The sequence below is a fragment of the Sphingomonas sp. genome, from assembly GCF_017745215.1.
Taxonomy (GTDB): Bacteria; Pseudomonadota; Alphaproteobacteria; order Sphingomonadales; family Sphingomonadaceae; genus Sphingomonas.
The window spans coordinates 1-53,719 of sequence record NZ_JAGHZV010000007.1 but is presented as its reverse complement, the minus strand read 5'-3'; the positions used below and the strand labels follow the sequence as shown (position 1 = coordinate 53,719).

At 69.9% G+C, this 53,719-nt stretch carries 62 protein-coding genes and 1 tRNA gene (1 of these 63 cut by a window edge); 25 read left to right on the top strand and 38 right to left on the bottom strand.

Translation table 11 applies throughout. From position 1 onward, the window contains the following. Positions 1-48 carry the end of a glycosyltransferase gene (locus tag J7495_RS08935; protein WP_294056133.1) on the top strand. Its footprint begins 1,041 nt before the window's first position, so only the last 48 of its 1,089 coding nucleotides appear in the window; its start codon lies off the left edge, out of view; the stop codon is at positions 46-48. Here the strand turns inward: J7495_RS08935 and J7495_RS08930 are convergent. Genes J7495_RS08930 through pyrE form a run of 8 tightly spaced genes read right to left on the bottom strand, consistent with a single transcriptional unit; the run spans position 33 to position 7,036 of the window. After that, positions 33-2,102: a TonB-dependent receptor gene (locus J7495_RS08930; protein WP_294056132.1), complete on the bottom strand. Its 2,070-nt coding sequence runs from the start codon at positions 2,100-2,102 to the stop codon at positions 33-35. The two genes, J7495_RS08935 and J7495_RS08930, sit on opposite strands and share 16 nt — an antisense overlap. Beyond that, entirely contained in the window at positions 2,099-2,719 is a 621-nt protein-coding gene (gene maiA / locus J7495_RS08925; protein WP_294056131.1) for a maleylacetoacetate isomerase, read from the bottom strand. Before maiA ends, J7495_RS08930 begins: the two co-directional genes overlap by 4 nt. Further along, positions 2,716-3,873 carry an AI-2E family transporter gene (locus J7495_RS08920; RefSeq protein ID WP_294056130.1) on the bottom strand — a complete coding sequence of 386 codons (1,158 nt, stop codon included), beginning with the start codon at positions 3,871-3,873 and terminating at the stop codon, positions 2,716-2,718. Before J7495_RS08920 ends, maiA begins: the two co-directional genes overlap by 4 nt. After that, entirely contained in the window at positions 3,870-4,769 is a 900-nt protein-coding gene (gene lepB / locus J7495_RS08915; RefSeq protein WP_294056129.1) for a signal peptidase I, read from the bottom strand. The genes J7495_RS08920 and lepB overlap by 4 nt, the downstream gene beginning before the upstream one ends. Next, positions 4,769-5,200: a holo-ACP synthase gene (gene acpS / locus J7495_RS08910; protein WP_294056128.1), complete on the bottom strand. Its 432-nt coding sequence runs from the start codon at positions 5,198-5,200 to the stop codon at positions 4,769-4,771. The genes lepB and acpS overlap by 1 nt, the downstream gene beginning before the upstream one ends. Continuing rightward, on the bottom strand, positions 5,197-5,730 hold the full coding sequence (locus tag J7495_RS08905; RefSeq protein WP_294056127.1) for an NADAR family protein: 534 nt from the start codon (positions 5,728-5,730) through the stop codon (positions 5,197-5,199). Before J7495_RS08905 ends, acpS begins: the two co-directional genes overlap by 4 nt. Further along, positions 5,727-6,458, bottom strand: a complete 732-nt coding sequence (locus J7495_RS08900; protein ID WP_294056126.1) for a pyridoxine 5'-phosphate synthase — start codon at positions 6,456-6,458, stop codon at positions 5,727-5,729. Before J7495_RS08900 ends, J7495_RS08905 begins: the two co-directional genes overlap by 4 nt. Next, entirely contained in the window at positions 6,455-7,036 is a 582-nt protein-coding gene (gene pyrE / locus J7495_RS08895; protein ID WP_294056298.1) for an orotate phosphoribosyltransferase, read from the bottom strand. Before pyrE ends, J7495_RS08900 begins: the two co-directional genes overlap by 4 nt. Positions 7,037-7,204: 168 nt before the next feature. Between pyrE and coxB the strand changes: the two genes are divergently transcribed. The 14 genes from coxB to J7495_RS08825 all read left to right on the top strand — a co-directional run bounded on the left by coxB (position 7,205) and on the right by J7495_RS08825 (position 18,746). Further along, positions 7,205-8,260: a cytochrome c oxidase subunit II gene (gene coxB / locus J7495_RS08890; RefSeq protein ID WP_294056125.1), complete on the top strand. Its 1,056-nt coding sequence runs from the start codon at positions 7,205-7,207 to the stop codon at positions 8,258-8,260. 3 nt (positions 8,261-8,263) lie between these two features. Further along, complete coding sequence (ctaD, locus tag J7495_RS08885; RefSeq protein WP_294056124.1) at positions 8,264-9,934, top strand: cytochrome c oxidase subunit I; 1,671 nt, start codon at positions 8,264-8,266, stop codon at positions 9,932-9,934. Between the two features lie 171 nt (positions 9,935-10,105). After that, complete coding sequence (locus J7495_RS08880; RefSeq protein WP_294056123.1) at positions 10,106-10,699, top strand: PEPxxWA-CTERM sorting domain-containing protein; 594 nt, start codon at positions 10,106-10,108, stop codon at positions 10,697-10,699. A gap of 167 nt (positions 10,700-10,866) precedes the next feature. Then, positions 10,867-11,460: a PEPxxWA-CTERM sorting domain-containing protein gene (locus J7495_RS08875; RefSeq protein WP_294056122.1), complete on the top strand. Its 594-nt coding sequence runs from the start codon at positions 10,867-10,869 to the stop codon at positions 11,458-11,460. Positions 11,461-11,628: 168 nt separating this feature from the next. Continuing rightward, positions 11,629-12,102: a DUF805 domain-containing protein gene (locus tag J7495_RS08870; RefSeq protein ID WP_294056121.1), complete on the top strand. Its 474-nt coding sequence runs from the start codon at positions 11,629-11,631 to the stop codon at positions 12,100-12,102. Between the two features lie 168 nt (positions 12,103-12,270). Then, positions 12,271-13,185: a heme o synthase gene (locus J7495_RS08865; RefSeq protein ID WP_294056120.1), complete on the top strand. Its 915-nt coding sequence runs from the start codon at positions 12,271-12,273 to the stop codon at positions 13,183-13,185. After that, entirely contained in the window at positions 13,182-13,367 is a 186-nt protein-coding gene (locus J7495_RS08860; RefSeq protein WP_294056304.1) for a hypothetical protein, read from the top strand. Before J7495_RS08865 ends, J7495_RS08860 begins: the two co-directional genes overlap by 4 nt. Beyond that, positions 13,367-13,900, top strand: a complete 534-nt coding sequence (locus tag J7495_RS08855) for a cytochrome c oxidase assembly protein (protein WP_294056119.1) — start codon at positions 13,367-13,369, stop codon at positions 13,898-13,900. Before J7495_RS08860 ends, J7495_RS08855 begins: the two co-directional genes overlap by 1 nt. Before the next feature lie 33 nt (positions 13,901-13,933). Further along, positions 13,934-14,815, top strand: a complete 882-nt coding sequence (locus J7495_RS08850; protein ID WP_294056118.1) for a cytochrome c oxidase subunit 3 — start codon at positions 13,934-13,936, stop codon at positions 14,813-14,815. A 10-nt stretch (positions 14,816-14,825) separates the two neighbouring features. Continuing rightward, a complete protein-coding gene (locus J7495_RS08845) occupies positions 14,826-15,332 on the top strand; it encodes a DUF3291 domain-containing protein (protein ID WP_294056117.1) in 507 nt (168 codons plus the stop codon). Continuing rightward, positions 15,329-15,697 carry a DUF983 domain-containing protein gene (locus tag J7495_RS08840; RefSeq protein ID WP_294056116.1) on the top strand — a complete coding sequence of 123 codons (369 nt, stop codon included), beginning with the start codon at positions 15,329-15,331 and terminating at the stop codon, positions 15,695-15,697. Before J7495_RS08845 ends, J7495_RS08840 begins: the two co-directional genes overlap by 4 nt. Beyond that, positions 15,697-16,311 carry an SURF1 family protein gene (locus J7495_RS08835; RefSeq protein ID WP_294056115.1) on the top strand — a complete coding sequence of 205 codons (615 nt, stop codon included), beginning with the start codon at positions 15,697-15,699 and terminating at the stop codon, positions 16,309-16,311. The genes J7495_RS08840 and J7495_RS08835 overlap by 1 nt, the downstream gene beginning before the upstream one ends. A 165-nt stretch (positions 16,312-16,476) precedes the next feature. Continuing rightward, positions 16,477-17,868 carry a threonine synthase gene (thrC, locus tag J7495_RS08830; RefSeq protein ID WP_294056114.1) on the top strand — a complete coding sequence of 464 codons (1,392 nt, stop codon included), beginning with the start codon at positions 16,477-16,479 and terminating at the stop codon, positions 17,866-17,868. A gap of 8 nt (positions 17,869-17,876) precedes the next feature. Continuing rightward, positions 17,877-18,746, top strand: coding sequence for a class I SAM-dependent methyltransferase (locus tag J7495_RS08825; RefSeq protein WP_294056113.1), 870 nt, complete (start codon positions 17,877-17,879; stop codon positions 18,744-18,746). A 1-nt stretch (position 18,747) separates the two neighbouring features. Here the strand turns inward: J7495_RS08825 and J7495_RS08820 are convergent, their stop codons facing one another. Further along, a complete protein-coding gene (locus J7495_RS08820) occupies positions 18,748-19,641 on the bottom strand; it encodes an SDR family oxidoreductase (protein WP_294056112.1) in 894 nt (297 codons plus the stop codon). A 99-nt stretch (positions 19,642-19,740) separates the two neighbouring features. On the opposite strand from J7495_RS08820, the gene J7495_RS08815 reads away from it, so the two are divergent. Next, positions 19,741-20,574: a helix-turn-helix transcriptional regulator gene (locus J7495_RS08815; RefSeq protein ID WP_294056111.1), complete on the top strand. Its 834-nt coding sequence runs from the start codon at positions 19,741-19,743 to the stop codon at positions 20,572-20,574. Here J7495_RS08815 and J7495_RS08810 read toward each other — a convergent pair. Genes J7495_RS08810 through J7495_RS08800 form a run of 3 tightly spaced genes read right to left on the bottom strand, consistent with a single transcriptional unit; the run spans position 20,571 to position 22,197 of the window. Continuing rightward, positions 20,571-21,194, bottom strand: coding sequence for a heme exporter protein CcmB (locus J7495_RS08810; protein WP_294056297.1), 624 nt, complete (start codon positions 21,192-21,194; stop codon positions 20,571-20,573). The genes J7495_RS08815 and J7495_RS08810 overlap by 4 nt on opposite strands. A 17-nt stretch (positions 21,195-21,211) precedes the next feature. Next, positions 21,212-21,790, bottom strand: a complete 579-nt coding sequence (gene ccmA / locus J7495_RS08805) for a heme ABC exporter ATP-binding protein CcmA (RefSeq protein ID WP_294056110.1) — start codon at positions 21,788-21,790, stop codon at positions 21,212-21,214. After that, entirely contained in the window at positions 21,787-22,197 is a 411-nt protein-coding gene (locus J7495_RS08800) for a metallopeptidase family protein (RefSeq protein WP_294056109.1), read from the bottom strand. The genes ccmA and J7495_RS08800 overlap by 4 nt, the downstream gene beginning before the upstream one ends. Here J7495_RS08800 and J7495_RS08795 point away from each other — a divergent pair. After that, positions 22,180-22,539, top strand: a complete 360-nt coding sequence (locus tag J7495_RS08795) for a 4a-hydroxytetrahydrobiopterin dehydratase (RefSeq protein WP_294056108.1) — start codon at positions 22,180-22,182, stop codon at positions 22,537-22,539. The two genes, J7495_RS08800 and J7495_RS08795, sit on opposite strands and share 18 nt — an antisense overlap. 37 nt (positions 22,540-22,576) lie before the next feature. Here J7495_RS08795 and J7495_RS08790 read toward each other — a convergent pair whose 3' ends face one another. The 6 genes from J7495_RS08790 to J7495_RS08765 all read right to left on the bottom strand — a co-directional run bounded on the left by J7495_RS08790 (position 22,577) and on the right by J7495_RS08765 (position 31,352). Next, positions 22,577-24,196, bottom strand: coding sequence for a DUF5597 domain-containing protein (locus tag J7495_RS08790; protein WP_294056107.1), 1,620 nt, complete (start codon positions 24,194-24,196; stop codon positions 22,577-22,579). Further along, positions 24,193-25,386, bottom strand: a complete 1,194-nt coding sequence (locus J7495_RS08785) for a glycoside hydrolase family 27 protein (RefSeq protein ID WP_294056106.1) — start codon at positions 25,384-25,386, stop codon at positions 24,193-24,195. The genes J7495_RS08790 and J7495_RS08785 overlap by 4 nt, the downstream gene beginning before the upstream one ends. Positions 25,387-25,527: 141 nt before the next feature. Beyond that, complete coding sequence (locus J7495_RS08780) at positions 25,528-28,005, bottom strand: glycoside hydrolase family 3 protein (RefSeq protein ID WP_294056105.1); 2,478 nt, start codon at positions 28,003-28,005, stop codon at positions 25,528-25,530. Positions 28,006-28,088: 83 nt separating this feature from the next. Further along, positions 28,089-28,913: a hypothetical protein gene (locus J7495_RS08775; protein WP_294056104.1), complete on the bottom strand. Its 825-nt coding sequence runs from the start codon at positions 28,911-28,913 to the stop codon at positions 28,089-28,091. A 130-nt stretch (positions 28,914-29,043) separates the two neighbouring features. Next, a complete protein-coding gene (locus J7495_RS08770) occupies positions 29,044-30,573 on the bottom strand; it encodes an ABC transporter permease/substrate-binding protein (RefSeq protein WP_294056103.1) in 1,530 nt (509 codons plus the stop codon). After that, entirely contained in the window at positions 30,570-31,352 is a 783-nt protein-coding gene (locus J7495_RS08765) for an ATP-binding cassette domain-containing protein (protein ID WP_294056102.1), read from the bottom strand. The genes J7495_RS08770 and J7495_RS08765 overlap by 4 nt, the downstream gene beginning before the upstream one ends. 61 nt (positions 31,353-31,413) lie before the next feature. Between J7495_RS08765 and J7495_RS08760 the strand changes: the two genes are divergently transcribed. Together J7495_RS08760 and J7495_RS08755 are read left to right on the top strand one after the other, a co-directional pair. Continuing rightward, positions 31,414-32,211 carry an SDR family oxidoreductase gene (locus J7495_RS08760; RefSeq protein WP_294056101.1) on the top strand — a complete coding sequence of 266 codons (798 nt, stop codon included), beginning with the start codon at positions 31,414-31,416 and terminating at the stop codon, positions 32,209-32,211. 59 nt (positions 32,212-32,270) lie between these two features. Beyond that, complete coding sequence (locus J7495_RS08755; RefSeq protein WP_294056100.1) at positions 32,271-33,311, top strand: aldose epimerase family protein; 1,041 nt, start codon at positions 32,271-32,273, stop codon at positions 33,309-33,311. 289 nt (positions 33,312-33,600) lie between these two features. Here J7495_RS08755 and J7495_RS08750 read toward each other — a convergent pair whose 3' ends face one another. The 3 genes from J7495_RS08750 to J7495_RS08740 form a co-directional block, all read right to left on the bottom strand. Then, the gene (locus J7495_RS08750) at positions 33,601-35,178 is read right to left on the bottom strand and encodes an aldehyde dehydrogenase (NADP(+)) (RefSeq protein WP_294056099.1); all 1,578 of its coding nucleotides are present in this window, start codon (positions 35,176-35,178) and stop codon (positions 33,601-33,603) included. A gap of 133 nt (positions 35,179-35,311) precedes the next feature. After that, positions 35,312-36,091 (bottom strand): FadR/GntR family transcriptional regulator, encoded by a 780-nt coding sequence (locus tag J7495_RS08745; protein ID WP_294056098.1) that lies wholly within the window; start codon positions 36,089-36,091, stop codon positions 35,312-35,314. Between the two features lie 138 nt (positions 36,092-36,229). Next, positions 36,230-36,321: transfer RNA gene (locus J7495_RS08740), tRNA-Ser, on the bottom strand. Between the two features lie 197 nt (positions 36,322-36,518). Here J7495_RS08740 and J7495_RS08735 point away from each other — a divergent pair. Both J7495_RS08735 and J7495_RS08730 read left to right on the top strand, forming a co-directional pair. Beyond that, positions 36,519-37,298 (top strand): DUF1134 domain-containing protein, encoded by a 780-nt coding sequence (locus tag J7495_RS08735; protein ID WP_294056097.1) that lies wholly within the window; start codon positions 36,519-36,521, stop codon positions 37,296-37,298. 63 nt (positions 37,299-37,361) lie between these two features. Continuing rightward, a complete protein-coding gene (locus tag J7495_RS08730) occupies positions 37,362-37,640 on the top strand; it encodes a DUF1294 domain-containing protein (RefSeq protein WP_294056096.1) in 279 nt (92 codons plus the stop codon). Here the strand turns inward: J7495_RS08730 and J7495_RS08725 are convergent. The 3 genes from J7495_RS08725 to J7495_RS08715 form a co-directional block, all read right to left on the bottom strand. Beyond that, a complete protein-coding gene (locus tag J7495_RS08725) occupies positions 37,606-38,358 on the bottom strand; it encodes a hypothetical protein (protein ID WP_294056095.1) in 753 nt (250 codons plus the stop codon). The two genes, J7495_RS08730 and J7495_RS08725, sit on opposite strands and share 35 nt — an antisense overlap. Before the next feature lie 59 nt (positions 38,359-38,417). After that, positions 38,418-39,878: a P-loop NTPase fold protein gene (locus tag J7495_RS08720; RefSeq protein ID WP_294056094.1), complete on the bottom strand. Its 1,461-nt coding sequence runs from the start codon at positions 39,876-39,878 to the stop codon at positions 38,418-38,420. Between the two features lie 64 nt (positions 39,879-39,942). Continuing rightward, the gene (locus J7495_RS08715; protein ID WP_294056093.1) at positions 39,943-41,265 is read right to left on the bottom strand and encodes a dihydroorotase; all 1,323 of its coding nucleotides are present in this window, start codon (positions 41,263-41,265) and stop codon (positions 39,943-39,945) included. Positions 41,266-41,309: 44 nt separating this feature from the next. Between J7495_RS08715 and J7495_RS08710 the strand changes: the two genes are divergently transcribed. The 4 genes from J7495_RS08710 to J7495_RS08695 all read left to right on the top strand — a co-directional run bounded on the left by J7495_RS08710 (position 41,310) and on the right by J7495_RS08695 (position 43,234). Then, positions 41,310-42,062 (top strand): folate-binding protein, encoded by a 753-nt coding sequence (locus J7495_RS08710; protein WP_294056092.1) that lies wholly within the window; start codon positions 41,310-41,312, stop codon positions 42,060-42,062. Beyond that, positions 42,059-42,406 (top strand): hypothetical protein, encoded by a 348-nt coding sequence (locus tag J7495_RS08705; RefSeq protein WP_294056091.1) that lies wholly within the window; start codon positions 42,059-42,061, stop codon positions 42,404-42,406. Before J7495_RS08710 ends, J7495_RS08705 begins: the two co-directional genes overlap by 4 nt. Before the next feature lie 7 nt (positions 42,407-42,413). Next, the gene (locus J7495_RS08700) at positions 42,414-42,863 is read left to right on the top strand and encodes a hypothetical protein (RefSeq protein WP_294056090.1); all 450 of its coding nucleotides are present in this window, start codon (positions 42,414-42,416) and stop codon (positions 42,861-42,863) included. A 62-nt stretch (positions 42,864-42,925) separates the two neighbouring features. Further along, complete coding sequence (locus J7495_RS08695; RefSeq protein ID WP_294056089.1) at positions 42,926-43,234, top strand: 1-deoxy-D-xylulose-5-phosphate synthase; 309 nt, start codon at positions 42,926-42,928, stop codon at positions 43,232-43,234. A 133-nt stretch (positions 43,235-43,367) separates the two neighbouring features. Here the strand turns inward: J7495_RS08695 and J7495_RS08690 are convergent, their stop codons facing one another. The 14 genes from J7495_RS08690 to J7495_RS08625 all read right to left on the bottom strand — a co-directional run bounded on the left by J7495_RS08690 (position 43,368) and on the right by J7495_RS08625 (position 53,589). Beyond that, positions 43,368-44,507, bottom strand: coding sequence for an OmpA family protein (locus tag J7495_RS08690; protein WP_294056088.1), 1,140 nt, complete (start codon positions 44,505-44,507; stop codon positions 43,368-43,370). A gap of 108 nt (positions 44,508-44,615) precedes the next feature. Further along, positions 44,616-45,119 carry a DUF2793 domain-containing protein gene (locus tag J7495_RS08685; RefSeq protein WP_294056087.1) on the bottom strand — a complete coding sequence of 168 codons (504 nt, stop codon included), beginning with the start codon at positions 45,117-45,119 and terminating at the stop codon, positions 44,616-44,618. A 1-nt stretch (position 45,120) separates the two neighbouring features. Then, a complete protein-coding gene (locus J7495_RS08680) occupies positions 45,121-47,292 on the bottom strand; it encodes a phage tail protein (RefSeq protein WP_294056086.1) in 2,172 nt (723 codons plus the stop codon). 1 nt (position 47,293) lies between these two features. Continuing rightward, positions 47,294-47,692 (bottom strand): peptidoglycan endopeptidase, encoded by a 399-nt coding sequence (locus tag J7495_RS08675; protein WP_294056085.1) that lies wholly within the window; start codon positions 47,690-47,692, stop codon positions 47,294-47,296. Beyond that, entirely contained in the window at positions 47,689-48,498 is an 810-nt protein-coding gene (locus J7495_RS08670; RefSeq protein WP_294056084.1) for a DUF2163 domain-containing protein, read from the bottom strand. The genes J7495_RS08675 and J7495_RS08670 overlap by 4 nt, the downstream gene beginning before the upstream one ends. Continuing rightward, positions 48,495-50,771, bottom strand: a complete 2,277-nt coding sequence (locus tag J7495_RS08665; protein WP_294056083.1) for a DUF2460 domain-containing protein — start codon at positions 50,769-50,771, stop codon at positions 48,495-48,497. The genes J7495_RS08670 and J7495_RS08665 overlap by 4 nt, the downstream gene beginning before the upstream one ends. Then, the gene (locus J7495_RS08660) at positions 50,771-51,358 is read right to left on the bottom strand and encodes a tail tape measure protein (RefSeq protein ID WP_294056082.1); all 588 of its coding nucleotides are present in this window, start codon (positions 51,356-51,358) and stop codon (positions 50,771-50,773) included. The genes J7495_RS08665 and J7495_RS08660 overlap by 1 nt, the downstream gene beginning before the upstream one ends. Further along, positions 51,351-51,542, bottom strand: a complete 192-nt coding sequence (locus J7495_RS08655; protein ID WP_294056296.1) for a phage tail assembly chaperone — start codon at positions 51,540-51,542, stop codon at positions 51,351-51,353. The genes J7495_RS08660 and J7495_RS08655 overlap by 8 nt, the downstream gene beginning before the upstream one ends. Then, positions 51,542-51,850, bottom strand: a complete 309-nt coding sequence (locus J7495_RS08650; protein WP_294056081.1) for a gene transfer agent family protein — start codon at positions 51,848-51,850, stop codon at positions 51,542-51,544. The genes J7495_RS08655 and J7495_RS08650 overlap by 1 nt, the downstream gene beginning before the upstream one ends. Next, entirely contained in the window at positions 51,847-52,254 is a 408-nt protein-coding gene (locus J7495_RS08645; RefSeq protein ID WP_294056080.1) for a phage major tail protein, TP901-1 family, read from the bottom strand. Before J7495_RS08645 ends, J7495_RS08650 begins: the two co-directional genes overlap by 4 nt. Before the next feature lie 12 nt (positions 52,255-52,266). Continuing rightward, positions 52,267-52,665, bottom strand: a complete 399-nt coding sequence (locus J7495_RS08640) for a DUF3168 domain-containing protein (protein ID WP_294056079.1) — start codon at positions 52,663-52,665, stop codon at positions 52,267-52,269. After that, complete coding sequence (locus J7495_RS08635; protein WP_294056078.1) at positions 52,662-52,859, bottom strand: hypothetical protein; 198 nt, start codon at positions 52,857-52,859, stop codon at positions 52,662-52,664. Before J7495_RS08635 ends, J7495_RS08640 begins: the two co-directional genes overlap by 4 nt. Beyond that, a complete protein-coding gene (locus tag J7495_RS08630) occupies positions 52,856-53,410 on the bottom strand; it encodes a hypothetical protein (RefSeq protein WP_294056077.1) in 555 nt (184 codons plus the stop codon). Before J7495_RS08630 ends, J7495_RS08635 begins: the two co-directional genes overlap by 4 nt. A gap of 56 nt (positions 53,411-53,466) precedes the next feature. After that, a complete protein-coding gene (locus tag J7495_RS08625) occupies positions 53,467-53,589 on the bottom strand; it encodes a hypothetical protein (protein ID WP_294056076.1) in 123 nt (40 codons plus the stop codon). Positions 53,590-53,719 lie beyond the last annotated feature (130 nt).

Here is a 53,719-nt window from a genome sequence, read left to right as displayed (position 1 = left end):
GCGGCGTATCTCGCGCTGTTCGAGTCGCTGGTTCAGCGCAGCCGGTAGCGCAGCCCCAACCACAGCGTGCGCGGCGTCGCGCGCTCGATCGTGCCGGGTCCGCTGATGCCCGCCTCGACTCGCGCGTCGAAGAGGTTCTCGCCGCGCGCCTCCACGGCGAAGTCGCGGCCGAGCGGCGCGCTCGCCACCGCTTCCACTGTCACTGCCGAAGCCAGCCGCCGGCTGTTGAGGTCGTCCTCATATTGCGGGGCGACGTAGCGGCCGGTGACCGCGGCACGCCAGTCGCCATGCCGCCAGCCCAGGCTCGCCGAGCCGCTCATCCGCGCGGTCTGGGCCGGCTGCAGCCCCTCGAGCGGCGCCGCGACACCCGCCGCATGGACGCGCGCATCGGTGAGCGCCCAGGAGAGCTGCGCGGCGAAGTCGCCCTCGGTCAGCCGCGCGTCGGTCTCGATCCCGTGCACCTCGATCGCGCCGAGGTTCTGGCGCTGGCGGTAGAAGCCCGCCGCCGAGACGAAACCCACCCCTGGGAAGGTCCCCGGCCCTTTGGCGAGGGTGACGTTGGCGATCGCATCGCCGAGGCGGTTCCAATAGCCGGTGACGCGAAGCGACAGCGCATGGCCGGCGGCAAAGTCGAGTCCCGCCTCGGCGCCCCACAGTCGTTCGGGCGAAAGCCCAGGGTTGGCGGCGGTCGCGTCGGCGCCGGCGCGGAACGGGCGGTACAGCTCGTTGAGCGTCGGCAGCCGCCACCCGCGATAGCCCGCCGCGCGCAGCCCGAAGCCGCCGCCGAGCTTGACTGCCGCGCCGACCCGGCCGCTGCCTTCCCAGCCGCCCCGATCGGCGAAGGCGAGGTCGGTGACCGCCGGTCCGCCGGCCAGCGGCCGCTCGATCAGCCGGCCGGCGGTGAGGCTCCAATGGTCGATCCGACCACCGGCATCGAGCGTGATTCGTCCCAATTCGAGACTGAGGTCGGCAAAACTGCCGGCGGTGAAGCTCCGTCCGCCCGCCTCGCGCCGGCGAGTCGGCAGGCCGGCGACATAAGTGAACAGCTCCTGCGTCTCGCCCGACACGCGCCGGACATCGGCGCCGAGTCGCAGCGTCGCGTTCGCGCCGACCGGCGGCTGGAGCTCGACTCGCCCGCCGATCCCCGTGGCGGGCACGCTGTACTGGTCGAGCGAGGGCGTGACGGTGGTGCGCGCATCGTTGACGCTGGCGAAGCCGCTCGCGAAGGCGCGCGTCTGGAGATAGGCGAGCGCCGACCAGCTCCACCGGCCGCGCCCGACGAGGCGCAAGCTCGCGTCGGCGCCGTCGGACTTGATCGCCGTGAAGTCCACCCCGCGGTCGCGCCGGTCGCGGAAGCCCGAGGCATTGGCCTGGAGCTCGGCGCCGCCCAGGTCGATCACCCCGCGCAGCGCGAGGCTCGCCTGCTCGTACGGCGCGGCGCGATCGACGGGGCCGCGGTCTTCGGCAATGATCGGCACGAAGCCGCCGCCGCGGGCATAGCTGGCGGCGAGCGTCGCGAAGCCGGGGCCGCCCTCGGCGCTGGCGACGGCGAAGGCGTCGACGCTGTCGCGGCTGCCATAGTCGACGCCGAGCCCGAGCCGGCCGAGGTCGTCAGGGCCGCCGCTGGTCAGCTCGATCGTGCCGGCGAGCGCGCCCGGCCCGGCATAGCCGCTGCCCCCGCCGCGGGTGACGCGCGCCTCGGCGAGCCGCTCGGGGAGATAGGCCGGGAAGGCGACCCAGCCGCCGAACGGGTCGGCCTGGGGCACGCCGTCGAGCAGCAGCAGCGCGCGACTCGACGCGTTGCCGCCGAGGCCGCGCAAGGTGATCCCCTGGCTGGTCGGATGCGCCGAGCGCGAGTCGGAGCGGCGGAAGGCGGCGAGCCCGGCGACGTCGGCGAGCGCATCCTCGAGGCTCTCGGCATCGGTGAGCCGATCGGCCCCGAGCGTCGCGACGGCATAAGCGGCATCCCCCGGCGGCGCGGAGAGCCCGCGGCCGGTGACGACGATCTCGTCGGAGCCGGCGGGTTCGGGCGAAGTCGGTTCGGATTGGGCGAAGGCAGGAGTGGCGATCAGCAGCGCGGCGGCGGCGGCGAGCCGCTTCACGGCGCTACTCGATCGGGATGCGCGGCCTGGAAGGCGGGAAGCTCCGCGCAAGCCGCTTCCGCCCGCAGCAGCTTGGGATAGCCCTCCAGCGGCGCTCCGACGCGGCGGGCGTTGAACAGCTGCGGCACCAGGCACACGTCCGACAGGTCGGGCGCATCGCCCCCCAGGAACGGCCCCTCGCCGGCAAGCCGCTCCAGCGCGCCGAGCCCCTCGCCGATCCAGTGCTGCGACCACAGGGTCCGCTTCTCCTCCGGCACCTCGAGCTCGTGCGCGAGCCAGCGCATCACGCGGAGGTTGTTCACCGGATGCACGTCCGCGGCGATCACCAGCGCGCGCGCCAGCGTCGCGGCGCGCGCATCGGTATCGAGGGCAAGCAGCTTCGGCTCGGGGAAGCGCGCGTCGAGCCAGTCGATGATCGCGAGGCTCTGGGTGAGCACCCTGCCCTCGACTTCGAGCGCCGGCACCAGCCCCTGCGGATTGCGCGCGAGATGCTCAGGCGCGTTCTGCTGGCGCTCGAGCAGCAGCACTTCGCGCCGCTCATAGGCCACGCCCTTCAGGTTGAGCGCGATCCTGACCCGATAGCCGGCGGAGGAGCGGAAATAATCGTGGAGGATCATGGCTGGGCGTCCGGGGCCTGGCCGGTGCCGCTCTCCGCGTCCGGCGGGGCGGGCACGGCGACGGGGTCGTCGGGATGGCGGCGCCAGCGGCGCTTGCCCACGCCGGCCTTGGCGGCGAGCTCGGACTCGCGCTCGAGCGCGACCTTGATCATCGCCACCATCGGATCGGCGAGCGCGAGCCCGATCACGCCGAACAAGGTGCTCGCGAGGATCTGCGAGGAGAGGGTAAGCGCCGGCGGCATGTCGACGGTGCGCTTGGCGACGAGTGGGATGACGACATAGCCGTCGAAATTCTGCACGCCGAAATAGATGATGATCGCCCAGATCCCCTGCTCGTGCCCCGCGGAGAAGCCCACCGCGACCATCAGCACGCCGCTCACGAAGGCGCCGATATTGGGGATGAAGGCGAGGATACCGGTGATCAGCCCCAGCACCAGCGCCATCGGCACGCCGGCCATGCTGAGGAAGAACCAGATCAGGATGCCCTCGACGAGCATGCCGAGCAGCCGCCCGGCGAGCAGCATCCGCATCGTCCGCGCCATCCGCCCGAGCGTCACCGCGAACTCGTCGCGCGCGCCCAGGGGCACCATCCATTGCAGGCCCCGTTCGTAGAGCCGCGGCTCCATCGCGACGAACAGCCCGATCACCACCACCATGATCAGGCTCGCGACCGTGCCGACCACCGAGCCGACCGCCGAGGTCAGCCGCCCGATCGAGCCCAGCCCCTGCTGGAGCAGCCCCGCTAGCCCGCTGCGATCGGGCATCAGGCCGAGGCTCGAGGCATAGTTGATCAGCTGGTTGGCCTGCGCCTCGAGGGTGGCGCGCAGCTGCTCGAACTGCGCGGCGATCTGGACGCCGGTGAGGTAGAAGGTCCCGCCGATGAAGGCGATCACCAGCAGCACGACCATCAGCAGCCGCACGCCGCGCGGCAGGAAGGGCAGCGCCCGGCCGAGCAGCCGCGCGCCGCCGTCGAGCATCGACGCGAAGACGAGGCCCGCGAAGATGATCAGCAGCGGCTGGATCAGCAGCACGATCAGCGCGACGCCGATGCCGAGCCCGAACCACACCGACGCGCGGCGCAGCTCGGCGCGCATCACGGGATCGCGGAGCTCATTGGGTCCCGGCTCCTGGACGACCGAGACCTCGTCGCTCATCGCGCGGCCCCGGGCTTGTCCTCGCGCGCCGGATGGAGCGACAGGCCCGCGCGGCCCGGGCGGAACGAGCCGAACCAGGTCAGCGGGTTCCAGGTCGCGCTGCCGTCGAGCGAAAAGGTGGTGAACTCGGCGCGGCCACCGAGATTCTCCCAGGGCACCGGCCCGCCGAGCCCGTTGAGCGCGGTCGAGAAGCGGCTGTCGGCGCTGTTGTCACGATTGTCGCCCATCAGGAAGACATGGTCCTTGGGCACGCGGATTTCGGCGTAGTCGTCGCCCGGCGACCAGCCGCGGTCGACGGTGTCATAGGCGCGGCCGTTGGGCAGCGTCTCGCGGTAGATCGGCAGGCGGCAATAGGGCTTGCCGTCGTCGCCCTGGGTGCGCAGGCCCGGATATTCCTCGTCCTTGCACTGGGTGTTGGCGTCGATCGGCACCATCCGATCGGGCATGCGCACCCGCGGCACCGGCGCGCCGTTGAGGAAGACGATCCCGCCATGCACCGCGATCCGGTCGCCCGGCAGCGCGATCACGCGCTTGATGTAATCGGTCCCCGATCCGGGCGGCGTGACGATCACCACGTCTCCGCGCTCGGGTAGCCGCCCGAACAGCCGGCCGTGGATGAAGGGCAGTATGTGGAAGGTCGGCGAGACGAACGAATAGCCGTAGGGATATTTGGTCACCACCAGCCGGTCGCCGATCTCGAGGCCAGGAAGCATCGATTCGCTCGGGATGTAGAAGGGCTTGGCGACGAAGCTGTGGAAGCCGAGCACGGCGAGGACGAGCCAGAAGATGCCGCGCGCCTCGGCCCACCAGTCGGTGCGCCGTCCGGCCACGCCGTCGACGGGCGCGTCTGCCGATGCTGCCTGTTCCTCGTTCAACGCCAGCTCGTTCCCGCTCATCAACGCTCCGTCCCGCCGTCCGGCCCAGCCTCTATCGGCACTGCCTCGATCATCACCACGGCCATCGCCCAGGGATGATCGTCGGTCAGCGTCAGGTGCACCTTGGCGACGTGGCCCTCGGGCACCAAGGCGTCAAGCCTCGCCTTCGCGCCGCCGGTCAATGCCAGCGTGGGCGCGCCCGAAGGTGCGTTGACCACGCCGATGTCCTTCATGAACACCCCGGCCTTGAACCCCGTTCCCACCGCCTTGGAATAGGCTTCCTTGGCAGCAAAACGTTTCGCGAGCGTTGCGGCGTAGTTGTGCGGCCGGCGCTTCGCCTTGGCGAGCTCGAGATCGGTGAAGACGCGCACCTCGAACCGTTCGCCGAAGCGATCGAGCGAATTCTGGATCCGCTCGATGTTGCAGAGGTCCGAGCCCAGGCCGACGATCATGCCTTCGCCTTCCGCGCCGCGCGCGCCTCGATCTCGGGGATGCCGTTCGCCGCCTGCTCGGCGAGCAGCGTGTCGCGGAGGCGCGTAAGCACTTCGCCCAGCCAATTGGTACCGCGCCACTTGGTCCGGTCGCGCGCGTCGGGGTCGTCCTCTGCCATGCCGATCCCCCAGATCGCGTCGAGCGGGCTCGCCTCGACCAATGTTGTGCCCTCGGTGCGCAGCAGCAGCTGAAGCAGGTCACGATGCTGGGTGAACTTGGCGCGGCTGCCGACAAGGACGATGTCGCGCGCCGTGGCGTTCCAGCGCTCGCCGTCGAACCCGCGTACCCGCCTGCCGAGCGCCTTCTGGTCGCGCGGCTCCTCGGCGGCGAGGATGCGCGCGAGCATCTCCTCGTCGCCGAACAGCCGCGCCTTGCCTGCCATCATATATTGCTCGGCGGTGTTGTAGAGCACGCCGTCGAGCTGGAAGGGGCTGCGGTGCCACTGCGAGAAGGGGCCGCTCCAGAAGAAGGTGAAGCGCTCGGCGTTCACCCGCGCGCCTCGTCCATCAGCGCGCGCATCCGCTTCACCACGGGGGCGAGGCCGTCGAAGATCGCTTCGCCGATCAGGAAATGGCCGATGTTAAGCTCGGCGAACTGCGGGATCGCCGCGATGGGAACGACGTTGTCGAAGGTGAGGCCATGCCCGGCATGCGGCTCGAGCCCCGCCTTCACGGCAAGCGCGGCGGCATCGGCGATGCGCTTCAGTTCCTCGGCACGGCCGCTCTCGGGCAGCTCGCAATAGCGGCCGGTGTGGACTTCGATCACCGGCGCCCGGAGCCGCAGCGCCGCGTCGATCTGGCGCTCGTCGGGCTCGATGAACAGCGACACGCGGCAGCCCGCGTCGAGCAGCCGCGCCACCATCGGCGCCAGGTGGTTGTGCTGCCCCGCGGCGTCGAGCCCGCCCTCGGTGGTGCGCTCCTCGCGCTTTTCGGGGACGATGCACACCGCATGCGGACGGTGACGCAGCGCGATGCCGAGCATCTCCTCGGTCGCCGCCATCTCGAGGTTGAGCGGGACGGTCAGCTCGGCCGAGAGCCGCGCGATGTCCTCGTCGGTGATGTGGCGCCGGTCTTCGCGGAGATGCGCGGTGATGCCGTCGGCGCCCGCCTCGGCCGCGAGCAGCGCCGCGCGAACGGGATCGGGATAGCCCGAGCCGCGCGCGTTCCGCACGGTCGCGACATGGTCGATGTTGACCCCGAGGCGGAGCTTGGCGGTCACGCCGGCACGCGGCTCCCGGGCTTGATCGCAGGAATCGCCGCGAGCTCGGGCGGAAGCTGGTCGGCGGGATAGGCGGGGACGTCGAGCTTCAGGAGCGAGACCAGCGGCACGCCGATATCGGCCTTGCCGTTCGAGCGGTCGACGATGCAGGCGGCGCCGAGCAGGGTGCCGGGGAACTTCCGGATCGCCGCGATGCACTCGCGCGACGAGAGTCCGGTGGTGACGATGTCCTCGACCATCACGAGTCGCGCGCCTGTCGGAATCTCGAAGCCGCGGCGCAGCTGAAACTCCCCCTCCTCGCGCTCGACGAACACGGCCTTGCAGCCGAGCGCGCGTGCGGTCTCATAGCCGGGGATGATTCCGCCGATCGCGGGCGAGACGACAAGGTCGACTTCGCCGAACGCCTCGCGGATCGCGTCGCCCAGCGCGCCGCAGACGCGCGCGGTGCGGACCGGATCCTCGAAGATTCGCATCTTCTGCAGGAACACCGGCGATCGCAGCCCCGAGGAGAGGATGAAATGCCCCTCCAGCAGCGCGCCGGCGTCGCGGAACTCGTCCAGAATTTGCTCGCCCGTCACGCGCTCTGCTCCCTTGTCCCGGCCGGCGCTCATCTAGGCGCGGCTTGCCCGGGCCGCAACCGCCGGTCAAAAAGGGGTTGAGAAGCGGCTTGAGCGTCGTATAGGCCGCAGCGACCATCTGAAATCCTGCCCGCATCCGGCGCTTTCGAAACGGGGTGAAAAACGAAGATGCGCATCCTTGGGTTGACTTCGATTCTCATGGCGGCGGGGCTGGCGTTGAGCATGCCCGCGCAGGCCCAGAACGCGGCACCGCCGCCCGCTCCCGCACCGGCCGTGGAGGCGCCTGCCGCCGTTACCGGCGCGGCAACGCCGGCCAAGCCCGCGGATCCGACACTCAATGCCGACGGCACGCCCAAGACGGCGCCGGTCGCGCACATCGGCCAGCCGACCGAAGGCTGGATCGGGCTGCAGCACCAGGTGACGCGCACCGGCGAGGAAGCGCTGTCGTTCCACGACCATATCCTCTTCCCGCTGATCACGGTCATCTCGCTGTTCGTCCTCGGGCTGCTGATCTGGGTGATGTTCCGCTATCGCCGCGCCGCGCAGGCCGAGCCGAGCAAGACCGCGCACAACACGGTGCTCGAGATCGTCTGGACGCTGCTGCCGGTGCTGATCCTGGCGTTCGTCGCGCTCTTCTCGATCAAGCTGCTCGCGCACCAGTTCACGCCGGCGCCGGCCAACGCGATCACGCTGAAGGCGATCGGCAACCAGTGGTTCTGGTCGTACGAATATCCCGACAACGGCGGGATCCAGCTGACCGCGAACATGCTGAAGGAAAAGGACGAGGTGGGCCCCAAGGACCGCTACCGCACCGACGCTGACGGCCCGCGCCTGCTTGCCGCCGACACGCGCGTGGTGCTCCCGGTGGGCGTGCCGATCCGGCTGCTCACCACGGCGAACGACGTGATCCACAGCTGGGCGGTCCCCGCCTTCTGGATCAAGCTCGACGCCGTGCCGGGCAAGACCAACGAGACGACCTTCATCATCGAGAAGCCGGGCGTCTATTTCGGCCAGTGCTCCGAGCTCTGCGGTGCGCGCCACGGCTATATGCCGATCGCGGTCGAAGCGGTGAGCCCGGAAGTCTTCTCCGAGTGGGTGCGTTCGAAGGGCGGAACGATGCCGAGCGACGCCAAGGCCGCCGCCGCGGCGCCGAGCACCCCCGCCGCGGCTCCGGCCGGAAACGCAACCGACGCCGCGCCCGCGGCCACCGGCAACGGACTGTAAGCCATGACCGATACCGCAACCCTCCAGGCGCACGGCCATCTCGACGATGCCCATCATGACGCCGATCACAAGCCGGGCTTCTTCGTCCGCTGGTTCATGTCGACGAACCACAAGGACATCGGCACGCTCTACCTGATCTTCGCGATCATCGCGGGGATCATCGGCGGCACCATCTCGGGCATGATGCGCGTCGAACTGATGACGCCGGGCATCCAGTATCTCGGCGCATGGTACGAGTTCTTCCACGGCAAGGGCACGATGGACCAGGCGCGCGAGTTCTGGAACGTGCTGATCACCGCGCACGGCCTCATCATGGTGTTCTTCATGGTGATGCCGGCGATGATCGGCGGCTTCGGCAACTGGTTCGTGCCGATCATGATCGGAGCGCCGGACATGGCGTTCCCGCGCATGAACAACATCTCCTTCTGGCTGCTGATCCCGTCGTTCACGCTGCTGCTCGCCTCGCCCTTCTTCGGCGAGGGCGCGGGCACCGGCTGGACGGTCTATGCGCCGCTGTCGACCAAGGGCTCGCCCGGGCCGGCGGTCGACATGGCGATCCTCTCGCTCCACCTCGCGGGCGCGAGCTCGATCCTCGGCGCGATCAACTTCATCACCACGATCTTCAACATGCGCGCGCCGGGCATGACGCTGCACAAGATGCCGCTGTTCGTCTGGTCGGTGCTGGTGACCGCGTTCCTGCTGTTGCTGGCGCTGCCGGTGCTCGCCGCGGCGATCACGATGCTGCTCACCGACCGCAACTTCCACACCGCCTTCTACGACCCCGACTACGGCGGCGACCCGATCCTCTACCAGCACCTTTTCTGGTTCTTCGGCCACCCCGAGGTGTACATCATGATCCTGCCGGGCTTCGGCATGGTCAGCCAGATCGTCGCCACCTTCAGCCGCAAGCCGGTGTTCGGCTATCTCGGCATGGCCTATGCCATGGTGATGATCGGCGTGATCGGCTTCGTGGTGTGGGCGCACCACATGTTCACCACCGGCATGAGCGTGAGCGTGAAGATGTACTTCACGCTGGCGACGATGGTGATCGCGGTGCCCACCGGCATCAAGATCTTCTCGTGGATCGCGACGATGTGGGGCGGCAGCCTGACCTTCAAGACGCCGATGGTCTGGGCGCTGGGCTTCATCTTCATGTTCACCGTCGGCGGCGTGACCGGCGTCGTGCTCGCCAACGGCGGCATCGACGACTACATGCAGGACACCTATTACGTCGTGGCGCACTTCCACTATGTGCTGTCGCTGGGCGCGGTGTTCTCGCTGTTCGCGGGCTTCTATTACTGGTTCCCGAAGATGTCGGGGCGGATGTACAGCGAGCTCCTCGGCCAGCTGCACTTCTGGTTCTTCTTCATCGGCGTGAACGTGCTGTTCTTCCCGATGCACTTCCTCGGCGCGCAGGGCCAGCCGCGCCGCATGCCCGACTATACCGACGCCCAGCATTACTGGAACGAGATCGCCACCTACGGCTATTTCATCATGGCCTTCGGCATGCTGATCTTCTTCGTGAACGTGATCTGGTCGCTGGCCGCGGGCCCCAAGGCGCCCGGCAATCCCTGGGGCGAAGGCGCGACCACGCTCGAATGGACCCTGTCGAGCCCGCCGCCCTTCCACCAGTTCGAGACGCTGCCGGTGATCGAGGACCACGGCCACCATTGAGGCCGGCCCTCGAGCCAGACGCACGAAGCGCCCCGGGGGAAACTCCGGGGCGCTTTCGTTTCGAGTGGCCAATGTCTCATGGAGGCACCGCAACCACCTCATAATCATGTTGAATCCGCAACACTACGCGGGCACCTTAACCCCGGTTAATTTTCGGGGGAATCGAAGAATATGAAGGCATTGTTCGGAGCCGTTGTGCTTGCACTGGCGGCGCTGGTCTCAGCCGCGCCGGCGAGCGCGTCGGTCTATGTCGTCAACGGCGATACCGCGGACGGCGACCTCTACAACCGCACGATCTCGGGAACTCCGCCGAACGCGCTTTCCATGATCGGAACATCGGTTCACTACAAGGTGCATCGCTTCACGGTGAGCCTCACCGGCGCCTATGATTTCCTGGTGACCGCGATCGCACCGGTGAACTGGGACACTTTCCTGAGCCTGTACCGGGATGAATTCGATCCCACGCTGCCGCTGAGCCTGGTCGTCGCCGCCAACGACGATCTCAGTAGCGTCAGCGAATCCGGGTTCACGGGCATCAACCTGACCGCGGGCACTTCCTATTACGCGGTGGTCTCCGGCTATGACGGCATTTCCGCCGGCACTTATGGGCTCCGGATCTCGGGCCCGGGCAACATCATCCCCGCTGTCACGCCGTCGGTTCCCGAGCCTGCCGCCTGGGTGATGCTGATCCTCGGCGTGGGGCTGATGGGCGGGCTGATGCGCGCCCGGCAGCGCGGACACGGGATCGCGCTCGCCGCCGCCTGAGCCCGCCAGCTGGCCGATCGACCGGAGCGCCCCGGGGAAACGCCGGGGCGTTTTGTTTGGCGACCGTTCGCGAATGTCTCGGAAAGACACCGCAACGCCTTCACAATCGTATTGAATCCGTAACAAGGCGCTGGCAATTAATCCCCGTTAACTTTCGGGGGATGGACATGAAGGCATTTTTCGGAGCCATCGCGCTTGCGCTGGCGGCACTGGTCTCGGCCGCACCGGCGAGCGCGTCGGTCTATATCTTCAACGGCGACAACACGGGCGGCCCCACCTACAACCGCGGGCTGTCGGGCATTCCGTCGGGCGGGCTGTCGGCGGTCGGAACCGCGGTCCATTATGAAGTGTTTCGCTTCTCGGTGAGCCTCTCCGGCGCCTATGATTTCCTGATGACCGCGATCGCGCCCGTGAATTGGGACACGTTCCTGACCCTCTACTACAACGAGTTCGATCCGACGCTGCCGCTGAGCCTGGACATCGCCGCGAGCGACGATTTCCCGTCCATCGGCAAGTCGGGCTTCAACGGCATCAACCTGACCGCCGGCACGCCCTATTACGCCGTAGCCGCCGGCTTCAACAACACCGACGTTGGCACCTATGGCCTGCAGATCTCGGGCCCGGGCAACATCATCCCCTTCGGCGCGCCCTCGGTCCCCGAGCCGGCCACCTGGGTGATGCTGATCCTCGGCGTCGGCATGATGGGCGGGCTGATGCGCGTCCAGCAGCGCCAGCGGATGGGGGCGCTCACCGCCGCCTGAGCCTGGCCCAAACCGAACCACGAACCGCCCCGGCCCCACGCGCCGGGGCGTTTTCGTTTTGGGGCAGTCCGCTTGTCCGCCGCAGTGCAGCGCGATTGACACCGTAACGGTTCATCCGGCTAGTTCGGGAGAGGCAAGCCGCCGGGGGGAAGGCTCGTGATTCGCTTCGTGACGTTCCGTGGACGCGTGCCCCGCGACGGCTTCCTCCTGTTCGTTTTCTTCGCGACGCTCGCCGCGGTCGCGCTGCGCTGGTGGGCGACGCGGTGCATGATCGTGCCCGGGCCGATCGCCGATCCGCTCACCATCGAGCATGCGCCGGTGTGGCGGATCGTCGCCGAGGGGCTGTTCACTTTGGTGCTGCTGATGGTCGCGGCCGCGCGGCTGCGCGACACGAATCGCCACGGCTGGTGGGTGTTCGCGCTGGTCCCGCTCGCCGCCGCGACCTGGATCGCCGGGCCCGGCGCGGCGCTGGCGAGCTGGTTCGCGCTGCCCTTCTGGCTGCTCCTGCTCGTGGTCCCCGGCACGATCGGCCCCAACCGCTTCGGCGCCGATCCGCGCGGCTGGCCCTCGCGCGACGCCTATGACCGCCAGGCGGCGATGCTCGCCGCCGAGCAGGCGAGCTACAGCAAGCTCTGGAATTGAAGATTTGGCCGTCATCCCGGCGAAAGCCGGGACCCAAGGCCACGAGCGATGACCTTTGCTGCCCTGGATCCCGGCTTTCGCCGGGATGACGACGGAGAGGGCTGGACAAGGCGAACCGAATCCCGGCTTCCCCCGCTCGCCGGCTGCGCCTATAGGGCCAGCAGGCCTATGACCACCACCAGCCCGCCCGCGGCCGCAGCCGCGCTTCCTGCCGACTGGCGCGACTTCCTGGCGCTCACCAAGCCCCGGGTGATGACGCTCGTCGTCTTCACCGGCCTCTGCGGCATGCTTGCCGCGCCGGGGCACATCCACCCGGTGCTCGGCTTCACCGCGATCCTCTGCATCGCGCTCGGCGCGGGCGCGGCGGGGGCGCTCAACCAATGGTACGAAGCCGACATCGACGCGGTGATGAAGCGCACCCGCGGCCGGCCGCTCCCCGCGGGGCGGATGGAGCGTCAGTCGGCGCTGCACTTCGGCGTCGGGCTCGCGGCCTTTTCGGTGATCCTGATGGGGCTGGCGATCAACCTCGCCGCCGCCGGGATCCTCACCGTCTCGATCCTCTTCTACGTCTTCATCTACACGATCTGGCTCAAGCGCCGGACGCCGCAGAACATCGTGATCGGCGGCGCCGCCGGTGCCTTCCCGCCGCTGATCGGCTGGGCGGCGGTGACCGGCGACGTCGCGACGCTCCCGATCCTGCTCTTCGCGCTCGTCTTCCTGTGGACCCCGCCGCACTTCTGGGCGCTCGCGCTGTTCGTCCAGACCGATTACGCCAACGCCGGCGTGCCGATGCTCCCGGTCGTCGCCGGCGAGCGCGCGACGCGGACGCAGATCGGGCTCTACACCATCCCGATGGCGATCGCCGCAGTGGCGCCCTGGCCGCTCGGCCTCACCGGCGCGATCTACGGCGTGACCTCGATCCTCGGCACGCTGGTCTTCGCCGCGCTCGCCGCGCAGGTCGCCTTCCGCCGCACCGGCGCCGAGGATGCGATGACGCCCGAGAAGCGGCTGTTCCGCTATTCGATCCTCTACCTCTTCGTGCTGTTCGGCGCCGTGGCGCTGGACGCGGGGCTGATGCGATGACCGACGAGACACCGATGCCGACCGCCGAGACCCCCGAAATCCCGCAGCCCGCGCCGATCAGCCAGGACATGATCCGCGAGCGCCAGCGCGCCCGCGCCAAGGTGACCGCCTGGCTGCTCGCCGGCTTCGTCGTGCTCATCTTCGCGATCTCGATCGTCAAGATCGCCGCAGGCTACGCCTGATGGACCGCAAGCTCCGCACCGCGCTGCTCGCCGGCGTGCTCGTCTGCGGGATGACCGGGCTCGGCTTCGCGGCGGTACCGCTCTACCGCGTCTTCTGCCAGGCGACCGGCCTCAATGGCACCACCCAGCGCGGGATCGCCGCGCCGGGCAGCGTCGGCAAGACCGTCACCGTCGCCTTCGACACCAATGTCAGCCCCAGGCTCGCCTGGCAGTTCAAGCCCGAGCACCGCTCCGAGACCGTCGAGATCGGCGGGCGCGACATGGCCTTCTTCACCGCGAAGAACCTCTCGAACGTGCCCGTCACCGGCACCGCGACGTTCAACGTCACGCCCTTCCAGGCGGGGAAGTATTTCACCAAGATCCAGTGCTTCTGCTTCACCCGCCAGACGCTCCAGCCCGGCGAGAGCGTGCGCATGCCGGTGATCTTCTACGTCGACCCCAAGATCCTCGACGATCCGGACGCGCGCGACGTGAGCGAAATCACGCTGTCGTACACATTTTACCCGGTGGATTCCGCGAAAACGCCGGGCTAAGGCACAGCACAAAGGGAGCAACAGGGAAGCGTCATGGCCGGAGCGAGGAACCACCAGTACCATATCGTGAACCCCAGCATCTGGCCGTTCTTCGGCTCGATGTCTGCGCTGGCGCTCGCGAGCGGTGCGATCATGGGGATGCACAAGGCGGCCAACTGGCAGATCGTGCTGGGCCTGGGCTTCGCCGGCGTGATCCTGACGATGTTCAGCTGGTGGTCCGACGTGATCAAGGAAGCGCATCGCGGCGACCATACGCCGATCGTGCAGCTCCACCTGCGCTACGGCATGATCCTGTTCATCGCCTCCGAAGTGATGTTCTTCGTCGGCTGGTTCTGGGCGTGGTTCGATTTCGCGCTGTTCCCCAGCCATGCCGAGGCGGTCGGCGGCGTCTGGCCGCCCAAGGGCATGCACGTGCTCGACGCCTGGCAGTTCCCGTTGCTCAACACGATGATCCTGCTGCTCTCGGGCACCACGGTCACCTGGGCGCACCACGGCCTGATCCACGGCGAGCGCGGCGGCGCGATGAAGGGCCTGTGGGGCCTGATCGGCGTCGGCGAGAACGACACGGTGAAGAAGGGGCTGTGGCTGACGATCATCCTCGGCCTGCTGTTCAGCTGCTTCCAGGCCTATGAATACAGCGAGGCGCCCTTCCCCTTCCAGGCGAGCGCCGACGGCGGCTCGAGCTATGGCGGCGCCTTCTTCATGGCGACCGGCTTCCACGGCTTCCACGTGATCGTCGGCACGATCTTCCTGATCGTGAACCTGGTCCGCGCCTATCGCGGCGACTTCACGCCCAAGCAGCATTTCGGCTTCGAGGCGGCGGCCTGGTACTGGCACTTCGTTGACGTGGTGTGGCTGTTCCTCTTCGCCTCGATCTACGTCTGGGGCGGCTGGGGCGCGCCGGTCCACGGCTGACCCGGCGGTGATGACACCTCGCTGGCACATCGCCCAGGCCAACATCGGCCGGCTGATCGCGCCAGCGGGCGATCCGCGCGTCGAGGAATTCTACCGCGAGCTCGACCGGGTCAACGCGCTCGCCGATGCGGCTCCGGGCTTCGTCTGGCGGCTGCAAGGCGAGAGCGGCGACGCGATGGACCTCGCCCCCACCCCCGATCCGCAGGTCGCGCTCAACATGAGCGTGTGGGAAGATTCCGACTCGCTCTTCGCCTTCGTCTATCGCAGTGCGCATACGCCGGTGATGGCGAAGCGGCGGCAGTGGCTCGAGCGCTGGGACGGCGCCTACCAGGCGCTGTGGTGGATCGAGGCGGGCAGCGTGCCGAGCATCGAGGATGCGCTCGCCAAGCTCTGGCTGATTGACCGCTACGGCCCCACCCCACGCGCCTTCACCTTCAAGACGCGCTTCCCCGCGCCGGGCATGGGCGGCGCGCCCGTCGACATGCAGCCCGATCCCTGGTGCGTCGGCACCGCGTGACTGACGCCCCCACGCTCACGCAATGCGCGATCGGCGGGCTCTGCCCGCGCTGCGGCGCCAAGACGCTGTTCGCCGGTGTGATCCGCTTCGCCGACAACTGCAGCAACTGCGGGCTCGACTATTCGAGCTTCAATGTCGGCGACGGCCCCGCGGCGATCCTGACGATGGTGATCGGCGGGATCATCGTGCTGCTCGCCGCGGTGGTCGAGCTCAACTGGTCGCCTGGGCTGCTGGTGCACGCGATCCTGTGGATTCCGCTCGCGACGTTCCTCGTCGTCTTCTCGCAGCGACTCGCCAAGGCCGCGCTGCTCGCGATCGAATATCGCCGCGCCGCCGCCGAGGGGCGGATCAAGGACCGGCCCTGATGCCGCGGCTCCCCGTCCTCCCCACGATCCTCGTCGGCCTCGCCGTCGCGGCGATGATCGCGCTCGGCGTCTGGCAACTCGAGCGCAAACAGGAGAAGGAAGCGCTGCTCGCCCAGCTTGCGGCCAATTTCGACAAGCCCGAAATGGCGTTCCCGCGCGTGCCGCTCGGCGACCAGTATCTCTTCCGCCGCGCGAGCGCGCTCTGCCTCGAACCCACCGGCTGGCGGCACGAGGGCGGCGGCGCGAACGGCTTCCGGCTGATCGCCGAATGCCGCACCGGCGCCGAGGGCCCGCCGCTGCTCGTGATGGTCGGCGCCTCGCGCGATCCGCAATTCACCCCCCAGTGGAAGGGCGGCCCGGTCGAGGGCACGATCACCCATGTGCCGGGGCACGACCCGCTGATCGTCAGCCTCTTCAGCAGTGCGCCCAAGCAGCTGATGCTGGTGACCGATACCCCCGTGCCGGGGCTCAATCCCGTGCCGAAGCCCTCGCTCGACAGCGTGCCGAACAACCACCTCGCCTATGCGGTGCAATGGTTCCTGTTCGCGGTGATCGCGGTGGCGATCTACCTGCTCGCGCTCAAGCGGCGGCAAGCCAGTCAGCCCAAATCCTAAACCGTCATCCCGGCGAAAGCCGGGAGCCAGGGTTACGGAGGACGTCGCTCGCGGCCCTGGGTCCCGGCTTTCGCCGGGATGACGGACTGGTGTGAAGCGCTGCTGGGGGACGCCAAAGCAACGCTCGCCTTGCCCCCGCCCTGCCACCCCGCTAACGCCCGCCGGATGCGCTATCAGAGCACCAGGGGGCAGGCGCCGCTTCTCGGCTTCCGCGACGTAACGCTCGCAGGCCTTGCCAGCGACGGCGGGCTGTACGTGCCCGAGGCCTGGCCGCAATTTACGCCCGACCAGATCGCCGCGATGGCCGATCTCTCCTATGTCGAGACCGCCGTCCGCGTGATGCAGCCCTTCGTCGGCGACGCACTGACCGAAGCCGAGCTGCGCGAGCTCTGCACCCAGGCTTATGGCCGTTTCTCGCACGCCGCGGTCACGCCGCTCGTCCAGCTCGACCATCGCCACTGGCTGCTCGAGCTGTTCCACGGCCCCACGCTCGCCTTCAAGGACGTCGCGCTCCAGCTGCTCGGGCTGCTCTTCGAGAAGTTCCTGACCGGCACCACCACGCACCTCACCATCGTCGGCGCGACCTCGGGCGACACTGGCAGCGCCGCGATCGACGCAGTCGCCGGGCGGCACGGCATCGACATCTTCATGCTGCACCCCAAGGGCCGCGTCTCCGACGTGCAGCGCCGCCAGATGACGACGGTGCTCGCCCCCAACGTCCACAACATCGCGATCGAAGGCAGCTTCGACGACGCCCAGGCGCTGGTGAAGGCGATGTTCAACGATCCGGACTTCGCCGGCCGCTTCACCCTGTCAGCGGTCAACTCGATCAACTGGGCGCGGCTGATGGCCCAGATCGTCTATTATTTCTACGCCGCCGTCCGGCTCGGCGCGCCGCAGGTTGCGCCGGTCTTCGCGGTGCCGACGGGCAATTTCGGCGACGTCTTCGCCGGCTATGCCGCCGCGCGCATGGGCCTGCCGATCCGCCGGCTGATCGTCGCGACCAACGTCAACGACATCCTCCACCGCGCGATCGCCTCGGGCGATTATTCGGCGGGCGACGTCACCCCCACCGCCGCGCCCTCGATGGACATCCAAGTCAGCTCGAACTTCGAGCGGCTACTGTTCGACGCCGGCGCTCGCGACGGCGCCGCGCTTGCCGAGCAGATGCGCGGGTTCGAGGCCAGCAAGGCGATGCGGCTCACCAATGCGCAGCAGCAAGGCGCGGCGCGCTGGTTCGCGAGCGACCGGATCGATGCGGCGGAGATGGCGCAGGCGATGCGCTGGGCAGCCGATTCGGACTTAATCCTCGATCCCCACACCGCGATCGGCCTTGCCGCTGCACGGCGCGCGGACCTCGGCGCACCGATGGTCACGCTGGCGACCGCACACCCCGCCAAGTTCCGCGACGCGGTCGAGCGCGCGACCGGCACGCGCCCGCGCATGCCCAACCGCATCGGCGACCTGTTCGACCGCGAGGAACGCTATGACGTGCTCCCCGCCACCTTCGAAGCGGTGAGCGCCCATATCGCCGAACGGGCGACGCCGAGGGGCTGAGCGGGCCCATGGATCTCGTCACGCTGACCGGCGAGCCCTGGGCGGATTACGGCCTGGTCGACAGCGGCCACGGCCGCAAGCTCGAGCGCTATGGCAGTTACCGCTTCGTCCGCCCAGAGCCCCAGGCGCTCTGGGCGTCCGCGAGTGCCGACTGGGACGCGCACGGCGAGTTCATCCCCGGATCGGACGAGGACGGCGGCGGACGCTGGAATTTCACCAGGCCGCTGCCCAGGGAAGGTTGGCCGCTGGCGTGGGAGGAAGTCCGCTTCACCGCGCAGACCACGCCCTTCCGCCACCTCGCCTTCTTCCCCGACATGGCGCCGGTCTGGGGCTGGATGCGCGGGCGGATCGCGGGACTCGACGCGGCCGAGTGCATGAACCTCTTCGGCTACACTGGCGTCGGCAGCCTCGCGCTCGCCGCCAAAGGGGCGAAGGTCACGCATGTCGACGCCTCGAAGAAGTCGGTCGAGGCGGCGCGCGCCAATGCCGCGCTCTCTGGAATGAGCGAACTGCCGGTGCGCTGGATCGTCGACGACGCCGCGAAGTTCGCGGCGCGGGAAGTGCGGCGCGGCCGGCGCTACGACGGGATCATCCTCGATCCGCCGAAGTGGGGCCGCGGGCCCGGCGGGGAGGTCTGGAAGCTCGAGGAATCGCTTCCCGGCCTCATCGCCGACTGCCGCCGCCTGCTCGACGCCGAGTCGCGCTTCCTGTTCCTCACCGTCTATGCGGTGCGCATGTCGGCGCTCGCGATCGGCGAATTGCTGCAGCAGCATCTCGCCGACCTGGGCGGCAAGGTGGAGTGCGGCGAACTCGCGGTGCGTGAGGAAGCGCGCGGGCTGCTGCTCCCGACGGCGATCTTCGCGCGGTGGAGCCGCTAGCTTAATCCTCGAAATAATCCGCCTGCGCCAGATCCTCGAGCAGCCCCAATTCCCGCGGTTCCCAGCCGAGTAGCGCGCGCGTGTGGGCGCTCGAGGTCGGCAGGTCGGCGCTCGCGAACATCGCGAACCAGCCGAAATGCTCGGCGGCTTCCTCCGGCGACTTCGAGACCACCGGCACGCCCAGCTTCGCCCCGATCACCTCCGCGATCGCGCGCATCGGCACGCCTTCCTCGGCGATCGCATGGAACGGCCCGCCCAGCCCGCCATGTTCGAGCGCGAGGCGATAGACTCGCGCGGCGTCGCGGCGATGGCCCGACGACCAGCGGTTCGCGCCGTCGCCGGGATAGGCCGAGACACCGGTCCGCTTCGCGAGATCATGGAGGATGCGCACGAAGCCGTGATCACCCACGCCATGCGTCGACGGCGGCAGGCGGACGGTGCCGGCATGCACGCCCCGCGCCGCGAGCGCCTCGGCGGCATCCTCCGACGCACGCGGCATCCGCTCGCTGCGCGGCCAGTGCGGATCGGCTTCGGTCGCGGTCGGCCCCTGACGCACCAGCGCGGTGCCCGCGGTCACCAGCAGCGGCTTGGCGGTGCCGACCAGCCCCTCGCCCAGCGCCAGGATCGCGCGATGGTCCTCGGCGGCGTTCTCGGCATAGCGTGAGAAGTCGTGGTTGAAGGCGGTGTGGATCACGCCGTCCGCCGCGGCCGCAGCATTCTGCAGCAACTCCGCGTCGCCGATCGAGCCGAGCAACACTTCCGCGCCCGCCGCGGCGAGCGCCGGCGCCTTGGCTTCGGAGCGCACCAGGCCCACCACCTGATGGCCCGCGCCGATCAATTCCGCGACCACGGCCGAGCCGACGAACCCGGTCGCGCCGGTTACGAACACACGCATGGGAGAGTCTCCTTGGGGGATAGGCCGACCCTATGCGCCGCCAAGTCATCCTGTTAAAGTAGTGACGTTATACAGGTATAACCTTCAACAGGATCGTCCATGGCCAGCCTGCCTGCCGAGAGCCGCCCCGAGAGTCGGCTGGGCGCCTTCCTCAAGGACCGCCGCACCCGGCTCGATCCCGCCGCCTTCGGCCTGCCGCCCGGCCGGCGCCGCACGCCGGGGCTGAGGCGCGAGGAAGTCGCCCAGCGCGCACACATCAGCGCCACCTGGTACACCTGGCTCGAGCAGGGCCGCGGCGGCGCGCCCTCCGCGGACGTGCTCGAGCGTATCGCCCAGGCGCTGCTGCTGACCGACGCCGAGCGCGAGCATCTCTTCCTCGTCGGCCTCGGCCGCGCGCCGGAGGTGCGCTACCGCCCGACCGACGGCGTCTCGCCGCGGCTCCAGCGCGTGCTCGACGCGCTGACACTCAGCCCCGCGATGATCAAGACGCTCACCTGGGATGTCGTCGCCTGGAACCGCGCGGCGGCGGCGGTGCTCACCGACTATGGCCGGCTGCCGCCCGAGGACCGCAACATCCTGTGGCTGATCTTCTGCGATCCGCGCGTGCGCGCGCACCAGTTCGACTGGGAAAGCGTGGCGCGCTTCGTGGTGAGCGCCTTTCGCGTCGACGCCGCGCGCGCGGGCGGGAGCGAGTTGATCCAGCCGCTGGTCGACGAGCTCTCGGCCCCCAGCCCCGAGTTCGCGGCGATGTGGCGCGAGCCGGGGATGCACCATTATGGCGAGGGCGTGAAGCAGCTCCGCCACCCCGAACTCGGTGCGCTCTCGCTCGAATATTCGGCCTTCCTCGTCGACGGGCGGCCCGACCTGACGATGCTCGTCTACAATCCCGCAAGCGAAGCCGATGCGGCCAAGATCGCCAGGCTCATCGGCTAGCTCCGCCCCATCCGGATCGCCGCGCCCGCGACGATCGGGCATCCCGCGACGAGCAACAGGCTCAGCGCTGCAAGCAGCTTGAGCGCGCTGGGATCGTCGCCGGTCGCGCCCGCGCCGAAGATCAGCAGCGGGACCGCGAAGGGCAGCATCACCAGCCCGGCGAGCGCACCCGCGCCGCGGAGGCCACTCACCAGCGCAGCGGTGGCGATGCCGAGCGCTGCGAGCCCCGGCGTGCCGATCGCCAGCGCCAGCTCGATGCGGAGCAATGCTGCGCCATCGAGGTGCAGCAAGGCCGCAGCGACCACGCTCGCGGCAAGCAGCGCGGGACCGAAGCCGAGCCAGTGCCCGGCCATCTTCGCCGCCGCAACCGCGCTGGCGGAAATCCCGCGCACCGCGAACTGGTCGAGCACGCCGCTCTCGGCATCGGGCGCGACCAGCCGCTCGACCGGAAGCAGCGCGGCGAGCAGCGCCGCTGCCCAGATCACGCCGCTGCCGACGCGCGCGAGCAGTTTGGCGTCGGGCCCGATCGCGAACGGGAAGAGGATCGAGACGAGCAGGAAGAAGGCGATCGGCAGCACCAGCCCGCCGCCCGTCCAGGCGCGTCGCAGCTCGCGCAGCATGATCGCGACGAGCGGGCTCACAGCGCAATCTCGCGCGCATCGGGGAGCGCTATCGGCAGATGCGTCGCCACCAGCGCGGCGCCACCAGCGGCGCGATGCTGCATCAACCGCGCCTCGAGCACGCGCACCGATTCGGCGTCGAGCCCGTTCGCCGGCTCGTCGAGCAGCCAGAGCGGCTTGCCGGCCGCGAACACGCGCGCCAGCCCCGCTCGGCGGCGTTGGCCGGTCGAAAGATAGCGTACCGCCACCTCCGCGAGATGCGCGAGCTGGAACCAGCCGAGCGCGAGCCTCGCCTCGGCGACGCCGCCGCGCCCGTCGATACCCATCCAATAGGCCAGCGCCTCGGCCAGCGGCAGCTCGGGATCGAGCGCGGCCTGCTCGGCGAGCAGCGCGGGAAGAAGGCCGCGGCGCACCGTGCCTGCCGCGGGCTGCAGCAAGCCTGCGGCAATCCGCACCAGGCTCGACTTGCCCGCGCCATTGGCGCCCGTCACCAGCAGCGCCTCGCCCGGTGCCAGCGCGAAGCTCAGCCCTTCGAACAGCGTCCGCCCGCCGCGCACGCACGCGACGCCTTCGAACGCCAGCAGCTCGAGCGTCACTCGGCAGCGTCCTCGCCCGACTCCTCGAGCGCGTGCATGTCGTCGTCGGAAAGCCCGAAATGATGGCCGACCTCGTGCACCACGACATGGTTGACGAGGCTCTCGAGGCTCACCCCCGTCGCGGCCCATTCGTGGAGGATCGGCAAGCGATAGAGGTGGATGCGATCGGGCAGCGCGCCCGAATCGAACGAGGATTTCTGCCCGACCGGCCGGCCGTGGTAGAGCCCGCTCAGGTCCAGCGGATCGTCGATGTCGAGCGCGTCGAGCGTCTCGTCGTCGGCGAAATCCTCGACCACCAGCACGACGTCGGCGAGGTAGGACTGGAACGGCTCGGGGATGCGCGCGAGCGCTTCGCGGGCCAGCCGCTCGATCGTCGCCGCATCGGGCGCATGGACTTGTCCGCGCATGGATCGCGGCATAGGCGGGACACGGCGTGTATCGCAAGGAGAGTCGGAATGGTTGCGCGGCTGACGGACGGACATCGCGACGAGGCGCTCGCCTCGCTGCCCGACTGGACGCACGACCCCGAGCGCGACGCGATCACGCGCCGCTTCACCTTCAAGGACTTCAACGAAGCGTTCGGCTTCATGACGCGCGTCGCGCTGATGGCCGAGAAGGCGGATCACCACCCCGAGTGGTCCAACGTGTGGAACCGGGTCGACATTCTCCTCACCACGCACGACGCCGACGGGCTTTCCACCCGCGACATCCAGATGGCCCAGGCGATCGACGCGCTGGTGGCGGGCTGACGTCAGCCCGGCGTCATCCCGGCGGGGCGAGCGCGGCTTACTGCCACTTGTTCAGCCGCACCTTGAGCAGCACCGGCTTGTCGGTGAAGTTGAGGCCATAGTCGATCTGGTCGCCGTTCCAGACATGGTGCGGCACCCAATTGCCCGCGGCGTCGAAGCTGCCCTGCTCGACGCGGAGCAGCTGCGACTGCTGGCCCTTGGCGGGATTCGCGAGCGCGAAGCGGAGGCGGACCCAGCTGCCCGCGACGAGGAACTCGTCCGGCGCCAGCTGGAGCACCAGCCCGCCGCCCAGCGGCTTGCCCTTGGTCGGGTGCGGATCGACTTGCTGCCAGGTCCATTCGGGCTCGCCGAACTGCCATTGCTCGAACTGGGCGGTGACCTTCCAGTCGCCCATCACGGTCGACTGCGCGGCGGCGTCGGGGCCCTTGGCGGCGCCCCAGCCGGGGTGCTCGAAGGCGAGCTTCGCCCAGATCTGCGCGATGGGCTCGAACAGGCGGTAGTTGGCGGCGAAGGCCTCGACCGTCGCGTCGTCGAGCGACTTGGCGCCGAGCGGATAGTTGGAATAATCGTCGCCATCCATGCCGAAGGGCGAGAAGCCGATCGCGCCACGGCCGACCACTGGCCAGAAGAAGCGGGCATAGTCGATCGCATTGCCGGTCTCGGGGACGAACAGCGCATTGTCCGGGCGCTGATAGGCGTCGAGATAGGCGAGATAGGTCTTCCAGTCGCGGTTGTAGATGTCGGGCGCGACGAGATCGATGCTGGGCGCGGCGGCGCGGAAGATCGCGATGACGTTCCAGTTGGGCCCGCCCGAGGGAGTCGCGGCGCCGTCGGGCTCGGGGGTGAACGGGTCGCTCAGCGCCGAATTGCAGTACATCGGCAGCGGCTTGATCGCCTTTCCGGCCGCGGCGATCTCGTCGATATAGCGCGCGGTATACCAGGTCGAGAAGGCCTGGTCGGCGATCTTGCCGAACACTTGGCGCCAGGTGCCGGGCTGCTTGCCGAGCTTCGTCACCAGCGCGTCGGGCACCGGCCCTTCGAACAGCGCGTCGGCTTCCGGCGAATGATCGCGGGCGAGGCCCCAGGTGCCGGCCTCGTTCTCGACCTGGACCATGATCACCGTGTTCGGCTTGTCGCGATCCTTGAGGTGCTGCATCAGCGCCGCGAAGGCGCGCTTGTCCGCGGCGAGCGTCGCCTTGCCGAAGGGCGAGAGCGCGTGGTGCGAACCCGTCAGGCTGCGGTTGCGCGGGAAGCGCGCGGTGTCGGTCTTCACCCATTCGGGCGCGTAGGTGCCGTTGCCGTTCTTCCAGGTCGCGAACCAGAGCAGCACGAGGCGGAGCTTGTGCTGGCGCGCCTGGGCGAGCAGCGCATCGACATAGGTGAAGTCGAACTGTCCCTCGACCGGCTCGATCTGCTCCCAGGCGACGGGGATCTCGAGCGTGTTGGCGTGGAGCCGCTCGGCCATCGGCCAGACGCGCGGGAGCATCGTCACCGCGTTGCTCGAATTATTCGCCTGGATGCCGAGCATCAAATAGGGCGCGCCATCGACGAACAGCGCGTGGCGGCCGTTGGCGCTGACCAGCCGCGGCAGTTCCTGCGCGGCGGCGGGGGCGGCGAGGAGCAGCGCCGCGACGAGCGCGAGCAGCCTGCGGATCATGGCATCACCTTGAGCACGACGGCGGCGTGGCTGCGCACCTGAGTCTCGTAGCCGCCGGTCATGCGGCCTAGGTCGCGGTGCGCCCAGAGGTCGCGGACGCTCGCCCTGGTCGCGGCGGGATAGGCGAGCTGGAGCCAGTCGACCCGGATCGATGCAGGGGCCGGGCCGCGGTTGAGCAGCGCCACTGCGCGGCTGCCGTCGGCGAGCGGGCGCGCCCAGATCTCGAGGTCGCCCTGCTTCCAGACGCGCCGCGCCTGCCGGCCGAGCGGGTCCTGGTCGATCGCGATGATCTCGGCGTTGGTGAGGATCGCGTGCGTCGCGGGCGACATGCCGGCGATGTCGTTGCCTGCCATCAGAGGGGCTGCAAGCATCGCCCAGAGCGCGAAATGCGCGCGATATTCGTCGTCGCTCATCCCGCCGTTACCGACCTCGAGCATGTCGGGATCGTTCCAGCCGCCGGGCCCCGCATAGGGGTGGAGATCGGCGTTGCGATCGAGGATGTCGGTCACCGGATGCGCCCAGCTGTGCGCGGGGTCGTTCCTGTCCCAGCTGTCCCAGATGTCGCCGGTGGTGCGCCAGAGGTTGCCGGTGCCCTGCGCCCAGAGCCAGGGCTTGCTGTGCCCCCATTCGCACATCGAGAGGACGATCGGCCTGCCGGTGGCGCGCAGCGCGTCGCTCATCGTGGTATAGGCTTCCCGCGCGTCGCGGGTGAAGGTCTCGCACCAGTCGTACTTCAGATAGTCGACGCCCCAGGCGGCATATTGGGCGGCGTCCTGATATTCATGCCCCTGGCTGCCCGGGCGGCCCCCGCAGGTATGCGCGCCGGCATCCGAATAGATGCCGAACTTGAGGCCCTTCGAATGGATATAGTCGCCGAGCGCCTTCATGCCGCTGGGGAAGCGCTTGGGATCGGGCTGGATGTCGCCGTGCGCGTCGCGCTGCCCGTGCCAGCAATCGTCGATCACGACATAGGTGTAGCCCGCGTCGCGCATGCCCGAGGATACGATCGAATCGGCGGTGCGGCGGATCAGCGCCTCGTCGACGTTGCAGGCGAACTTGTTCCAGCTGTTCCAGCCCATCGGCGGCGTGAGCGCGAGGCCGTTGGCGGCGCGTGGGGGCGGGAGCTTGTCCTGCGCGGCAGCCGGCACAGCGACGAGAAAGGCCAAGACCATTGCAAGGATGCGCAGCATCGTCCTCCCTTTGCCGTCACCCCGGCCCTGTGCCGGGGCCCACGCAGCCGCGCGGGCTGCCGCTGAGCTTCTTGTCCAGCCCTTGCCGTCCGGTGGCCCCCGGCACAAGGCCGGGGTGACGGGTCGGGTAGCGGATGGCGCCTATTTTCCGCCCGGGCACACCGAATTGTTCGGATCGGAGACCAGCCGCGCCTCGGCCAGTGTGAACACAAGCGGCCCCGAGGCTTCGATCACGAAGGGTGCGCTGACCCTGGTCAGGTCGACGCCGTTCTGGACGTAGCATTTGAGGAAGATGTTGACGCTGCGCCACTCGCCGGTCTGGCCGGTGAAGAGGCTGGTGGCGTCGATCGCGCCCTTGTTGGCGCCGCCTTCCATGCGGAGCTTCACCGGGCCGGTGGCGGGCGTGTCGAGCTTGTAGGTGAGGCGCAGCGAGACGTCGCCGTTCGCTTCGCGCGTGAGGTCTAGCCCGCTGGTGCCGCCGATGCGGACGGTCGCGGGACCGCTCGGCCAGCTCAGCTTGACCGCACCTTCCTGCTGCGCCTGGCCCTCGGCGACGGCGCGCGTCACCTGGCTGTCGGTCGCGAAGCTGAACGGCGCGGGGGTCGCGCCGCGCGAATAGAAGACGCTGGTGTTGGCCATCGAGGCATCGACCCCCGATTCCTCGCTCAGCGCGCCGACGGCACCGGGCCTGGCGTAGGACAGGCCATAGCCGAGCGCGAACTGCGGATCGTAGTTCGCCTGGCCCTTGTTGAGCACGAACTGGCCCGCGGTCTTGGGCCAGCTGTACGAGAGCGAGCCGACGAAGTCGCGGCGGGGGCGGCCGATGCCGTCGCCGACGATCACGTCGGCGATGCCATTGCCTTCGCTGCCCGGCAGCCAGGCTGCCACGAAGCCGTCCGAAGCGTTGAGCTCGGGGTTCACCCAGAGCGGGCGGCCGGAGAGGAACACCGAGACGGTGGGGATCCCCGCGGCCTTGAGCTTCTTGAGCAATGCCAGCGCCTGCTTGTCGCCGGGCTGGAACTCGAGCGTGCGGATGTCGCCGCGCATCTCGGCATAGGGCTGCTCGCCGAACACCACGATCGCGACATCGGGCTTCTCCGCGAAGCTGCCGTCGGCCGAGAGCGTCGCCTTGCCGCCGCCGGCCGCGACGGCGTCCCGGATGCCCTTCCAGATCGTCGTGCCGCCGGGGAAGAGATCGTTGGGGTTGCCGTCGCCCTGCCAGCTCAGCGTCCAGCCGCCAGTCTGCATCTGCATCGAATCGGCGGCTGCGCCGGCGACGAGCACGTTGGCGCTCGCCTTCACCGGCAGCACGCCGTTGTTCTTGAGCAGCACAAGCGATTCGGCGACCGCCTCGCGCGCCACCGCGCGATGCTCCGGCGTGCCGAGCAGCGGCTTGCCCTCGAGCGGGCGGGCGGGATCGAACAGCCCCAGCTTGACCTTGACGCGCAGGATCCGGCGCACCGCGTCATCGACGCGCGCCATCGGGATCTTGCCCTTCTTCACTTCGCGCACGGTGTTGTCGAACAGCTCGCGCCAGCCGTCGGGCGCCATCACCATGTCGAGGCCGGCGTTGATCGTCGCCGGGCAATCGGTGGTCTTGCAGCCGGGAATCTGGCCGTGCGCGTTCCAGTCGCCGACGACGAAGCCGTCGAAGCCCATCCGCCCCTTGAGCACGCCGGTGAGCAGCGACTTGTTGCCGTGCATCTTGGCGCCGTTCCAGCTGTTGTACGACGCCATCACCGTCATCGTGCCGGCGTCGATCGCGGGCGGATAGCCGGCGCCGTGGATGCGCGCGAAGGTCGCTTCGTCGACCTGGGTGTTGCCCTGGTCGATGCCGTCGGTCGTGCCGCCGTCGCCCATGAAATGCTTGGAAGAGGCCGCGACATAGCCCTTCTGGATGCGATCCTTCGTGCCCGGCGCGCCCTGCAGGCCGATCACCATCTCGCCGGCATAGGAGGCGACCAGCGCGGGGTCTTCCGAATAGCCTTCATAGGTGCGGCCCCAGCGGTCGTTCTGCGGCACGGTGAGCGTGGGGCCGAATGCCCACTCGATCCCCGAGGCGGCGGTCTCGGCCGCGGTGACTTCGCCGATGCGGCGCATCAGCTTGGGATCGTGCATCGCGCCGAGCCCGACATTGTGCGGGAAGATCGTCGCGCCGTTGACGTTGGCGTTGCCGTGGACCGCGTCGATGCCGAAGATCAGCGGGATCTTGAGGTTGCCCGGCCGGTCCTCCATCGCGACGGCGCGGAAGTCCCGGGCGGTCTTCACCCAGGCTTCCTGCGGCGCATGCCGGTCGTCGCCGCCGAGCGGGGGCGAGTTGCCGCCCGCGAGGATCGAGCCGAGCGGGTATTTCCTCAGGTCCTCGGGCTTGATGTAGCTGATGTCGGCCTGGACGATCTGGCCGACCTTCTCCTCGATCGACATCTTCTTGATCAGCGCTGTGACGAACGCCTCGGTCTCGGGATCGACGAGGTCGGGGCTCTTGGCCTGGGGCCATTGTTCGGGATGCGCGACGGTGGGGCCGGTGGCGGCCTTGTCGCTCGTGTCGGGTCCTGCGAGCGCGGGGGCTCCGACCAGAACCGTGGTCCCCAGCAACAGCGCCATGCCCAGCCGCATCATCCCTCTCCTGCAGATTGTTATCGCTAACCTTGGATACCGATTCGCGCGCGGATTGCCAGCCCGCGCGTCAACGTTGTCGGATTTCAGGGCCGGGGACCGACCGTGACCTCGCTGGTGAAGGTCATCGGGATGGGCGGCGCGTCGGGCACGTTGACCACCACGTCGAAGCGGTTGGTGGTGGTATGCGCGCGCAGCATCGTGCCGGTGGCGCGGTCGATCTCGACGCGGAAGCCGAAATGGCCGGTGCCTTCGATGAGGAGCTCGCGACCGGGGATGGCGGTGCGGTCGGTAAAGCTGATCGTCATCGAATCGGGTGCCCAGTCGATCGCGGCGATGCCGCCGTCGAGCGCGGCGAAGCGCGTGGTGCCGCCCGCCGCCTGGCTGTCGGTGGTGATGCCGAGCCGGTCCTGCACGATCCTGAAGGGCTCGAAGCGCTGCGAGTCACCGGGCTTGGCGAGGCTCGCGAGGCCGAATTGCGGCGAGGCCTGGATGAGGGCGAGGTTGAGCAGGTCGGTCATCGAGAAATAGAGCTCGCGCGGGGCGCAGAGCGCCATGAAGTCGGCGCCGAGCGTCTCGGCGGTTTGCTTCGAGATCGGGTAAAGCGTGACGCGGGCGAGTTCGCCGGCGCCGGCGTGGAGCGCGGTGCGGCAGGGATCGTCGACTGCGATCGGAGTGTAGGTCCCGCCTTCGCTTTTCCAGACGGCGCGGACCACGGCGACGGCGCCGCCCTTGCCGTCGGCGACCAGGTCATAGTCGATCCGCGCGCCGCGATCGGGCTGGCTCGGGATGTGCTGGACCGACTCGTAGCGATAGGCGTGCGTGCCCGCCTCGGGCACCCAGCGCTGCGCCGCGGCGGGCGTGGCGGCGGCGGTTGCGAGCAGCGCGGCGATCGACAGTGCTTTGGGCATCGAATGCCTCCCTTCTGTCCAGCCATCTACTTTGAATCGTCATCCCGGCGAAAGCCGGGACCCAGGGCCGCAAGCAACGCCCTCCGCAACCCTGGGTCCCGGCTTTCGCCGGGATGACGGCTTGTGGAGATCAGGGCACCCGCCCGATGCGCTGCTCGAGCCAGCGCGCGGCGGCGTCGGGGCTCGCCTTCGCCTGGTCGCGGTCCACCCGGTAATTGGCTTCGCGCATCGCCTCCACGGGAATCGCGCCGACCAGCGGCTCGAGCGCCGCCTGGAAGCGCGGATCGTTGGCGCGCGCCGGAGCGAGCAGCAGGATCGCGTCATAGCCTGGGATTGCGCCCTTGGGATCGCTCAGCACCGCGAGCCTGTCCGCGGCGATCCGCCCGTCGGAGGAGAAGGCAGGGATCACGTCCGCCTCGCCGCTTTCGAGCGCGCGGTACATGAAGGTCGGCTGATAGGGATGCGCCGATTTGAAGCTCAGCCCATAGGCGGTGCGCACCGCCTTCCATTCGGGCCGCTCGAGGAACTCGACGTCGGTGGCGAGGTCCAGCGCGGGGGCATGGCGCGCGAGATCGGCGAGCGAGACGATCCCGAGCCGCTTCGCATCGGCGCCGCGCATCGCGAAGGCATAGGCGTTCTCGAAGCCCAGCGAGCCGAGCAGCGTCACGCCATGCTGCGCCCTCGCCCATTGGCCGACGCCCGCGACGATCGCATCGCGCGGGGGCACATCGGTGCGCTTCATCTCGTTGGTCCAGATCGTGCCCGAATAATCGACATAGACGTCGACGTCGCCGCTCGCGAGCGCGGCGAAGGCGACGACCGAGCCCAGCCCCTCGCGATACTGGACCTTGTACCCCGCCGCCTCGAGCCGGTGGCCGATCAGCCGCGCGAGGATATATTGTTCGGAGAAGCCCTTGGCGCCGACGACGACGGTCTTCTGCCCGCCGGGGAGGACCGGCGTCAGCGCGACGAGCAGCGCGGCGGCGAGCGTGCCGAGGCTCGCCCAGACGAGGATGCGCTTGCGCCGCGCGATGCCATATTCCGCGAGCCCGAGCAGCGCATCGACCGCGAGCGCCAGCCCCGCCGCGGCGATGCAGCCGGCGAGGACGAGCGTCCAGTTCTGCGTCTGGAGGCCGGCGAAGATCAGGTCGCCGAGGCTCGGCTGGCCGACGGTGGTGGCGAGCGTCGCCGCGCCGATCGTCCACACCGCGGCGGTGCGGATCCCGGCCATCAGCACCGGCGCGACCAGCGGCGCCTCGACCCAGAGCAGCTTCTGCCACGGCGTCATCCCCACGCCGTCGGCCGCCTCGAGCACGGCGGGGTCGAGAGTGGCGAGGCCGGTGACGCCGTTCCTCAGGATCGGCAGCAGCGCATAGAGCATCAGCGCGAGCAGCGAGGGCAGGAAGCCCAGCGCCGGGATGCCGCCGCCGACCAGGGCCGAGAGCGACAGCAGGATCGGATAGAAGAGCGCGAGCAGTGCGAGGCTGGGGATCGTCTGGACGAGGCTCGCGAAGCCGAGCGCGATACGGCCGACCGCCTTGTTGCGCGCCGAAAGGATCGCGAGCGGCACGCTGATCACCAGCCCCAGCAGCATCGCCGCAAAGGCGAGCAGGAGGTGCTGGGCGAGCAGCTCGGGGACGCGCGCGAAGGCGGCGGTCATCGTTCCAGCTCCGCCAGCCGGTGCGCCTGCTCGCGCGGTACCGCGACCAGCGCATCCGCCGCCGGCCCGCCCTTGCCGGCGAGCAGTTCGTTTGGGGAAGCGTCGGCCACCACGCGGCCCGCCTCCATCACCAGCACGCGATCGGCGAGGAGCAGCGCCTCGGCCATGTCGTGGGTGACCATGATCGTGGTGAGGCCGATGCGGTCGTGGAGCGCGCGGATCGCCTTGCCGAGCGCGTCGCGCGTGACCGGGTCGAGCGCGCCGAACGGCTCGTCCATCAGCATCAGCCGCGGCGCCGAGGCGAGCGCGCGCGCCACGCCGACGCGCTGGCGCTGCCCGCCCGACAGCGCATCGGGCATCCGCCCCGCCATCTCACGCGGCAGCTCGACGAGGTCGAGCAGCTCGGCGACTCGGGCAGCCGTGTCGCGCCCGTCCCTGCTGCTGGAACCGGCGAGGCGCAGCGGCACCGCGATGTTCTCGCCGACGCTCAGGTGCGGGAATAGGCCGGTGTTCTGGAAGACGTAGCCGATCCGCCGCCGGAGCTGCGGCGCAGGGACGGCGCTCACGTCCTCGCCGCCGATCAGGACTCTGCCCGCGCTCGGCTCGATCAGCCGGTTGACCATCTTGAGCAGCGTCGACTTGCCCGATCCGGAGGCGCCCACCAGCGCGACGAAGCTGCCGCCCGCCACTTCGAGCGATACGCCGTCGACCGCCGCCACGCCGCCCGCGTAACGCTTGCCGACATTTTCGAAGGTCACGCTGCGCGTTTGCTCTGGCATCGCCGCCGTTTGTGCGGGATGACGGGGCAAAGGTCAAAGAGCCCGGATTCGAGGAGTGGGTATGGCAGAGAAAGCGATTTTCATCACCGGTGGCGCCTCGGGAATCGGGCTTGCGGTCGCGAAGCTGTTCGCGTCGAAGGGCTGGCGCGTGGGCCTCGCCGACGTCAACGCCGCGGGGCTGGAAGCGGCACGCGCGGGCTTCGCGCCCGACAGGATCTCGACGCATGTGATGGACGTGCGCGACCGCCACCAGTGGCAGGAATCGCTCGGCGCCTTCACGGCACTCAGCGGCGGGCGGCTCGACGTGCTGTTCAACAATGCCGGCATCGCGGTGGGCGGCGAGTTCGCGACGACCAGCTTCGAGGACATCGACCGGATCGTCGGCATCAACCTCACCGGCGTGATCAACGGCGCGCGGATCGGCTATCCCTTCCTCAAGGCGACCCCGGGCGGCGCGGCGCTGGTCAACACCGCGAGCGCGGCGGCGATCTACGGATCGGCGGGGCTGGCGCTCTACGCCGCGACCAAATTCGCGGTACGCGGGCTGACCGAGGCGCTCGACGGCGAATGGGCGGCCGAGGGGATCAAGGCGCATGTGCTGATGCCGAGCTTCATCGACACGCCACTGCTCGACACGTTGAGCCACGGCTCGAACCGCACCGCGCGCGAGAGCGTGAAGGCGGCGGGGCTCGAGTTCACGCCGCTCGACACGGTGGCGCAGGCGGTGTGGGATTCGGTCCACAACGACAAGGTCCATGCGCTGGTCGGCAAGACCGCCAGGCGCCTCGCCTTCGCCGCGCGCTGGATGCCCGGCGCGATCCGCAAGCAGACGCGGCGGCGGATGGGGATGGATATTTGACTTCGCCCCGCATCCGGGCTTTCGCGGGGAGAACGGTTCCGGGCTGACGGGAGAGGCCGATGGAAGAAGACGTTATCACCCCGATCGAGATCGCCAACGGTCCCTATCGGGCGCAATTGCTCAATCTCGGCGCGGCGCTGCGCCGCCTCGACGTCCCCGGCCGCGACGGCAAGCCGGCCGACGTCACCCTCGGCTACCGCGACCTCGCCGAATATCAGGCGCACCCGCGCTTCTACGGCGCGGTCGCCGGCCGCTACGCCAACCGCATCGGCGGCGCGGCCTTTACCCTCGACGGCCAGGCCTTCCACATCCCCGCCAACAACGGCGCGAACAACCTCCATTCGGGGCCCGGCGGGTTCGACCAGGTCTTCTGGCACCTGAAGGCGCACGACGGCCATTCGGCAACCTACAGCCACCAGAGCCCCGCCGGCCACAACGGCTTCCCGGGCAACCTCGAGGCCGAAGTCACCTACACGCTCGAGCGCGACGGCCTCGCGATCCGCTTCCGCGCCGCGACCGATGCGCCGACGGTGGTGAACCTTACTCATCACGCCTATTTCAACCTCGAGGGCGAAGCGAGCGCCAGCCAGATCCTCGACCATTGGCTCCAGATTCCTGCGAGCCGCTACACGCCCACCGATCCCGGCCAGATACCCACCGGCGAGCTCGCCTCGGTCGAAGGCTCCCCGCTGGACTTCCGCACCCCCAAGCAGCTCGGCCGCGACATCGGCGCCGACCACCCCGCGATCGCGATCGGCCACGGCTACGACCACAACTTCGTGCTCGACGCGCCTGCAGGCACGCTCCGCCGCGTCGCCACCGCCTGGGACCCGACCAGCGGCCGCGTCCTCGAAGTCCATTCGGACCAGCCCGGCGTCCAGCTCTACACCGGCAACCATCTGGCGGGGGGCGCCCAGGGCACCTCGGGCGCCACCTACCCCGCGCGCGGCGGCTTCTGCCTCGAACCCCAGAAATTCCCCGACAGCCCAAACAAGCCGAACTTCCCCTCGTCACGCCTCGACCCCGGCCAGATCTACGAGCACAACATGGCGTTCCGCTTCCGGCTGGCCGCGAGCGTGGCGGAGGCGTTCGGGGGCTGACCCGCCTCCACCCCATCCGTCGCCCTGAACCTAGGGCATCATCGATTGCGGAACGGGCCTTCTCCCCCTCAGACGTCATCCCGGCGGAAGCCGGGACCCAGGGCCGCGAGCGACGACTTCCGTAACCCTGGGTCCCGGCTTTCGCCGGGATGACGGTTGGAGGCCCCATCCGCCTCTCAATTGAGGACACACCGAAGCTCAGCACGGCGATCGAAGAGGGATGGGGCCAAAGAAAAGGCGCCGGGACTCCCGCCCCGGCGCCTTCTTCAATGCAAACCCAAAAACCCGATCAGCCGATCACCGGCTTCCCGTCCACGCGCCGAGGGATGCCCGCGCCGGCGTCGCTCAGCTCGACCGGGAGCAGCTCGGCCGGCAGGTCCTGGTAGCTCACCGGCCGCAGGAAGCGGTCGATCGCCAGCGTGCCCACCGAGGTGCTGCGCCCGTCGGCGGTCGACGGGAACGGCCCGCCATGGACCATCGCGTCGGTCACTTCCACGCCGGTCGGCCAGCCGTTGGCGAGGATGCGGCCCACCTTGGTCTCGAGCAGCGGCACCAGCTTGCGCGCGAGATCATAGTCCGCCGGATCGAGATGCACCGTCGCGGTCAGCTGGCCCTCGAGCTGCGGGATCACCGACAGCATCTCCTCGACATCGGCGCAGCGGATCACGACGCTCGACGCGCCGAACACTTCCTCGCTGTAGTGCGCGACATCGGCGAGGAAGTCCTTCGCCGAGACCGAGAAGAGCGCCGCCTGGCCGCAGGTCGGGCCGCCGGGCTCCTGGCCCTGCGCGAGCTGGCTGAGCGCCGGCGACGACGCGAGCTTGGCCACGCCGCTCTCATAGGCCTTGTGGATGCCGGGGGTGAGCATCGTCTGCGCCGGCGCCACGCCCACGGCATCGGTCGCCGCGGTCAGGAAGCGATCGAGCGCGGGACCCTCAACGGCGAGCACCAGCCCGGGGTTGGTGCAGAACTGCCCAGCCCCCATGGTCAGCGAGCCGACGAACGCCGGGCCCAGCGCCTCGGCGCGCGCCTCGAGCGCGGCCGGCAGCAGGAAGACCGGGTTGATGCTGCTCATCTCGGCATAGACGGGGATCGGCACCGGCCGCGCCGCCGCGAGCTTCATCAGCTGGGTGCCGCCGCCGCGCGAGCCGGTGAAGCCCACCGCCTTGATCCGCGGATCGGTGACGAGCGCCTGGCCCACCGAATTGCCGGGGCCGTTGATCAGGCTGAACACGCCCTCGGGCATGCCGGTCCTGACCGCGGCGCGGGTGACCGCGCCGGCAACCAGCTCGGCGGTGCCGGGGTGCGCCGAATGGCCCTTGACCACCACCGGGCAGCCCGCCGCGAGCGCGCTCGCGGTGTCGCCGCCGGCGACCGAGAAGGCGAGCGGGAAGTTCGACGCGCCGAACACCGTGACCGGGCCCACCGGCACCATGCGCAGCCGCAGGTCGGGCTTGGGCGCCGGCACGCGATCGGGGATCGCATGGTCGACCCGCGCGCGGAGGTATTCGCCGAGCCGCAGCTCCCTGGCGAACAGCCGCAGCTGGTTGGCGGTGCGGCCGCGCTCGCCGGTGAGGCGCGCCTGGGGCAAGCCGGTCTCGGCCATCGCGCGCTCGACCAGCGCGTCGCCCAGCGCCTCGATCTCCTCGGCGGCCGCTTCGAGAAACTCGGCGCGCTTCTCGCGCGGCAGGTTCGAATAGATCGGGAAGGCAGCGTCCGCCGCCGCGCAAGCAGTCTCGACATCGTCGAGCGTCGCGACCGAGAAGCTCGGCTCGATCTCGGCGCCGGTCGCGGGCGAGACGGCCTTGAACCCTTCGCCGCGCCCAACGCGCTTCGACGCAATGAACAATTCGCCGGTCAGCGCCATGGCCCCATTCCTCCTGAGTGTTTCGCCGGAAAAGTTAGCGGTAACAATTTGCCCGCACCATCTAGGCGCTGGCCGCCCGGCATTCAACCGTCCGCGCGCGCGAGAAGCGATCGGAAGCGCGGGCCGGGGCGCCTTATCTGGTGTCCTTGCCACCCCCGTCGCGCGCGCGCTTCGCCGCGCCGAGCGCCTGGCGCGCCTCGAGCGTGTCGGCGCGGCCGCGGTCGACCAGGCTCGCCATCGCGTCGTGCGCGCCCTGCGCATCGCCCGCCGCCACTGCCTGGTAGACGCGGACATGCTCGGGCAGCGCGTCGCGCGGCGCCGGCAGCCGGCGCTGCTTGAACGCGGTGGTGAGCGCGATCGCGGTCGCGACGCCGGTGGTCAGCGAGATCACGAAATCATTGTGCGAGGCATCGAGCAGCGCGGCGTGGAACTCCTGGTCCGCCCGCCGCCCCGCCTCGGTCGCGAAGCCGTGCTCGGCCATGCCGTTGAGCCCATTCTGCATCTGAACCAGCTGCTCCTCGGTGCGCCGCATTGCCGCCAGCCGCGCGGCATCGGGCTCGACGATCCGGCGCAGCTCGAAGAGATGCTCGATCAGCTCGGGATCGGGCTCGGCTTCGAACATCCAGCCGAGCACGTCGGGATCGAGGAGATGCCAGGCGTTGCGCGGGCTGACCTGCGTGCCGATCTTCGGCCGCGACTGGACGAGGCCCTTGGCGGCGAGGATGCGGATCGCTTCGCGGTATGCGGTGCGCGAGACCTTGAACCGTTCGCTCGCCTCGATCTCGCCTTCGAGCAGCGCGCCCGGCGCCAGCTGGCCCGAGACGATGCGGATGCCGAGCTCGCGCGCGACCGTGCCGTGGAGCCGAAGCGATCTCGGCTTTCCCTGGCTGGATCGGGCGCTGGCGATGCGCATGCGGCTGCGCAATTCAGGCTTGCCGCCGGCGGGCGCGGAAGGAGGTGCAGCCGTCCATTCATCCATATCCTAGTGACTAGGATTTCTGCGGGCCAGTGCCAAGCGCTACGGAGCGCGATGCAGGTCGGCCGGGAAGGCTGGCGGAGACGCCGGGATTCGAACCCGGGGTACCCCCTTAAGGGTACGACGGTTTAGCAAACCGCTGGTTTCAGCCACTCACCCACGTCTCCGGAAGAACGGCCCGAGCGCGCGGCTATAGCGGGCGAGTTTCGCCCGATCAACAGCGATCCGCGTGCCAATTGCCAGCCGGTCGCCCGCCATCCGCCACCGTCCGAGCGCGAATTCGACTCGGGTCGTCGCCTGTTCATTGCCGCGACAGGCGGGCGGGTATAGCGATCCGCAGCATATGGTAAGGGGATTTGGGCAGATGCGCGCGCGGACGCTGGTGCTTTGGGCGGCGGTTTTGCTGGGTGCGGCTGCGCCCGTGCAGGCGCAGGTGACGCCGATCGATCCCAATACGGGCATCGATTCGGACCTCTCGGGCCGGCACCCCGCGTCCCCGCCGCAATCTCAGCCGCAGTCCGTCCCGGCGCAGGATCCCTATTCGGCCCCGGCGCCGTCGGACCCCTATGCCGCGCCCGCCCCCGCCGATCCCTATGCCGCTCCGGCACCTGCCGCGCCGCCGCAGGACCAGGCCCGGCTCAGCGCGCGCCGCAATGTCGGCAACACCTATGGGCGCGACGACCTGATCTCCGCCGCCGAGGGCGTGTTCGGCAAGGGCGCAGCCGACGTCGCGCGCCTCATCGAGAACATCCTGCGCGACCAGGGCGAGCCCAACGCCTATATCGCCGGCCGCGAAGCCGCGGGCGCCGTGGTGGTCGGCCTGCGCTACGGCTCGGGCGAGATGTTCCACAAGGTCGAGGGCGAGCGCCCGGTCTATTGGACCGGCCCGTCGGTCGGCTTCGACCTCGGCGGCGACGCCACCAAGGTGTTCGTGCTCGTCTACAATCTCTACGACAGCCAGGATCTCTACAAGCGCTTCCCCCAGGCCGAAGGCCGCGTCTATGTCGTCGGCGGTTTCTCCGCGAGCTACCTGCGCCGAGGCAGCGTGGTTCTGATCCCGGTGCGGCTCGGCGTCGGCTGGCGGCTCGGCGTGAACGCCGGCTATATGAAGTTCAGCGAGAAGAAGCGCTGGCTGCCTTTCTGAGCACGCATCCCTTTCGCGCTCCGTAACCTTCGCTCAACCCGGCTCGGCTAGCATCGGTGCCCGATGCTGCCCCTGGCTCTTCTCGCGCTCGCGCTCGTCAACCTGGTGACGCTCCTCGTCTGGCGCCATGACAAGGCCAGCGCGATCGCCGGCAGGCGCCGCGTCCGCGAGTCCGATCTCCTCACCCTCGCGCTGATCGGCGGCACCCCCGCCGCGTTCCTCGGCCGCCACCTCTTCCGCCACAAGACGCGCAAACAGCCCTTCTCGACCCATCTGATGCTCGTCGCCGTCATCCAGGCGGGCGCGATCATCGGCCTGCTGATGCCGCCGCTCCCGGCCTGATCGCGCGGATCATGTCGGCGACCGCCCAGGCCGCGCCGACCAGTGCCAGGTTGATCGCATTGCCGCCCCATGCAAGGTGCGTCCCCGGCCACGGCGCGAGCTGCGGCAGCCACACCAGCAGCCCGAAGCCGACGAACATCGCCACCACCAGCCGCGCCGCGAGCAGCGCCCGCACACCGGAAAGCAGCGCCAGCCCCGCAAGCGCATGAAAGGCGCCGGTCGCGATCGCCCAGCCCTCCCCGCTCGGTGGCAGCCAGCCGGGCACCATCGCCGCGGTCTCCTTGACGTAGATCCAATGCGCCACCCCGAACACGACGAGGCAGGCCCCGAACCCCAGCCGGCACGCCAGCGCCAGCCGCGCCCCGCCCGACCGCAGCGCCACCACCGCACCCCCGCCGATCACCAGCGCGAGCTGCTCGGCCAGCCCCAGCCATGTCCCGAAGATCGCCGGATAGCCCGCCACCCGGATCGCCCAGAGCACCGCAAAGGCGGCGTAGAGGCCGGCGGGGATCAGCGCGATCGTCCGCGGCGCGCGCTGGAGCTGGAGCAGCCCGCCTGAGGCGATCAGCAGGAACGCCGCGGCATAGGCCAGCGCCATCCGGTTGGGCAGATCCTCGGGCACCGGCTGCCAGGTCGTGGCGAAATCGCCCCACACCAGCCCGACCACCCCCAGCGCAATCGCCGCGACGCCATAGGCGCGGATTCCCGGTGCCATCATGCCCCCTCCTCGCGCCGGGTCATTACCGGCGCGGCGGGATTGTAACCTCGTCTGCGGTTCTAGGCATCCCCTTCAGAAGAGGTGAACCGCTTGGCGGTCTGGATCAAGCGCCGATAGTTCTCCGGTCTGGCGTAGGAATCGTCGGGCAGATTGGAGCGAATTCGCGCGATCATTGGATTGATCAAATTTGCTGGTGAAGAACTTACGTTTTCAAGCTCCTCATCATGCAACCTCCTCGCTTTGTCGATCTCAGCCGCCAGTTTATCGGGATGCCACAATGCCGGTGATTTATTGGTCCTCGCGATTGCGACATGCCATTTTGGATCTGCTTGATCGCTCGTCGGGAGCGAGACGTTCGTCATATGGGCGATGATTAGCGGTATCAGATAGACTAGAAGCAACTTGTTCGAGGCGGTCAATGCTGCACTCGTCTGAAGCATCTCCATGAGCTGGAAAGCATCGCGCGCCTTCAAGCCATAAGCATCCATATAGGCCGCGATGAAGGAGCTCGCATCATAGGAATCGGGAACCAGACTGCTGGTCGACACGATCGGCGGATGTACTAATCGCTGTGTCGGGATGACCAAATCCTGGAAGAGCTTGTCGATCAGCGGCTTCAGCGGCGCATCCCGCAGCGCATAGCGCCGGCTGAAAAAGCGCCGAAGATAGGCATTTCCATCGAATCCAGTCCCATAAGCCGCCGTCACCGAATGCGCCAGTTGCTCGCCATGCAGCCCAAGCACAAACGCGACCCCCGCCACGTCGAACAGATGCTTCACTTCCTCCAACAGCTTGATGGCATAGGTCGGCCGGCATCGGTCGAGCTCGTCGATGATGATCGTCACCGGCAGCTTCATGCCCGCGGCGACCAGCGCCTCGACGATCTCGCCGAGCCCTTCCTTCATCTCGCGGATCGCCTGCTGGCCCTCGCGAAAGCGCTGGATGCGCGCTTCCATGCTCGGCGTGGCGATCTCGCCGAGCGCCTTGGCAGCATCGTCGACCATGCCGGCGCCCGCGCCCTTGAGCGCGTCCTTGTCGATGTCCCTGGCCACTTCGCCGGCCTTGTCCAGCTCGCTGCCCAGCGCTTCGGCCGCGCCCTGGGTTATCAGGAAGCCCACACCACGCTTGAGCAGGCCGGTTCCGACGATCTTGGCGACGCGACCCGCCTTGGCGCGAAATCGCGCGAGGCCCTCCGCAACGTCGCGATCCTTCTCGATCCAGGGTTCGAGCGCCGTCTCCAGCGTCGCGGCCAGCGCGACCATCGGCTCGTCTTCCAGGTCGTCCACCCAGGCATCGACGAACGCCACGGCGTGCTCGGTCGCGGCCATGTGGCGCGCCAGACGGCGCAGGAAGAAGGTCTTCCCCTGTCCATAGCTCGCGTCGACCGCGAGCACATAGGCATGACCATCTTCGCGGATCGAAGGTCGCGCCGTGACGCTTTCAAGAAAGCCGACAAGATCTTCGGCCTCGCCGCGGCGACCGAGCAGGTCGCCGTCCCAGATTTCGTCGAGCGTTTCCATGCCGGAACTTTAGCGATGACGATCGCTGGCTGTAAATCCGCTCGCTAGTTCGATCGGTGCGCCTTCACCCGAACTCCACCGCCTCGAACCGCACCGGCCGCCCCACCGCCGAGTTCGCCAGTTCGGCTTCCCACATCACCCGGTTGCCGCGCACGATCGTCCCCACCGGCCTCCCCGTCAGCGTCATCCCGGTGAACGGCGACCAGCCGCAGCGCGATGCCAGCCAGTCTTCCTCCACCGTCCAGCGCGCCTTCAGGTCCACCACCGTGAAGTCGGCGTCATAGCCGACTGCGATCCGCCCCTTGCCGGCGATCCCGAAGATCCGCTGCGGCCCCGCGCTCGTCATGTCGATCACCCGCTGCAGCGTCGTCCGCCCCTCCGCCACGTGGTTGAGCATCAGCGGCAGCAGCGTCTGCACGCCCGGCATGCCACTGGGCGATGCGGGATAGGCCTGCGCCTTCTCCTCGCGCGTGTGCGGCGCATGGTCCGATCCGATCACGTCGGGCACGCCCTGGTTGAGCCAGTGCCACAGCCCGTCGCGATGCGCGCCCGATCGGATCGGCGGGTTCATCTGCGCATGGGTGCCGAGCCGCGGATAGGCGTCCTCGCCTGCCAGCGTCAGATGCTGCGGGGTGACTTCGCAGGTCGCGATGTCCTTGTTCTGCCCCAGCAGCTCCAGCTCCGCGGGCGTCGTCACATGGAGCACATGGATCCGCCGCCGCGCCGCGCGCGCCAGCCCCAGGATCCGCCGCGTCGCCAGCATCGCGCTCTCGTCGTCGCGCCACACCGGGTGCGACGACGGATCGCCCGCCACGCGCTCGCCCAGCCGGTCCTGCATGCGGAACTCGTCCTCGGCGTGGATCGCGACGCGGCGATGCCCCGACGCCAGCACCCGCGCCAGATTGGCGTCGTCCGAGACGAGCAGGTCGCCGGTCGACGCCCCCATGAAGATCTTCACCCCCGCCGTCCCCGGCAGCCGCTCGAGCTCGGCCAGGCTCGCGGCATTGTGGTTGGTCGCGCCGACGTAGAAGGCGTGGTCGCACCACATCCGGTCCTTCGCGCGCGCCAGCTTGTCGGCGATCGCGTCGGCGCTGTCGGTGTTGGGCTTGGTGTTCGGCATCTCGAACACCGCGGTCACCCCGCCGAGCACCGCCGCGCGGCTGCCGCTCTCGAGGTCCTCCTTCTGCTCGAGCCCGGGCTCGCGGAAATGGACCTGGCTGTCGATCACGCCCGGCAGCACGTCGAGCCCGGCGCAGTCGATCGTCTCGCCCGCGTCGCCCACGCCGCCGATCGCGACGATCCTGCCGCCGCTGACGCCGACATCCGCTTCCACCGGTCCGCCCGGCAAATGCACGCGCCCGCCCGTGAGCTTCAGATCGACGATCATGGCAGCCTCTTTCGCCTGAGTTTCAGGCCTCCTACCTTGCAGGCATGAGCGATACCACCCCAGCGACCCGGCTTTCCGACCGTGCGTTGCTTCGCGTCGGCGGCGAGGACGTCCGCGGCTTCCTCCAGGGCCTGGTGACGCAGGATCTCGCCGCGGTGGCGCCGGGCAAGCCGCAATGGGCCGGGCTGCTCACCCCGCAGGGCAAGGCGCTGTTCGACTTCATCCTCTGGGACGACGGCGACGCCATCCTGATCGACTGCGAGGCTGACCAGCGCGAGGCGCTCGCCCGGCGCCTGTCGATCTATCGCCTGCGTCGCCCGATCGCGATCGAGCCGATCGAAGGCAGCGTCCATTGGTCGCGCGACTCCGGCGAGGGCGTCCCCGATCCGCGCCTTGCCGAGCTCGGCCACCGCTGGCTCGGGGACGCCGGAAGTACGCCCGCCGACGCCGCCTGGCGCGCGCATCGCCTGTCGCTCGGCGTGACCGAGGGCGCCGCCGAGCTCGGCCAGGACAGGACGCTCTGGCTCGAATGCAACGCCGCCGAGCTTCATGGCGTGAGCTACGCCAAGGGCTGCTACATCGGCCAGGAGAATACCGCGCGGATGCATTATCGCGCCAAGGTCAACCGCCGCCTCGTCGTCGCTCCGCTCGCCGATCCGGGCGACCGCACCCGCGCGATCTGGCCCGGGCTCGGCCTGATGGTCGAGCTGCGGCGGGTTGAGGATCTGGGCGATGCGCTCGTGCCGGTCTGGCTGGCGGACGCGCTGGCGGCGCCGGTGGAAGGCGCGGCCGAATGACGCTCGAGACCGTCACGCTCTGGCGCCCGGTCGGCCCGGAGGAGCTCGCGCTGATCCGCGACGCGGGCATGCGCGCCTTCCCCTCGCGACTGCCCGGGCAGCCGATCTTCTATCCGGTCGTGACCGAGGAGTATGCCGTGAAGATCGCGCGCGACTGGAACGTCCGCGACAGCGGCGCGGGCTATGTCACGCGCTTCGAAGTCCGCGCCGATTTCCTCGCGCGCTATCCGGTGGAGGAGGCTGGCGGCCGCGCGCACCGCGAATATTGGATTCCGGCCGAGGATCTCGATTCGTTCAACGCCGCGATCGTAGGGACGATCGAAGTCACGCACGAATTCGGCTGAGCGGCGCATGCGGACGATCGCCGGAGACCTGCTCGCGTTCGCCCGCAAGGGCGGGTTCGACGTGATCGTCCACGGCTGCCACTGCACCGTAGGCAAGGGCATCGCGCTGGCGATCCGCCGGCAAGTTCCCGAAGCCCATGCCGCCGATTGCGCGACCGAAAGGAGCTCGCGCGAAAAGTCTGGCGACTATTCGGTGGCGCGGTCCGGGCGCGATGGAAAGCGGTTCACGCTCGTCAACGCCTGTACTCAGTTCGACTGGCGCGGTCCGGGCGTGAAGGCGGACGATGCGGCGATCCGCGTGGCGATGCGTGCGGTGGCGCGCGAGTTCAGCGGGGCACGGATCGGCTATCCCGGGATCGCCGCGGGGCTCGCCGGCGGCGACTGGTCGATGATCGGCGCGATCATCGAGGAAGAACTGGCCGGGCTCGATCATTGCCTCGGCGAATTCGCACCTTGATCGGCGCGCGTGATGGTTGCCGGCTGGAAGATGGCCAGGACCCGCGCCGAAAGGCCCATAGGATGAGCGCGAAGAAAACTCGCATCATGTATATCGAAGACAAGAGCGAGGGGCTCAACGGCCCCGCGCGCACCGGGCGCGTCGCCTTTTCGAGAACCGGCCAGTCGCTCCACTATGCCGGCCGCATCTACCAGCGGCTCGGCGGCCAGGGCTTCAAGGCGAATTATTTCGACGTCGAGACCGGCGCGCACGTCTGGATCTCGGGCCCACGCAAGGACGGCCGCGACCGACTCCATGAGCGAAGCACCAGGCCGGTCGAAATCGATCCCGACGTACAAGCGGAATATTGGAGGGATATCCGCGGCGGCTGAGTCCGGCGCCGGGCCCGGCCGGCCGGAACAACGCCGCCGCGACAGCCCGATCGCCACAACCCCAAAAAACGAAAAAGGGAGGCCGGTTTCCCGACCTCCCCAATTCGTGTCAGCCCTTTCGGACCGGCGTGGCTTACTGGCCCGAACCCGGACCGTAAGTGATCTCCACGCGGCGGTTCTGGAGCTCGCGGACGCCGTCGGCGGTCGCGACGCGCGGCTTGCTCTCGCCGAAGGCCTCGGTCGAGATCACGCTGTCCGGAATGCCGCGGGCGCTCATATACGCCTTCACCGCATCCGCACGGCGCTGCGACAGGCCGACGTTGTAGCTCGCCGAACCCGAACGGTCGGCGTGGCCAGCCAGCATGACCTGGGCGTTGCCGCAGTCCTTGTAGTTGCTGATGGCGTTGTCGAGGATGCTCGAAGCTTCCGCCGTGATGTCCGACTTGTCCCAGTCGAAGAACACGATGTACGGCCCAGGCGTGCACTGCACCACTTCCGGCGTGGGCGTCGGCTCGGGAGTCGGCGTCCAGGTGGGCGTCGGAGCCGGCGGCGGCGGCGGCGGGGCAACCGGCGGAGGCGGCGGCGGCGCGCCGAAGTTGAAGGTCAGGCCACCCAGGATCGAGTGCGAACGGAAGCGGCCGCTCCAGGTCCGGCCCGCGATGTCGACCAGGTCGACGCCGGTGGCGTTGAAGAAGCGGTACTTCAGCGAAACGTCGATCGTGCTGGTCAGCGGCGCGCGGACACCCGCGAACGCCTGCCAGGCGAAGACGCTCTTGCTGTCGTCGAGCGTCGAGCCATAGGTATTCAGCTCGAGGTTCTCCTTGACGCGGGCGATACCCGCACCGCCGCCGACGAAGCCGCTGAGGACGTCGTCGTCACCGAAGTCGAGCATGCCGTTGACCATGAAGCTGAGCGCGCTCGAGCTGCCGCCGGCATAGTTGAAGGTACCCGGCAGCGCGCCGCTGAGCGCACCGCTCGAGTTCAGGACCGGCGTGTTCAAGCCCGAGCTGAAGCTGGAGATCGAAGCCTCGCGATAGCCGACCTCGGCTTCCGCGCGGAAAGCGCCGAAGTCGTAACCGACCGACGCATCGACGTCCCAGCCGGCCTTGTGGTCGATGTTCGCCGCGCGCGGCGTGGTTCCGATGTCGAACTGGATATCCTCGACGAGCATCGCGCCGCCTTCGACACCCACGTACCACGCATCGTCGCGGGCGAGAGCGGGCGTGCTGAGCGCGGTCGTCGCAAGTGCCAGTATGACGGCAAGCTTCCGCATCTTAATCCCCTTTCTTGGTTGTCACTACGGACAGCGCAAACTCCCTACCGAAAGGAAGGTTTCGGCGCAAGCGAACAAATCCGGGGACTGTTGCACGTTCGTCACAGGTTAGCCGGGATCGACAAGCCCATGTTCCCGCATCGCAGCAAGGATTTGCGCGATCGTCGATCGCGCTTCCGCATCGACGACCGAACCGCCCGAAGGGTTCCCGATCGCTGCGGCCTGCGGGCCCACCACCTGCACCCCCTCGACGATCAGCCGCCCGTGCGCCTCGCCGAATCGCCATTCGCCGCCCGAATGCAGCGCGAAGCCCGCGGGATCCGCGATCCAGGCGCGCATCCCCTCCGCCGCCGCGACGAACCGCCAGCCCGAGAGGGTCCAGCACGCGAGCGCGCCGGCGTGCCCGCTCCAGGCGCCGCTCGGCGAGGCGCCGACGATCCAGCACTGCCCGGCCGCGGGATCCGCGGGCGGCGCGTCGAGCCCCCCGGCGACGGCGCACGCCTGCACCGCGGCGTCGAGCCGGACCAGCGCTTCGTTATGGAACATTTCCTTCTGCGCCTGCCCCGGCTCGAGCAGCGGCAGCGCCAGGCGGTCGGTCGAAGATCCGGTCATGTCAGGCTCCTTCCAGCGATTCGAGCATCAGCACCGCGGGCAGCGAAAGCCCGTGCGAGCCCGCCTGGCACACGCTCACGGCGCACGCTCCCGCGCGATCCGCCGCGCTCAGCGTCACCAGCGGCTCGGCGACCGCCTCGGTCCGCGCCACCCCACCCTCGGGCATGATCGTCACGCGCCATGCCTCGCGTTCCTCGCCCAGCGGCACGTCGGCGCCGTCGGTCCAGCGCCACCCGATCCTGCTGCGCCGCACCCACCGCACCGCGGTGCCGCCGCCCTCGAGGCGTTCGGCCGCGAGATGCACCGGCGAAGGCGGCACCACCGACCGTCCGGACACCGAAGCGCTCGCCGCGTCGCTCCCGCTGTCGCCGCTGCCCTGCGCCTGCACCGAGACGGTCCCGCCCAGCGCGGACTCCGCGAGCTCGATCGCCGCCACCGCATCGGCCTCGACCAGCACGAACCGGTCGCCCTCGGCCTGCAGCCCCGCCGCTGCCTCGGTTCCGCGCCGCCCGCGCCACAAGCGGCTCAGCCGCCAGCGATTTCCCCCGAGCGGCTCTGCCCGGCCGAACTGGAGCAGCTCTTCGCCCGCCATCGCCAGGTTCACGCCCGCGTCGAGCGCCGCATCGTCGGCGTCGCCCAGCACCATCCCCTCGTGCAGCAGCTCGACTTCGACCGACCCCGCCAGATCGGCAAGCCCCGACCTTGCCGCCCCCGGCGCCACGACGATGTGCCCCATCACCGCCGGCAGCGCGCTCACGCCCGCGGGAGACCAGCTCGCGCCATCCATGCTGGTGAGCAGCGCAGCGCTGCGCCATCCCGATCCGGTTCCCGCCGTCGCCACCGCGAGCCGGGGTGCGCTCGCCAGGCTGCCGTCGAGCGGCATCAGCTCGAACGCCGCCACCCGCGTCTCGCCCAACGCCAGATCGGGCGCGGGCAGCACGCGCCCGCCGCTCGCGTCCGCCGCCATCGTCGCCGGCGCCACCGCCACGCAGTCGAGCGCCACCACCATCGCCTCGAGCGACCAGCGGTCGACCCGCCACACCCCCGGCGCGCCCGCGATCGTCACGCGCGCGCCCGGCACGATCCCGATCGCGTCCCAGCCGAGCGCGAGGCTCCGCCGCTCGCGTTCGATATCGAGCCGCGCCAGTGCCGTCTCGGCGATCGTCTTTGCGCCGCTCGCATCGATCGCCGCGGGCAGCTCGAGCCGCGCCTCGCGGATCCCCGGCCCCGGCCGCGCGGCACGCTGCACGCCCGTCTGATAGTCGCGCGCCGGGTCGTAATGCGCGAGCGTCAGCGACCGCGGGATCGCGTCGACCGCCGCGATCGAGCGACTCCCCACTGCCCCCGTCCTGCCCGCCGCGCGCATCCCCAGATCCGCCAGCGCGATGCCGTCGCCGCTCCCGCGCCGCAGCACCAGCGCGCGATCCTCGAGCCCGAACCAGCCGCAATCCGCCCCCGCCAGCGTCTCCGCAACCGCGCGCACGCTCGCGCCGCTCGCCGCGAAGCCGCCGAGCGGCTGCGAGCCGTCCTCGCTCGCCAGATCGCCCCCGCCGATCTCGGCCAGCACCGAACCCGCGCTCACTGCATCCGCGTCGGCGGTCACTTCGAAGGTCAGCGACGGGATGCGGTTCCCGAAATCGCCGAGCTCGAGATCCTCGAACACCGCATAGGCGATCCCGCGATGCGCCGGCGCCATCCCCACCCCCTCGGCGGAGGCGATCAGCGGATCCGCCGCCTGGTCCTCGCCGCCCAGGTGCAGACGGAAGCCGCACCGCGTCTTGAAGTCGCCCGCGCTGCCGCGCAGCAGCTTGCCGTCGGCCCAGATCCGACCCACGCCCAGGATCGCCCGCGCCGAAAGCGCCACCGCGAACGACGCGGTATAGGAATAGCTCGTCGTCGTCGGCTGCCCCTTGCCGCCCGACTTGCTGCGGTGCTCGATCAGGTCGGTCGACCAGATCACCGATCCCGCGACGCGCATCGTCCCGAACAGCTTCGGGATCTGCGTGCCGTAGGACGAGGTTTGCACCCCCAGCTCGGTCAGCCGCGGGCCGTCGCGCCCCTTGGGCTTGAACAGCACTTCGCGGTCGATGAAATTGCCGATCTGCGCGCCGATCATCGCCCCCGGCGGGCCGCCGACCACCCCGCCGACGACGGTGAGCACCAAGGTCGCCATCTCAGCCTCCCTCAAAACGCCAGCACGAAACCAGGGGCCAGGGCGGCACCCCCGGCCGCTCGACCACGCGTCGCAGCATCGCGTCGGCGTGGACGATCCCGTCGCCGCTATCGATCGCGAGGTGAAGCTGCCCGGCGCCGACGCGCAGCAGCAGCAGATCCCCCGCCCGCGCCGTCTCGACGCGCGTCAGCCCCGCCGACGCCAGCGCCGCGCAAACCGCCTCGGCATCGCCCTGCCGCAGCGCATAGCCGCTCGGCACCACGCCCTCGAACCCCTCCGCCCTGAGCGCCAGCGCTGCGAGCCCGACGCAGTCGAGCCCGCTCGCCCTCTCGCGCCCGTGCAGGCGGAACCGTGCGCCCACGACCGTGCGCGCCGCCGCGAGCGCGCGTTCGCCGCTCATCCGCCCGGATAGCGCGTCAGCAGGTCGATCCCCGGCAGATAGGGTTCGCCGCGGAAGTTGAGCGCATTGCCGAACCGTCCCGCGCACGTCGCCAGGCGCTTGTCGCACCCCTCGATCAGCTCGACGAGCGCGCCCTCGCCATCGAACCGCGGTGGCCGCCGCAGCGTCACCTCGCTCCCCTGGGACCGCGCAATCGCATCCTCGAGCCCCGAATTCGCCCCCGAAAACCAGCGCAGCCGCCCCCCGCCTTGGCCGTTCGCCACGCTCTCCTCGGCGTCGAGCGTCAGCACCGCGCCGTCCACCGCCATCACCCTCGCAAAGCGCCGCCGTCCCGCCATCGCCACCCGACAGCGCGCGTCGCCCAGTTCGGCCCGGCATTCGGCGGAAGTCTCCTCGACCACCGGCCGCTCGAGCCCCGCCGCCAAGCCGCGCAGCTCGGCGGTGAGCGTGCCCCCGCGCGTCTCGACCGCCCCGATCGTCCCTTCGCCCAGAACCACCTGCTCGCGCGGATCGGTCCAGTCGGTCGCGAAGATCGTCACCCGCGCGCCGTCCCAGCGCCCCGCGAGCAGGTCCGCCTCGCTGATCGCGCTCGCAGTCAGCGCGCCGGCGACGTCCATCGTCCCCGCGTCCAGGTCGGCGCTCCGCGTGATCGCGCTCGGCGTCATCCCCGGCGCGGCGCGATAGACGAGCCCGTCGATCGCCAGGTCGCGGTCGTGCGCGGTCAGCCCGATCGCCACGCCGTCGCGCCGCTCGACCCGCCAGCACAGCGCGACGGTGGTCAGCGGCCCCTCCAGCCACGCGGTCACTCGCGGATCTCCACCAGCGGCACGCTCGCCGCCGCGCCGGCGAGGAAGCTCGCCCGGCTCACGCTCAGCCGGTCCTCGGCGAACCGCACGGGTACGTCGAACAGATAGCCCGCCGTCACCTCGATCCCATCGCCCGGCGCCGCATCGAGCGTCACCACCCCGCCATCCCCCAGCACGAACCCCGACGTCTCGGACCCACCCACCGCGACGCGGACGCTCCCGCCAACCGGTCTGGTGATCCGCCGTTCGACCTCGCCGTACCGCTTCACCAGCGCGAAGCTTCGGGCCGATCCGTCCCCCACTCCGATCGCCTGGTCGCGGGCCCCCGGCGCCTCGCCGCCCGAGCTGAAGTCGAACGGATCGCGCAGCCGAAACCCCCTCGCAGGCCCCATCCGCGCCCGGAAGAAGCCGAGCAGCGCGGCGATGTCCGCTTCCGATCGCACCCCCGGCCCAACGTCGTAGCTGGTCCGCGCCTCGGCCCATTCGGCGTTCCTGGCCTCATGCCCGCCCGCGCTCGTCACGATCGCGGTCGAAACTTCGGGCGCGACCTCCGCGTCGCGCCCCAGCGCGATCGGGAACAGCACGTCGTCGAAAGGCGTCACGTCGCTCTCCTGGTCGAAATGGACGAAGCCGTCGCGGATCGCCTGGGGCAGCGCCCAGACGAGGCTCGCCGCCACGCCGCGCCGCCGCGCGAGCTCGGCCGCGGCATCGATCGCCGCCCATTGCCCGCGGTCCCCGGGGTGCAGCACGAACCCCGCGAAATAATGCTGCTCGGCTGCCGGATAGCCCAGCCGGGCCTCCGCCGCCGCCACGCCGGCCTCGCTCGCCGCGACGTTGCCGGCCGCCGCCCAGTCGTAATCCTCGAGCTGGAGCACATCGAACGCCGGCCGCGCGAACCCCAAGGGCATGTTCGCCCGCCGAGCCTCGGGCGCCCGCGGATCGAGCAGGGTCGGCAGGTAGAGCAGCAACAAGGTCTCCGCCCCCGGCGCCGCATCGAGCACCGCGTCGCGCAGGCTCAGCACCGCCGCCGCCAGCAGCTCCCCCGCCGCCTCGAGCACCGCCGCCTCCGGCGTCCCGAACAAATTCTGCTCGCCCGGCCCGCCCAGCGCGGCCGAAGCCGCCGCGTCGTGGATGCAAAGCCGCCCGTCGGCCATCACCCACCACCAGGGCTCACCGACCTGGAAACGCACCTCGAGCCCCGCCGCCAGCGCGATCGCGACGAACGCCGCCGCCACCTGCCGCAGATACCCCATCGCCCCGCCATGCGCCGGCGAGAGCAATGTGGAGGGCGGCTCCCACCCCGTCCGCGCCGGCGACCCGTCCGCCGCGCGCTGCTTCCAGTCGTTCCAGCAATGCCGGTCGAGCAGCTCGAAGCTCAGCGACCAGATCACGCCATAGCCCAGCGCCTTCGCCCGCGCCGCAAAGTCCGCATGCCATGCCGCGCACGGCGCGTTGAGCACGCCCCCCGCGAGGCTCGCATAATAGCCTCCGCCGGCCGCCTCGAGCCGGAAATAATGGCTCATCCCCACATAATGGACGAGGGACCCGCGATACCCCAGCTGCAGCGCGTTCCGCAGCACGCGCGCTGGCGTGAGGTGATAGCAATCGTCATAGCCGTTCGCGATGCCGATCGCATGCTCGGGCACCACCGCGTCGCCGATCGCGAGCACCGCCCCCGGCCCCTCGCACACCAGCCCGGACAGCTCGACCCATCCCTCCACCGGCGCATCCAGGGCGGCATCGCTGCCGCTGAACCCCGGCGGCACCAGCGACACGAACATCCGGTCGACGTCGCCCGCCCACACCGGATCGGCCTCGCCCGGCAGCAGGAACCCGCCGTCGACCGCGGCGAAGTCGATCGCCACCGCCGCGTCCTCGGCGTCGCCCTCGGCGTAGTTCCACAGCCGCACATACCAGGCCCGCGCCTCGCCCGCGGCGTCGCGCCCCTCGATCGTCAGCACCGGGCCGTTGACCGCATCGAGCGCCATCACGCCCGAGGACCGCCAGCGAAACCGCAGCCGGCACCCGCGAAAGTCCCGGCTCGTCGCATAGCTCAAGAGCGGATGGTCCCAGCGGTCCTCGGCTTCCCAGATCAGCCCCGCCAAGTCGTCCTGCCGGTAGAACACGGCATCCACCCGCAGTGCGTCAGGCGCGGTCGCCACCACCGAGGCCATCATCGGCCGCGGGAAGTTCACCGTCCAGAACCGCGGATCGAAGCGCGACACCACGCCCTCCGCCTGCCCCCTTCGGGCAGCGCACAGCCAATGTCCCATCAGCCCACGCCGTCCAGCGCCGCCTTCACGGCCCGCGCAACCTGCCGGCTCGATTGCTCCAGCGCCCGCGGTGCCTCGCCCGCGCCGGCGTTGACCGTGATCGCCACCCGCACTTCGCGCGCGCCCGCCGCCGACGCCGGCGCCACTTGCCCCGCGCTCGCCGGCACGAACAGCTCGGGCCCGCGCTCGCCGACCCAATAGGGCCGCCCGGGGCTCACGGCCCCGCCGGTCGCGCGTCCTGGCGATCCGCCGAACAGCGACGAGAGGATACCGAGCAGCCCCATCCCCAGGCCGCCGCCGCCGCTGCCGCCGCCCAGCCCCGGCACCCCCAGCGAGCTCAGCCCCGCCTGGAGCGCCGCCGCGGCGATCTCGTTCATCACCGACAGCACCGTGCGCTTCAGGTCCTCGAACCCGAACTTGCCCGTCCGAATCGCGCGCGACAGCGCCGCGTCGATCGCCTGCCCCGCGCGCTCGGCGCCCGCCGCCAGCGGCCCGTCGAGCACGCGCCGCATTTCGGCCACGTCGCTCGCGAACCCGCGCGTGTCGGCGCGCACGCTCACCACCAGCCGCTCGATCTCTTCATCCATCGGGAAACGCCTCCTTGAGCCGTGCCACCAGCGCCGCATCGCCGGGCTCGCCTTCCTCGCCGCGCAGCGCGTCGACGAGCGCACCCAGCTCCGCCGGCGTCGCGCGCCAAAAGTCGTCGGGCGCCCAACCGAACAGCGCGCCCGCCAGCCCCGCGAGACGCCGCGCCTGCTCCGCGAACCGCATCACCGTCCCGCCAGGATCTGCCCGACCAGCACCTTGAGCGCCGGCGTCGCCGCTGCGAGCCCGCCCGCCGCCACGCCCTCGCCGAAGCCTTCGCGGGTCAGTCCCTCGGGCCGCTCGGCGAGGCAATGCCAGAACAGCGCGACCATCTCGCCCAGCCCCAGCCTGCCGTCCGCCGCGCGCTCGACCATCGCGAACAAGGGCCCGATCTCCTGCTCCGCCGCGACCAGCGCCGCGAAGCTCGGCCGCAGCACCAGCACGGCGCCGCGAACCCGAATCTCCGCCTCGCCGCGCACCGGGTTCGCGCTCACGCGTTCACCACTGCGCCCGAGCTCTCGAGGCTCAGCGTGTAGGTCCGCTCGCCGTTGAAATCCCCCGCATAGTCGAGCCGCGTGACCAGGAACCTGCCGGTCATCGTCTCGCCGCTCTCGAAGGTCAGCCGATAGTCGTCGAGCACGCCCGACAGCGCATTGGCCTTCACCCGCGCCTCCGCCGCCGATCCGGTGAACACCCCCGCGCCCGACACGCTGACCGACCGCACCCCCGCGCCCGACAGCAGCTCGCGCCACCCGCCCGAATCCTTGCTGGTGATCGTCACCGCTTCGCCGTTGATGCCGAGCTGCGTCGTCCTGAGCCCGGCGATCGTCGCATAGGCCACCGGCGACCCGCCATTCCCCACCTTGAGCAGAAACGCGCTCCCCTTCTCCGCTGCCATCTTCGCCTCCTGTCAGCCCGCCTTGAGCATTCGCACCTGAAACTCGCTCACCCCGCGCCAGCCCTCGCGATCGCGCACGATCCTCGAGCGCACGAAGCCCAGCGTCACCACGCGCCACCCCTCGCCCAGCTCGGCCGGCATCGCCGCCAGCGCATCCTCGACCGCGCCCGCCAGCGCCCGCAGCCGCTCGGGCCGCTCGCCGCCGTCGAACAGCGACACCGCCAGCCGCCCCTCGCGCCCGGCCATGTCCTTGGTCCCCCAGTCGACGAGCACCGCTTCCTCGACCAGCGCATAGGGCCGCGCGGCCCGCACCGGCGGTGCGTCGAACACGCCGGTCAGCGCCTCGGCAAGCGGCGCATGCCCCGCGAGCGCCCCCTGCACCGCGCCCTGGAGCAGCGCCTGCACGCTCATCGGAACCACCCCGCGATCCAGCGCAGCGCCGGATCCTCGATCAGCCCGCGCCCACGCACGACCACCTGGTCCTCGCCCGCCTCGACCCCCGCGCCCGGCAGCGCCTCGCCCAGCAAGACCACCAGCCGCGCCACCGCCCGCGCCACGCCGCTGCGCCCGATCGCCTCGGCGCGCGCCTCAAGCCGCTCCATCATGCCGCATGCTCCCCTTCAGCGAGCCGCAGCCGCCGGAACGGCCGCCACAGCGCGCTCACCGCCGCGGGCGGCGCGGCATCGGCGTCGCGATGCTCGAAGAGATGCGCGACGAGCAGCACCGCGCCCTGGCGCAAGGGCGGCGGCAGGTCGCCCCAGCCCGCCGCCGCCCCGGCGCCCAGCGTCACGCGGACTCGTCGCGCGTCGCCCGGCACCATCACGCGCACCCAGCCCTGCCCTTCGGCATCGATGTCGATCGCAAAGCCGTCCGCTGCGAGCAGCGCAGCCGCACCATCGGCCGCCACTCCCTCGACGGCAGTGATCGCCGTCACCGGCGCCACGCCCAGCTGCTGCCAGCACGCCGAGACGGGCAGCAAATCCACCCACGCTCGCGCGATCCATGCCGAGCCGGTGAACGCTTCCCCCAGCCCCAGCGCGCTCGCCGCGAGCGTGTCGATCAGGTCGTCCTCACTGTCGCCGGCGATGCGCAGATACGCCTTGGCCGCCTCACGCGCAGCCGCGATCGCCGCACCCGGAAAGGCCGGTGCGTCCATGGTTTCCTCCTTTGGAAATGCCCCCGATCCTCCCCCAGCCTGCTGGGGAAGGAACGTCAGTCGACCGAAGCGTCTTCCACCTCGAGCACCAGCCCCTCGCCCGGATCGTACGGCGTCACCCCGTCCCATTCGATCCGGTTGACCACGTCGCCGTCCTGCACCACTCGATACACTGCCATCGCCCCCTCCTCAGCCGAAGTACCAGACCAGCCGCGCCTCGCCGCGCCCGCCGGCCCCGCCGGTGCCGCTGGTGAAGCCCGTGTCCGCCGCGCTCCCGCCGCCGCCGCCGCCGCCCGGCGCGCCACCCGC

Coding starts and splice junctions, on each gene's coding strand:
- J7495_RS08645 (WP_294056080.1), bottom strand. CDS start 52,254: ATGGCAGCGGAGAAGGGGAGCGCGTTTCTGCTCAAGGTGGGGAATGGC.
- J7495_RS08690 (WP_294056088.1), bottom strand. CDS start 44,507: ATGCGGAAGCTTGCCGTCATACTGGCACTTGCGACGACCGCGCTCAGC.
- acpS (WP_294056128.1), bottom strand. CDS start 5,200: ATGATCGTCGGCCTGGGCTCGGACCTCTGCAACATCGAGCGGATCCAG.
- J7495_RS08765 (WP_294056102.1), bottom strand. CDS start 31,352: ATGCCAGAGCAAACGCGCAGCGTGACCTTCGAAAATGTCGGCAAGCGT.
- maiA (WP_294056131.1), bottom strand. CDS start 2,719: ATGATCCTCCACGATTATTTCCGCTCCTCCGCCGGCTATCGGGTCAGG.
- J7495_RS08845 (WP_294056117.1), top strand. CDS start 14,826: ATGACACCTCGCTGGCACATCGCCCAGGCCAACATCGGCCGGCTGATC.
- J7495_RS08770 (WP_294056103.1), bottom strand. CDS start 30,573: ATGACCGCCGCCTTCGCGCGCGTCCCCGAGCTGCTCGCCCAGCACCTC.
- J7495_RS08735 (WP_294056097.1), top strand. CDS start 36,519: ATGCGCGCGCGGACGCTGGTGCTTTGGGCGGCGGTTTTGCTGGGTGCG.
- coxB (WP_294056125.1), top strand. CDS start 7,205: ATGCGCATCCTTGGGTTGACTTCGATTCTCATGGCGGCGGGGCTGGCG.
- J7495_RS08780 (WP_294056105.1), bottom strand. CDS start 28,005: ATGATGCGGCTGGGCATGGCGCTGTTGCTGGGGACCACGGTTCTGGTC.
- J7495_RS08880 (WP_294056123.1), top strand. CDS start 10,106: ATGAAGGCATTGTTCGGAGCCGTTGTGCTTGCACTGGCGGCGCTGGTC.
- J7495_RS08820 (WP_294056112.1), bottom strand. CDS start 19,641: ATGCGTGTGTTCGTAACCGGCGCGACCGGGTTCGTCGGCTCGGCCGTG.
- J7495_RS08745 (WP_294056098.1), bottom strand. CDS start 36,091: ATGCGCATCGCCAGCGCCCGATCCAGCCAGGGAAAGCCGAGATCGCTT.
- J7495_RS08660 (WP_294056082.1), bottom strand. CDS start 51,358: ATGGATGAAGAGATCGAGCGGCTGGTGGTGAGCGTGCGCGCCGACACG.
- J7495_RS08790 (WP_294056107.1), bottom strand. CDS start 24,196: ATGATCCGCAGGCTGCTCGCGCTCGTCGCGGCGCTGCTCCTCGCCGCC.
- J7495_RS08625 (WP_294056076.1), bottom strand. CDS start 53,589: ATGGCAGTGTATCGAGTGGTGCAGGACGGCGACGTGGTCAACCGGATC.
- J7495_RS08815 (WP_294056111.1), top strand. CDS start 19,741: ATGGCCAGCCTGCCTGCCGAGAGCCGCCCCGAGAGTCGGCTGGGCGCC.
- J7495_RS08640 (WP_294056079.1), bottom strand. CDS start 52,665: ATGAGCGTGCAGGCGCTGCTCCAGGGCGCGGTGCAGGGGGCGCTCGCG.
- J7495_RS08800 (WP_294056109.1), bottom strand. CDS start 22,197: ATGCGCGGACAAGTCCATGCGCCCGATGCGGCGACGATCGAGCGGCTG.
- J7495_RS08865 (WP_294056120.1), top strand. CDS start 12,271: ATGACCACCACCAGCCCGCCCGCGGCCGCAGCCGCGCTTCCTGCCGAC.
- J7495_RS08695 (WP_294056089.1), top strand. CDS start 42,926: ATGAGCGCGAAGAAAACTCGCATCATGTATATCGAAGACAAGAGCGAG.
- J7495_RS08635 (WP_294056078.1), bottom strand. CDS start 52,859: ATGATGGAGCGGCTTGAGGCGCGCGCCGAGGCGATCGGGCGCAGCGGC.
- J7495_RS08775 (WP_294056104.1), bottom strand. CDS start 28,913: ATGCCCAAAGCACTGTCGATCGCCGCGCTGCTCGCAACCGCCGCCGCC.
- J7495_RS08795 (WP_294056108.1), top strand. CDS start 22,180: ATGGACTTGTCCGCGCATGGATCGCGGCATAGGCGGGACACGGCGTGT.
- thrC (WP_294056114.1), top strand. CDS start 16,477: ATGCGCTATCAGAGCACCAGGGGGCAGGCGCCGCTTCTCGGCTTCCGC.
- J7495_RS08720 (WP_294056094.1), bottom strand. CDS start 39,878: ATGGAAACGCTCGACGAAATCTGGGACGGCGACCTGCTCGGTCGCCGC.
- J7495_RS08920 (WP_294056130.1), bottom strand. CDS start 3,873: ATGAGCGACGAGGTCTCGGTCGTCCAGGAGCCGGGACCCAATGAGCTC.
- lepB (WP_294056129.1), bottom strand. CDS start 4,769: ATGAGCGGGAACGAGCTGGCGTTGAACGAGGAACAGGCAGCATCGGCA.
- J7495_RS08705 (WP_294056091.1), top strand. CDS start 42,059: ATGACGCTCGAGACCGTCACGCTCTGGCGCCCGGTCGGCCCGGAGGAG.
- J7495_RS08675 (WP_294056085.1), bottom strand. CDS start 47,692: ATGAGCGGCGAACGCGCGCTCGCGGCGGCGCGCACGGTCGTGGGCGCA.
- J7495_RS08855 (WP_294056119.1), top strand. CDS start 13,367: ATGGACCGCAAGCTCCGCACCGCGCTGCTCGCCGGCGTGCTCGTCTGC.
- J7495_RS08875 (WP_294056122.1), top strand. CDS start 10,867: ATGAAGGCATTTTTCGGAGCCATCGCGCTTGCGCTGGCGGCACTGGTC.
- J7495_RS08715 (WP_294056093.1), bottom strand. CDS start 41,265: ATGATCGTCGATCTGAAGCTCACGGGCGGGCGCGTGCATTTGCCGGGC.
- J7495_RS08850 (WP_294056118.1), top strand. CDS start 13,934: ATGGCCGGAGCGAGGAACCACCAGTACCATATCGTGAACCCCAGCATC.
- J7495_RS08810 (WP_294056297.1), bottom strand. CDS start 21,194: ATGCTGCGCGAGCTGCGACGCGCCTGGACGGGCGGCGGGCTGGTGCTG.
- J7495_RS08730 (WP_294056096.1), top strand. CDS start 37,362: ATGCTGCCCCTGGCTCTTCTCGCGCTCGCGCTCGTCAACCTGGTGACG.
- J7495_RS08785 (WP_294056106.1), bottom strand. CDS start 25,386: ATGCTGCGCATCCTTGCAATGGTCTTGGCCTTTCTCGTCGCTGTGCCG.
- J7495_RS08700 (WP_294056090.1), top strand. CDS start 42,414: ATGCGGACGATCGCCGGAGACCTGCTCGCGTTCGCCCGCAAGGGCGGG.
- J7495_RS08665 (WP_294056083.1), bottom strand. CDS start 50,771: ATGGGACATTGGCTGTGCGCTGCCCGAAGGGGGCAGGCGGAGGGCGTG.
- J7495_RS08725 (WP_294056095.1), bottom strand. CDS start 38,358: ATGATGGCACCGGGAATCCGCGCCTATGGCGTCGCGGCGATTGCGCTG.
- J7495_RS08825 (WP_294056113.1), top strand. CDS start 17,877: ATGGATCTCGTCACGCTGACCGGCGAGCCCTGGGCGGATTACGGCCTG.
- J7495_RS08655 (WP_294056296.1), bottom strand. CDS start 51,542: ATGCGGTTCGCGGAGCAGGCGCGGCGTCTCGCGGGGCTGGCGGGCGCG.
- J7495_RS08760 (WP_294056101.1), top strand. CDS start 31,414: ATGGCAGAGAAAGCGATTTTCATCACCGGTGGCGCCTCGGGAATCGGG.
- J7495_RS08710 (WP_294056092.1), top strand. CDS start 41,310: ATGAGCGATACCACCCCAGCGACCCGGCTTTCCGACCGTGCGTTGCTT.
- J7495_RS08835 (WP_294056115.1), top strand. CDS start 15,697: ATGCCGCGGCTCCCCGTCCTCCCCACGATCCTCGTCGGCCTCGCCGTC.
- J7495_RS08680 (WP_294056086.1), bottom strand. CDS start 47,292: ATGGCGACCTTGGTGCTCACCGTCGTCGGCGGGGTGGTCGGCGGCCCG.
- J7495_RS08750 (WP_294056099.1), bottom strand. CDS start 35,178: ATGGCGCTGACCGGCGAATTGTTCATTGCGTCGAAGCGCGTTGGGCGC.
- J7495_RS08685 (WP_294056087.1), bottom strand. CDS start 45,119: ATGACCGGATCTTCGACCGACCGCCTGGCGCTGCCGCTGCTCGAGCCG.
- J7495_RS08860 (WP_294056304.1), top strand. CDS start 13,182: ATGACCGACGAGACACCGATGCCGACCGCCGAGACCCCCGAAATCCCG.
- J7495_RS08755 (WP_294056100.1), top strand. CDS start 32,271: ATGGAAGAAGACGTTATCACCCCGATCGAGATCGCCAACGGTCCCTAT.
- J7495_RS08630 (WP_294056077.1), bottom strand. CDS start 53,410: ATGGACGCACCGGCCTTTCCGGGTGCGGCGATCGCGGCTGCGCGTGAG.
- ctaD (WP_294056124.1), top strand. CDS start 8,264: ATGACCGATACCGCAACCCTCCAGGCGCACGGCCATCTCGACGATGCC.